This is a genomic window from Inquilinus limosus MP06 (assembly GCF_000767795.1).
Taxonomy (GTDB): domain Bacteria; phylum Pseudomonadota; class Alphaproteobacteria; order DSM-16000; family Inquilinaceae; genus Inquilinus; species Inquilinus limosus_E.
In genome coordinates this window covers 1-49219 of record NZ_JANX01000003.1, presented here as the reverse complement: position 1 = coordinate 49219, position 49219 = coordinate 1, and the positions used below count along the sequence as shown (strand labels likewise).

General features: G+C 69.8%; 46 protein-coding genes. 16 read left to right on the top strand and 30 right to left on the bottom strand.

Annotation, left to right across the window (positions count from 1 at the left end; translation table 11 throughout):
• On the top strand, nucleotides 1-1022 hold a 1022-nt coding region (locus tag P409_RS01230), incomplete at its 5' end, for an aminotransferase-like domain-containing protein (protein WP_034830972.1).
• Between the two features lie 8 nt (nucleotides 1023-1030).
• On the opposite strand, the gene P409_RS01225 is transcribed toward P409_RS01230, so the two are convergent.
• From P409_RS01225 to P409_RS01190, 8 genes are all read right to left on the bottom strand, one after another.
• Nucleotides 1031-1954 (bottom strand): dihydrodipicolinate synthase family protein, encoded by a 924-nt coding sequence (locus tag P409_RS01225; protein ID WP_034830970.1) that lies wholly within the window; start codon nucleotides 1952-1954, stop codon nucleotides 1031-1033.
• A gap of 142 nt (nucleotides 1955-2096) precedes the next feature.
• Nucleotides 2097-3065 carry an ABC transporter ATP-binding protein gene (locus P409_RS01220; protein WP_034830967.1) on the bottom strand — a complete coding sequence of 323 codons (969 nt, stop codon included), beginning with the start codon at nucleotides 3063-3065 and terminating at the stop codon, nucleotides 2097-2099.
• A gap of 2 nt (nucleotides 3066-3067) precedes the next feature.
• Nucleotides 3068-4084, bottom strand: coding sequence for an ABC transporter ATP-binding protein (locus P409_RS01215; RefSeq protein WP_034830964.1), 1017 nt, complete (start codon nucleotides 4082-4084; stop codon nucleotides 3068-3070).
• Nucleotides 4085-4091: 7 nt separating this feature from the next.
• On the bottom strand, nucleotides 4092-5018 hold the full coding sequence (locus P409_RS01210) for a dihydrodipicolinate synthase family protein (protein ID WP_034830962.1): 927 nt from the start codon (nucleotides 5016-5018) through the stop codon (nucleotides 4092-4094).
• A 14-nt stretch (nucleotides 5019-5032) separates the two neighbouring features.
• A complete protein-coding gene (locus P409_RS01205) occupies nucleotides 5033-5917 on the bottom strand; it encodes an ABC transporter permease (protein ID WP_034830961.1) in 885 nt (294 codons plus the stop codon).
• 1 nt (nucleotide 5918) lies between these two features.
• Nucleotides 5919-6878: an ABC transporter permease gene (locus P409_RS01200; protein ID WP_034830960.1), complete on the bottom strand. Its 960-nt coding sequence runs from the start codon at nucleotides 6876-6878 to the stop codon at nucleotides 5919-5921.
• 123 nt (nucleotides 6879-7001) lie between these two features.
• Nucleotides 7002-8573 (bottom strand): ABC transporter substrate-binding protein, encoded by a 1572-nt coding sequence (locus tag P409_RS01195; protein WP_202964513.1) that lies wholly within the window; start codon nucleotides 8571-8573, stop codon nucleotides 7002-7004.
• Between the two features lie 30 nt (nucleotides 8574-8603).
• Nucleotides 8604-9320, bottom strand: a complete 717-nt coding sequence (locus P409_RS01190) for a FadR/GntR family transcriptional regulator (protein ID WP_034830955.1) — start codon at nucleotides 9318-9320, stop codon at nucleotides 8604-8606.
• Nucleotides 9321-9405: 85 nt separating this feature from the next.
• Here P409_RS01190 and P409_RS01185 point away from each other — a divergent pair, with 85 nt between their 5' ends.
• Together P409_RS01185 and P409_RS01180 are read left to right on the top strand one after the other, a co-directional pair.
• Complete coding sequence (locus tag P409_RS01185; RefSeq protein ID WP_034830953.1) at nucleotides 9406-10383, top strand: Gfo/Idh/MocA family protein; 978 nt, start codon at nucleotides 9406-9408, stop codon at nucleotides 10381-10383.
• The gene (locus P409_RS01180; protein ID WP_034830951.1) at nucleotides 10380-11366 is read left to right on the top strand and encodes a Gfo/Idh/MocA family protein; all 987 of its coding nucleotides are present in this window, start codon (nucleotides 10380-10382) and stop codon (nucleotides 11364-11366) included. The genes P409_RS01185 and P409_RS01180 overlap by 4 nt, the downstream gene beginning before the upstream one ends.
• Here the strand turns inward: P409_RS01180 and P409_RS01175 are convergent.
• Genes P409_RS01175 through P409_RS01150 form a run of 6 tightly spaced genes read right to left on the bottom strand, consistent with a single transcriptional unit; the run spans nucleotide 11363 to nucleotide 17793 of the window.
• Entirely contained in the window at nucleotides 11363-12115 is a 753-nt protein-coding gene (locus P409_RS01175) for an ABC transporter ATP-binding protein (RefSeq protein WP_034830949.1), read from the bottom strand. The two genes, P409_RS01180 and P409_RS01175, sit on opposite strands and share 4 nt — an antisense overlap.
• Complete coding sequence (locus P409_RS01170) at nucleotides 12112-12987, bottom strand: ABC transporter ATP-binding protein (protein ID WP_052119881.1); 876 nt, start codon at nucleotides 12985-12987, stop codon at nucleotides 12112-12114. Before P409_RS01170 ends, P409_RS01175 begins: the two co-directional genes overlap by 4 nt.
• Nucleotides 12984-13907, bottom strand: a complete 924-nt coding sequence (gene nikC, locus P409_RS01165) for a nickel transporter permease (RefSeq protein WP_034830948.1) — start codon at nucleotides 13905-13907, stop codon at nucleotides 12984-12986. The genes P409_RS01170 and nikC overlap by 4 nt, the downstream gene beginning before the upstream one ends.
• Nucleotides 13904-14950, bottom strand: coding sequence for an ABC transporter permease (locus P409_RS01160; protein WP_052119880.1), 1047 nt, complete (start codon nucleotides 14948-14950; stop codon nucleotides 13904-13906). The genes nikC and P409_RS01160 overlap by 4 nt, the downstream gene beginning before the upstream one ends.
• 7 nt (nucleotides 14951-14957) lie before the next feature.
• Entirely contained in the window at nucleotides 14958-16541 is a 1584-nt protein-coding gene (locus P409_RS01155) for an ABC transporter substrate-binding protein (RefSeq protein ID WP_034830947.1), read from the bottom strand.
• Nucleotides 16542-16584: 43 nt separating this feature from the next.
• Nucleotides 16585-17793, bottom strand: a complete 1209-nt coding sequence (locus tag P409_RS01150; RefSeq protein ID WP_034830985.1) for a mandelate racemase/muconate lactonizing enzyme family protein — start codon at nucleotides 17791-17793, stop codon at nucleotides 16585-16587.
• Nucleotides 17794-17975: 182 nt separating this feature from the next.
• On the opposite strand from P409_RS01150, the gene P409_RS01145 reads away from it, so the two are divergent.
• Together P409_RS01145 and P409_RS01140 are read left to right on the top strand one after the other, a co-directional pair.
• On the top strand, nucleotides 17976-18656 hold the full coding sequence (locus tag P409_RS01145) for a GntR family transcriptional regulator (protein ID WP_202964512.1): 681 nt from the start codon (nucleotides 17976-17978) through the stop codon (nucleotides 18654-18656).
• 3 nt (nucleotides 18657-18659) lie between these two features.
• Entirely contained in the window at nucleotides 18660-19580 is a 921-nt protein-coding gene (locus P409_RS01140) for a dihydrodipicolinate synthase family protein (protein ID WP_034830945.1), read from the top strand.
• Between the two features lie 3 nt (nucleotides 19581-19583).
• Here P409_RS01140 and P409_RS01135 read toward each other — a convergent pair whose 3' ends face one another.
• The 4 genes from P409_RS01135 to P409_RS01120 form a co-directional block, all read right to left on the bottom strand.
• Nucleotides 19584-20558 (bottom strand): amino acid ABC transporter permease, encoded by a 975-nt coding sequence (locus P409_RS01135; RefSeq protein WP_081991093.1) that lies wholly within the window; start codon nucleotides 20556-20558, stop codon nucleotides 19584-19586.
• 41 nt (nucleotides 20559-20599) lie between these two features.
• Nucleotides 20600-21886 (bottom strand): NAD(P)/FAD-dependent oxidoreductase, encoded by a 1287-nt coding sequence (locus P409_RS01130; RefSeq protein ID WP_034830944.1) that lies wholly within the window; start codon nucleotides 21884-21886, stop codon nucleotides 20600-20602.
• A 64-nt stretch (nucleotides 21887-21950) separates the two neighbouring features.
• Nucleotides 21951-22799, bottom strand: a complete 849-nt coding sequence (locus tag P409_RS01125; protein WP_034830943.1) for a transporter substrate-binding domain-containing protein — start codon at nucleotides 22797-22799, stop codon at nucleotides 21951-21953.
• Between the two features lie 79 nt (nucleotides 22800-22878).
• Nucleotides 22879-23610 carry a GntR family transcriptional regulator gene (locus P409_RS01120; protein WP_034830942.1) on the bottom strand — a complete coding sequence of 244 codons (732 nt, stop codon included), beginning with the start codon at nucleotides 23608-23610 and terminating at the stop codon, nucleotides 22879-22881.
• 174 nt (nucleotides 23611-23784) lie between these two features.
• Between P409_RS01120 and P409_RS01115 the strand changes: the two genes are divergently transcribed.
• Both P409_RS01115 and P409_RS01110 read left to right on the top strand, forming a co-directional pair.
• Nucleotides 23785-24798, top strand: a complete 1014-nt coding sequence (locus P409_RS01115) for an SIS domain-containing protein (protein ID WP_034830940.1) — start codon at nucleotides 23785-23787, stop codon at nucleotides 24796-24798.
• Between the two features lie 39 nt (nucleotides 24799-24837).
• Entirely contained in the window at nucleotides 24838-25635 is a 798-nt protein-coding gene (locus P409_RS01110; RefSeq protein ID WP_034830939.1) for a PfkB family carbohydrate kinase, read from the top strand.
• A 36-nt stretch (nucleotides 25636-25671) separates the two neighbouring features.
• Here the strand turns inward: P409_RS01110 and P409_RS01105 are convergent, their stop codons facing one another.
• From P409_RS01105 to P409_RS01085, 5 genes are read right to left on the bottom strand one after another with little or no spacing between them, the layout of a single operon-like run.
• Complete coding sequence (locus tag P409_RS01105; RefSeq protein WP_034830938.1) at nucleotides 25672-26892, bottom strand: mandelate racemase/muconate lactonizing enzyme family protein; 1221 nt, start codon at nucleotides 26890-26892, stop codon at nucleotides 25672-25674.
• The gene (locus P409_RS01100) at nucleotides 26889-28631 is read right to left on the bottom strand and encodes an ABC transporter ATP-binding protein (protein ID WP_052119879.1); all 1743 of its coding nucleotides are present in this window, start codon (nucleotides 28629-28631) and stop codon (nucleotides 26889-26891) included. The genes P409_RS01105 and P409_RS01100 overlap by 4 nt, the downstream gene beginning before the upstream one ends.
• A 14-nt stretch (nucleotides 28632-28645) precedes the next feature.
• Nucleotides 28646-29770 carry an ABC transporter permease gene (locus tag P409_RS01095; RefSeq protein WP_034830934.1) on the bottom strand — a complete coding sequence of 375 codons (1125 nt, stop codon included), beginning with the start codon at nucleotides 29768-29770 and terminating at the stop codon, nucleotides 28646-28648.
• 12 nt (nucleotides 29771-29782) lie between these two features.
• Nucleotides 29783-30769 carry an ABC transporter permease gene (locus P409_RS01090; RefSeq protein ID WP_034830932.1) on the bottom strand — a complete coding sequence of 329 codons (987 nt, stop codon included), beginning with the start codon at nucleotides 30767-30769 and terminating at the stop codon, nucleotides 29783-29785.
• A gap of 57 nt (nucleotides 30770-30826) precedes the next feature.
• Entirely contained in the window at nucleotides 30827-32779 is a 1953-nt protein-coding gene (locus P409_RS01085; protein WP_034830930.1) for an ABC transporter substrate-binding protein, read from the bottom strand.
• Between the two features lie 268 nt (nucleotides 32780-33047).
• Here P409_RS01085 and P409_RS01080 point away from each other — a divergent pair, with 268 nt between their 5' ends.
• Genes P409_RS01080 through P409_RS01070 form a run of 3 tightly spaced genes read left to right on the top strand, consistent with a single transcriptional unit; the run spans nucleotide 33048 to nucleotide 35584 of the window.
• Nucleotides 33048-33782 (top strand): FadR/GntR family transcriptional regulator, encoded by a 735-nt coding sequence (locus tag P409_RS01080; RefSeq protein ID WP_081991091.1) that lies wholly within the window; start codon nucleotides 33048-33050, stop codon nucleotides 33780-33782.
• A gap of 3 nt (nucleotides 33783-33785) precedes the next feature.
• Entirely contained in the window at nucleotides 33786-34706 is a 921-nt protein-coding gene (locus P409_RS01075; protein ID WP_202964511.1) for an NAD-dependent epimerase/dehydratase family protein, read from the top strand.
• Nucleotides 34703-35584: an SMP-30/gluconolactonase/LRE family protein gene (locus P409_RS01070; RefSeq protein ID WP_034830928.1), complete on the top strand. Its 882-nt coding sequence runs from the start codon at nucleotides 34703-34705 to the stop codon at nucleotides 35582-35584. Before P409_RS01075 ends, P409_RS01070 begins: the two co-directional genes overlap by 4 nt.
• A 7-nt stretch (nucleotides 35585-35591) precedes the next feature.
• On the opposite strand, the gene kdgD is transcribed toward P409_RS01070, so the two are convergent.
• From kdgD to P409_RS01055, 3 genes are all read right to left on the bottom strand, one after another.
• A complete protein-coding gene (kdgD, locus tag P409_RS01065) occupies nucleotides 35592-36497 on the bottom strand; it encodes a 5-dehydro-4-deoxyglucarate dehydratase (protein ID WP_034830926.1) in 906 nt (301 codons plus the stop codon).
• Between the two features lie 28 nt (nucleotides 36498-36525).
• Complete coding sequence (locus P409_RS01060) at nucleotides 36526-37521, bottom strand: mannonate dehydratase (protein WP_034830924.1); 996 nt, start codon at nucleotides 37519-37521, stop codon at nucleotides 36526-36528.
• A gap of 88 nt (nucleotides 37522-37609) precedes the next feature.
• Nucleotides 37610-38350 carry a FadR/GntR family transcriptional regulator gene (locus P409_RS01055; RefSeq protein WP_052119878.1) on the bottom strand — a complete coding sequence of 247 codons (741 nt, stop codon included), beginning with the start codon at nucleotides 38348-38350 and terminating at the stop codon, nucleotides 37610-37612.
• A gap of 139 nt (nucleotides 38351-38489) precedes the next feature.
• On the opposite strand from P409_RS01055, the gene P409_RS01050 reads away from it, so the two are divergent.
• Genes P409_RS01050 through P409_RS01030 form a run of 5 tightly spaced genes read left to right on the top strand, consistent with a single transcriptional unit; the run spans nucleotide 38490 to nucleotide 43602 of the window.
• Nucleotides 38490-40085 carry an ABC transporter substrate-binding protein gene (locus P409_RS01050; protein WP_034830922.1) on the top strand — a complete coding sequence of 532 codons (1596 nt, stop codon included), beginning with the start codon at nucleotides 38490-38492 and terminating at the stop codon, nucleotides 40083-40085.
• Nucleotides 40082-41107 (top strand): ABC transporter permease, encoded by a 1026-nt coding sequence (locus P409_RS01045; RefSeq protein ID WP_034830920.1) that lies wholly within the window; start codon nucleotides 40082-40084, stop codon nucleotides 41105-41107. The genes P409_RS01050 and P409_RS01045 overlap by 4 nt, the downstream gene beginning before the upstream one ends.
• The gene (locus tag P409_RS01040; RefSeq protein ID WP_034830918.1) at nucleotides 41107-42000 is read left to right on the top strand and encodes an ABC transporter permease; all 894 of its coding nucleotides are present in this window, start codon (nucleotides 41107-41109) and stop codon (nucleotides 41998-42000) included. Before P409_RS01045 ends, P409_RS01040 begins: the two co-directional genes overlap by 1 nt.
• On the top strand, nucleotides 41990-42844 hold the full coding sequence (locus P409_RS01035) for an ABC transporter ATP-binding protein (RefSeq protein WP_034830916.1): 855 nt from the start codon (nucleotides 41990-41992) through the stop codon (nucleotides 42842-42844). Before P409_RS01040 ends, P409_RS01035 begins: the two co-directional genes overlap by 11 nt.
• Nucleotides 42841-43602 carry an ABC transporter ATP-binding protein gene (locus P409_RS01030; RefSeq protein ID WP_202964510.1) on the top strand — a complete coding sequence of 254 codons (762 nt, stop codon included), beginning with the start codon at nucleotides 42841-42843 and terminating at the stop codon, nucleotides 43600-43602. The genes P409_RS01035 and P409_RS01030 overlap by 4 nt, the downstream gene beginning before the upstream one ends.
• 5 nt (nucleotides 43603-43607) lie before the next feature.
• Here P409_RS01030 and P409_RS01025 read toward each other — a convergent pair whose 3' ends face one another.
• The 4 genes from P409_RS01025 to P409_RS01010 form a co-directional block, all read right to left on the bottom strand.
• The gene (locus P409_RS01025) at nucleotides 43608-44372 is read right to left on the bottom strand and encodes an SDR family NAD(P)-dependent oxidoreductase (protein WP_034830914.1); all 765 of its coding nucleotides are present in this window, start codon (nucleotides 44370-44372) and stop codon (nucleotides 43608-43610) included.
• 280 nt (nucleotides 44373-44652) lie between these two features.
• Nucleotides 44653-45678: a ketopantoate reductase family protein gene (locus tag P409_RS01020; protein ID WP_034830912.1), complete on the bottom strand. Its 1026-nt coding sequence runs from the start codon at nucleotides 45676-45678 to the stop codon at nucleotides 44653-44655.
• Nucleotides 45675-46376, bottom strand: coding sequence for a creatininase family protein (locus P409_RS01015; protein ID WP_034830910.1), 702 nt, complete (start codon nucleotides 46374-46376; stop codon nucleotides 45675-45677). The genes P409_RS01020 and P409_RS01015 overlap by 4 nt, the downstream gene beginning before the upstream one ends.
• Nucleotides 46373-47362 (bottom strand): GntR family transcriptional regulator, encoded by a 990-nt coding sequence (locus P409_RS01010; protein WP_052119877.1) that lies wholly within the window; start codon nucleotides 47360-47362, stop codon nucleotides 46373-46375. The genes P409_RS01015 and P409_RS01010 overlap by 4 nt, the downstream gene beginning before the upstream one ends.
• Nucleotides 47363-47570: 208 nt before the next feature.
• Here P409_RS01010 and P409_RS01005 point away from each other — a divergent pair, with 208 nt between their 5' ends.
• A complete protein-coding gene (locus tag P409_RS01005) occupies nucleotides 47571-49151 on the top strand; it encodes an ABC transporter substrate-binding protein (RefSeq protein WP_034830908.1) in 1581 nt (526 codons plus the stop codon).
• Nucleotides 49152-49219 lie beyond the last annotated feature (68 nt).

Genomic DNA, 49219 nt, shown 5'->3' with positions numbered 1-49219 from the left:
CGGTCGCCATCCGGGACTGGGCCGGCGACCGCGTCGATGCCGACGACCCGCTGCTGATCGAGCAGCTGCAGAAGCGGATCCTGCCGCGCCGCGGCATCTGGGTGTCGCCGGAGCAGATCCTGGTCACGATCGGGGCGCAGCAGGCGCTGTACCTGGCCGCGTCGCTGCTGCTGAAGCCGGAGCGGACGGTCGGGATCGAGCAGCCGGGCTATCCCGACATCCGCAACCTGTGCCGGCAGTTCGGCGCGCGCATCCAGCCCCTGCCGATGGACCATCACGGGCTGAAGCCGACCGGCGGCCTGGCCGGGTGCGATATGCTGTTCGTGCAGCCGAGCCACCAGAACCCGACCACGGTGACCATGCCGCTGCAGCGGCGGCAGGAGCTGCTGCAGGCGGCCTCGGTGCACGACCTGGTGATCGTCGAGGACGACTATGACAGCGAGCTGACCTTCGTCGGCGAGGCCACCCCGGCGCTGAAGGCGATCGACCGGGAGGACCGGGTGATCTATGTCGGCAGCGTGTCCAAGACTTTGGCGCCTGGGCTGCGGATGGGGTATGTGGTGGCAGCGCCGGAGTTCATCGCCGAGGCCCGGGCGATGCGGCGGCTGACCACACGGCACCCGCCGGCCAACAACCAGCGCGCCGTGGCGCTGTTCCTGCAGCTGGGCCATCACGACGCCGCGATCAAGAAGCTGATCGCCGCCTATCGCGAGCGCGCCGACGCGATCGGCGAAGGGCTGCGCACCCATCTGCCGGAATTCGAGTTCCGGCTGCCCGCCGGCGGGTCGGCGCTGTGGGCCGAAGGGCCGGCCGACGTGTCGATGAATGCGGTTGCCGCCGCGGGCGCGCCCCAGGGGCTGCTGATCGACCCCGGCGCGGTGTTCTTCGACCACCCGGTGCCGCCGGAGAACTTCCTGCGCTTCGGCTATTCCTCGATTCCGGTCGACCGCATCGAGCCCGGCATCCAGCTGCTGGCCCGGCTGGTCCGGGCCGAACGGCACGGCGGCCGGCAGGCCAGCTGAACGCGCCCCTAGGCCACGAACAGCTCCGGCATCATCGACCGCGCCATCGGGCGGAGGCGCAGCGCCTCGGCCTCGTCGATCCAGCGATAGGGGCGGCGCAGCCGGGTGCCGACCGGCCCCCAGCCGCCGACCGCCGCCAGCAGCTTGTCCAGGGCGGCGTTGGAGTAGCCGTGCTGACTCCGGAACGGCACGACATGCTCGTCCATGAAGCGGCAGATCCGACGCTCCAGGTCGAGCGCGCCCTCGATGTCGGTCGCCATCCGGTCGGTCCAGGCCTGGGCGCCCGACGGGCTGAGGCAGGCGACGTTGGAGAAGGCGCCGGCGGCGACGCCGTGCCTCGTGCCGGTGGCGAGGTGATGACCCGGTACGAACAGCGCGGTGCCGGACAGGTGCTGCCTCGCCGCCGCGTACCACGCATCGTCGCCATCGGCCAGCTTGATCCCGGCCACCGCCGGCACCGCCCGCACCAGCCGGCCGAGCTCGTCCGGCGCCAGCACGCGCTTGGCGTGCGGCGGGTTGTAAAGGATCAGCGGCACCCCGCCGGCGGCCTCGGCCATCAGCTCCAGGAAGTCGATGGCCTCCGGCTCGGTCACCGGCCACCAATCCGGCAGCACCGCCTGGATCGCCGCCGGGCCGAGGTCCCGCGCCAGCTTCACCCGTTCCCGCGCCAGGCTCGGATCCGGCTGGCAGGCGCCGATGACGAAGGGCATGCCGGCCGCCCGGCACTTCTCGGCCAGCAGCGTCTGGATCGCGGCGTACTCCGCCTCGGTCTGGTTGTGCAGCTCGCCGGCCGTGCCGTTGGAGTAAATGCCGTCGACCCGCGCTGCGACCAGCAGGTCGATCTCCTCGGCCAGCCGGCCGGAATCGATGCTCTCATCCGCCGCGATCGGCAGCAGCAGCGTCGCCCAATTGCCGTGCAATACGTCGTCCATCAAGACCTCTTGGGAGTCCCAACACCGTCATTGCGAGGAGGCGAAGCCGACGAAGCAATCCAGGGGCCACGCCAAACCGCCCCTGGATTGCTTCGCTGCGCTCGCAATGACGATAAAGGGGACGCGTCCGGAAAGAACCGCATCATCGGCTGACATCCTGGCGGATGCAGGCCTTGAAGTGGCCGGGCTCCACCTCCTCCAGCTTCGGCACCTCGCGGGCGCAGGCCTCGACCGCATGCGGGCAGCGGGTGCGGAAGACGCAGCCCGAGGGCGGGTTGGCCGGGCTGGGGATGTCGCCCTTCAGGATCTGGCGCTGGCGCGGCCGGTCGGGGTCCGGCTCCGGGATCGCCGACAGCAGCGCCCTTGTGTAGGGGTGCTTCGGCGCGGCGTAGAGCCGGTCGCTCGGCGCGATCTCCATGATCCGGCCGAGATACAGCACGATCACTCGGTCGCAGATGTACTCCACCACCGCCAGGTCGTGGGAGATGAACAGCATGGTCAAGCCGAGGCGCAGCTGCAGGTCGCGCAGCAGATTGACGATCTGCGCCTGGACCGAGACGTCGAGCGCCGAGACCGGCTCGTCCGCCACCAGGAACTCCGGCTCCAGCGCCAGGGCCCGGGCGATGCCGATGCGCTGGCGCTGGCCGCCGGAGAACTCATGGGCATAGCGCTCGACCGCGTCGGCCGGCAGCTCCACCGCCTCCAGCGCCGCCCGCGCCTTGGCCAGCCGCTCGCGCCCGGTGCCGATGCCCTGGATCGCCAGGCCTTCGGTCAGGATCTCGCCGATGGTCATGCGCGGCGACAGGCTGGCGAAGGGGTCCTGGAAGATGTACTGCATCCGCCGCCGCTGCCGGCGCATCTCGCCGCCGGACAACCTGGTCAGGTCCTGCCCGTCGAACACGACCTCCCCGGCCGTCGGCTCGATCAGCCGCAGAACCGAGCGGCCGATCGTGGTCTTGCCCGAGCCGGATTCGCCGACCAGCCCGACCACCTCGCCGCGGCCGACCTCGAAATGGATGTCGTCGAGCGCGCGCACCACCGGGCCGCGGCCGAAGGCGCCGGGGCCGAAATGCTTGGCCAGGCCGCGCACGGCGAGAAGCGGATCGGCCATGGTCAGAGCTCCTGCCAGCGGATGCAGCGGCTGGTGTGGCCGGGGCCGACCTCGGCCGGGGCCGGCATAGCGGCGCGGCAGGCGTCCACCGCATAGGCGCAGCGCGAGGCGAAGGCGCAGCCGGGCGGCATGGCGGCCAGGCTCGGCACCGTGCCGGGGATGGTGGCCAGCTTCTCCCCCGCCGCCTTCAGCCGCGTCGCCTCGCCCAGCTTCGGCACCGAGGCCAGCAGGCCGATGGTGTAAGGATGGCGCGGATGCCGGAACACCTCGCGCACCGGACCGGTCTCGACGATCCGTCCGGCATACATTACCGCCACGCGATGGGCGATCTCCGCCACCACGCCGAGATTGTGGGTCACGAACAGCACCCCCATGCCGCGCTGGTCCTGCAGCCGCCGCAGCAGGTCGAGGATCTGCGCCTGGATGGTGACGTCCAACGCGGTGGTCGGCTCGTCGGCCAGCAGCAGCGTCGGGTCGCAGGCCAGCGCCATGGCGATGGTGGCGCGCTGCCGCATGCCGCCAGACAGCTCGTGCGGATACTGCCCGGCCCGCCGCTTCGGGTCGGGGATGCCGACGCTCTCCAGCAGGTCCACCGCCACCGCCCAGGCCGATTTGCGATCGCGGCCGAGATGGATGCGGATCGGCTCCGCGATCTGGTCGCCGATGGTGTAGACCGGGTTGAGGCTGGTCATCGGCTCCTGGAACACCATGCCGATGTCGTTGCCACGGATCCGGCGCCGCGCCTCTCCGTCCAGCGTCGCCAGGTCCCTGCCCTGCCCGTCCTTGCCGCGGAACCGGATCGACCCCGCGGCCACCCGGCCCGCCTTGGCCGGCAGCAGCCCCATGATGGAGAGGCTCGTCACCGACTTGCCGGAGCCGGACTCGCCGACCAGCGCGACGGTCTCCGCCGGCCGGATGGCGAGGTCGAGATCCGCCACCGCGGTCACCTCGCGGCCGCGGATGCGGAACACGGTCCGCAGCCCGCTGACCTCGAGAATGGGGTGCTGAGCCTCCGCCATCGGTCCCTCAACCCAGCAGGCCGGTCGCCTGCAGGATCGCCTCGACCTTCGCGGCCTCGGCGTCGTTCAGCGCCCGCTGCGGCCGGGCCATGACGTTGGTCTCGATGATGCCGAGGCGGCGCATCGCGGTCTTGAAGCCGCCGACGCCGGCCGACCCGGCGCTGGTGCGCGGCAGGCTGACCCAGACGATCTCGAACAGCCGGCACAGCCGCTCCTGCTCCTTGCGCGCCGCCGCCCAGTCGCCCTTGCGGCACAAATTGTAGAGGCGGACATAGCCATGCGGGTCGACATTGGCGAGGCCGGGCACGATGCCGTGCGCGCCGGCGGCCAGGGCGGAATCGCAGACGATCTCCGACCCCGTCATCATCGCCACTTCCGGCCTGTCGGCCAGGTCCATCAGGGCGAAGCGGAAATTGCCGTCGTCGCCGCTGGAATCCTTCAGCCCGGCGATGGTGCCCTCGCGCGCCAGCGTCACCACGCCGGCGCGGTCCAGCTTGACGTGGACGCAGACCGGGATGTCGTAGGCGATGACCGGGACGTCGATGGCCTCGCGCACATAGCGGAAATGGTCGACGATCTCCGGCTGGCTGGTGCGGGCGTAGAAGGGCGCGGTCACCACCACCGCGGCGACGCCGATCGACTGCGCCACCCTGGCGTGGCCGATGACGCGGTCGGTGGTCGGGTCGATCACGCCGGCCAGCACCGGCACGCGGCCGTTCGCGACCTTGACCGCATGCTCCAGGATCTTCCGGCGCGTCGCCTCGTCATGGAACACCACCTCGCTGGTGGAGCCGAGCACGAACAGGCCGTGCACGCCGCCATCGATCAGGTGCTCGAGCACGCGGGTGAAGGACGGGTAGTCGACCTGGAAATCCGCGGTCAGCGGGGTGACGACGGGCGGGACGACGCCCTGGAAGGCGGGGGCTGAGGCCATGATGGTCTTTTCGGTCAGTTGAGTTCGGAACGGGGGTCGAAGGCGTCGCGCAGGCCGTCGCCGACGAAGTTGATGGCGAGCACGGTGATCACCAGGGCGGCGCCCGGGAACAGCCATTGCCAGGGGTACTGCTCCAGCACCACGGTGCTGCGGGCGGCGTTCAGCATGTTGCCCCAGCTCGCCTCCGGCGGCGGCACGCCGAGGCCGAGGAAGGACAGGCCGGCCTCGAGCAGGATGGCGGCGGCGATCTGCAGCGTGGCGTAGACGACGAGGATGTCGATCGAGTTCGGCAGGCCGTGCCGCCACAGCAGGTGGCCGAGGCCGGCCCCCATGCCGCGCGACGCCACCACGAAGTCGCGCTCGCGCAGCTCCATCAGCCGGGCCCGCACCATGCGCGCCAGCACCGGCCAGGACAGCAGCGAGATGACGATGATGGTCGGCACGATGCCGGCGCCGGTGATCGAGGCCAGGACCAGCAGCGAGATCACCGGCGGCAGGGTCATGGCGAGGTCGACGAAGCGCATGATCGCGGCATCGGTGAAGCGCCCGGCCATGGCCGCGATCGACCCGACCAGGAAGCCGATCACCACCGAGATCGCGACCGAGACCACGGCGACCAGCAGCGAGATCCGCCCGCCCTGCAGCACCCGGGCCAGGATGTCGCGGCCGACCCCGTCGGTGCCCAGCCAGTGGGCGGCGCTGGGCCCCTTGTTGAGGGCCAGCAGGTCGATGTCGTTCGGTTTGTGGCCCAGGATCAGCGGGTAGGCCACGATCAGCACCAGCATCGGCACCAGGATGGCGATGCCGGCCAGCGCCGCGCCGTTGGCGGCGAAGCGGCGGAAGGCGCGGGCCAGCGGGCCGTTGCCGCCGCGGGAACGGGAGGTTTCCGCGATCGCCATGTCAGGCCACCTGGATCCGCGGGTCGATCGCCGCATAGGCGATGTCGGTGAGCAGGTTGGCGAGGATCACGCAGGCGCCGACCACCAGTGTCGCCCCCATGATCACCGGATAGTCGCGGGTCTCCACCGCATTGACGAGCAGGAGGCCCATGCCTGGCCAGTTGAACACGCTTTCAAGGAAGATGGCCCCGCCGACCGCGATGCCGATGGTGGAGCCGATCAGGGTCACGACCGGCAGCAGCGCGTTGCGCAGCGCATGCTTCACCACCACCCAGAACTCCTTCACCCCCTTGGCGCGGGCCGAGCGGACATAGTCCTGGTTCAGCACCTCCAGCAGCGAGGCGCGCATGTAGCGCATGATCAGCGCGGCATGGCCGATCGACAGCAGCAGCGCCGGCAGGATCAGGTGGCTGACGAGGTCGCCCAGCGAGAACGGCGCGCCGGGGGTCAGCATGCCGCCGGACGGCGCCCAGCCCAGCAGCACGGAGAAGACGTAGAGGCCGACCAGCGCGGTCAGGAAGGCCGGGCTGGAGATGCCGAGGAAGGCGGCGACCGACAGGCCGAGATCGGCCGCCGAGTTGCGCCGGACGGCGCCGATGATGCCGGCGCCGATGCCGACGACGATGGCGATCGCCAGCCCCGTCCCCATCAGCAGCAGGGTCGGGCCGATCCGCTGCGCCACCAGCCCCAGCACGGTCTCGCCGTTGCGCTGGAGGGAGAAACCGAGGTCGCCGCGCACGGCCCCGCCCAGCCAGGCCAGGTACTGCATCGGCAGCGGCTGGTCGAGGCCGAGACGGGCGCGCACGGCGGCCATCTCCTCCTGCGACATCGCCACGTTGGGATTGATGTAGGCGTCGATCGGGTCGCCGGGCGCGAGCCGGAGCAGGACGAAGATCAGCAGGCTGAGGGCGATCAGCATGCCGACCCCGACCGCGAGGCGACGAAGGCAGTAGTTCAGCATGTCGCGTCTCGATAGGACGGCTGCAGCGGAAAAGCCGTCATTGCGAGGAGGCGAGGCCGACGAAGCAATCCAGGAGCCACGGCAAACGGCCCTGGATTGCTTCGCTGCGCTCGCAATGACGACCTATTCAATCGCCCACTTCTCCGGATGGGCGGCGAAGGGGCCGCCGGCCGGGGCCGGGGTCCAGACGAAGTCCTTCAGCTTGCTGGAGGCGACGCCGTAGCGCTTGGCCACCCACATGGTGGCCCAGGGCAGGTTGGCGTTCATCGCCTTGCACACGGCCTGGTAACGCTCGGCCCGCTTGCCGTCGTCGGTCTCGTTCATGGCGGCGTCGAAGGCGGACGTGACCTCCGGCATGCGGATGCGCAGGAAGTTGGCGCCGGCCGGCGGGATCTGCTTCTCGTTCAGGCCGATGTTGATGGCGCTCGGGTCCGGCCCGTTCTGCAGCCCGGCATAGACCAGCGGGAACTGCGACCAGTCCGGGTTCTGGGCATAGATCGTGGCGTTGTAGGTCGGGGTGTCGACCGCCCGCGGCACGACATTGATGCCGACCTGCGCCAGCATCGCCTGCACCGCGGCCAGCACGTTCGAGGCCAGCGGCGTGTTGTAGTAGGTCAGCAGCGGGATCGGCTTGCTGCCGTTGATCTGGTCCCAGCCGGCCTCGGCCAGCAGCTGCTTCGCCTTCTCCGGATCATAGGCGTAGCCGTCGAGGCCGGACGGCAGCAGATGGTCGGCGACATAGCCGCAATTGGCGATCTCGGCGGCGCCCTTGTACAGGCTCTGCACGATCGCGTCGCGGTTGATCGCATGCATCACCGCCTGGCGGACGCGGACGTCCTTCCACAGCGGCACTTCCTGGTTGAAGCCCAGATAGTTCACGACGAAGGAATTGCCCTCGATCACCTTGAAGGCGTCGTTGCCCTGGAAGGTGGCGACGTCGTCGGCCTCGACATAGCTGAAGGCGATCTCGCCGGAGCGCAGAGCCGCCACCGCCGCCGCGGTGTTGGCGAAGTAGCGGTTGATGATCCGGTCGGTCGCCGGCTTGCCGCCGCGGTAGTCGGGGTTGGCCGCCAGCTCGACATACTGGTCGGTGACGTAGCGCGAGAACTTGTAGGGGCCGGTGCCGATCGGCGATTTCGACCACCATTCATGCTTGGCCAGGGCGGCCGCCGGGATGTCCTTCAGCGCGTGCTGCGGCAGCATCATCAGCTGGGTCAGCGTCGCCAGCAGGCCGGCATTCGGGGCCGACAGCTTCAGCACCGCGGTCTTCGGGTCGGGCGTCTCGACCGAGGCGATGGCGCCGAGCCGGGCGGCGAACACCGTGCCGGTGGCGCCGTTCTTCGCGGTGTCGATGGTGAACTTGACGTCGGCCGAGGTGAAGGGCTGGCCGTCATGCCATTTCGCATCGGCCAGCTTGAAGGTGTATTGCAGCTTGTCGGCGCTGACTTCGTAGCTGGAAGCGAGGTCGCCGACGATGCTCTCCAGCTTGGCATCGTTGATCACCAGCGGCTCGAAATACAGGCTGAGCCAGGTGAAGCCGCCGGTGGCGGCCAGCGGGTTGAAATTGCCCTGGAAGCCGCCCGGCCCGACGTCGAACCCACCAGTGATGGTCGACGGCTCCTGCGCCACGGCTTGCGTCGCGGCGCCCGGCGCCCAAGCCATGGCGGCGGCGAGCGCCAGCGCGGATGCCAGCATCCCGAATCTCATCATGTCCTCCCCTTGATCTCAGTTTTCTGTGTTGGCGCCCTTCCGGGTCGCGAGGAGACGGGCGATCCCGTCATAGTGCTGGTCGAGCCGGCTGCGGGCCGCGGCCCCGTCGCGCGCCTCGATCGCCTGGTAGATCTCCTGGTGGTCCCGCCAGGTCGCCATCGGGTCGACATTGGCCAGGTTCACGAAATCGGACGCCTTGTAGAAGGCCATCCAGAACACGTCGATCAGCCCGGTCAGCATGCGGTTGTTCTGGCAGCGGAACAGCAGGGTGTGGAACTGCTGGTCCTCCTCGGCGAAGCTCTCGTTCCGCTCGGCCCGGCGGCGCATGCGCTCGACCACGTCCTTCAGCTCCGCCAGGTCGTCCTCGCCGATCAGCTGGATGGTCTTGCCGATCAGCCCGACCTCCAGCACCCGGCGGATCTCCAGCACCTCCTCGACCTCGCGCAGCGCGCCGCCCAGCCCATAGGCCAGATTGGCCAGCAGCGGCTCGAAGGAGAAGGCCTTCACGAACACGCCGATGCCGCGCCGCGTCTCCAGGATGCCGAGCGATTCCAGCGCCTTGATCGCCTCGCGCACGGAGTTGCGGCTGACCCCCAGCTGCTGCGCCAGGTCGTTCTCCGGCGGCAGCGGCGCGCCGGGGGCCAGGGCGTTGTCGTCGATGTAGCTCTTCAGGCTCTCCTGCACCGAGACATGCAGCAGAGGTGGCCGGGCGAGCGGCTTGATCTCCTTCATCGGCGGCGTCCCCGGATCAGCATGGCTTGATGGTTGCCGACTTGTAGGATATCTGTCAAGGCCATAAGCCAGAAGGGAGGATGGAATGGCCCGGGTGGCCTTGGCCGGCGTGGGGCATTGGCATGCCGGCATGCATCTGGAGGCGGCACGGTCGGCGGGCGCGGTGGTGGCCGCCGCCTGGGATCCGGACCCCGCGGTCGCGACCGGATTCGCCGCGCGGCACGACGTCCCCCATCTGTCCTCGGTCGACGCCATCATCGCCGCGAGACCCGACCTGACCGTGGTCATGGGCCGGCCGGACCAGGTCTCGGTGCTGGCGCTGTCCTGCATCGAGGCGGGCCTGCCGATCGTGCTGGAGAAGCCCGCGGCAGTGTCGACCGCCGCCCTGGAGCCGCTGGCAGAGGCGGCGCGACGCCGCGACCTGTTCGCCGCCGTCCCCCTGCCCAATCGCTGCGGTCCGATCTGGGCGGAGATCGAGGCGCTGAAGGCCGCCGGCCGGCTGGGCCCGGTCTCGCACGCCCAGTTCCGGATCGTGAACGGCCCGCCGGAACGCTACCGGCTGGACGGGGTGCCCTGGGTGCTGGACCCGGCGATCGGCGGCGGCGGGGCGCTGCGCAACCTCGGCATCCACGGCATCGACGCCGCGCTGGCCCTGACCGGCGGCGCCAATCTCGTCGTCGTCTCGGCCGCGATCGACCGGCGCCTGCATGGCGAGGCGGTGGAGGAATACGCGATCGTCATCCTGCGGGCGCCGGACGGCATGATCGCGACGGTCGAGGCCGGCTACACCTATGCTTCGATGGCCCCGGGCGGCGACTTCGAATGGCGCGTCTCGGCCCGCAACGCCTATCTGCTGGACCGCGGCGACGCCTGCCGTGTCGCCACGCTGGATGACGGGCAGGTGCGCGACCTGGCGCCGATCCTGCCGGCGGACCGGTACAAGGCGTTCATGGCCGACACGCTGGACCGGCTGGCGCGCGGCGCGGCACCATCGGTCGGGATCGTCGACTATCTGCAGGCCATGCGCCTGATCGACCGGGCTTACCAGGAGGCCACAGCATGATCGGCATCGGCATCATCGGCGCCGGCTATTTCGGGGCGATCCATGCGCGGGCCATCGCCGCCGTGCCGGGCGCGCGGGTCGCGGCCGTCTGCCGCCAGGACATCGACGCCGCCCGGACCTTCGCGCGGGAGCATGGCGGCACCGCCCATGCCGATTGGCGGGCGCTGCTGGACGACCCGTCGGTCGATGTGGCGCTGATCGCCACGCCGCATCACCTGCATGCCGAGATGGCGGTCGCCGCGGCGCGGGCGGGCAAGCACATCCTGCTGGAGAAGCCGATGGCGCCGACCGTCGCCGAATGCGACGCGATCAACGCCGCGGTCGAGCAGGCGGGCGTTCATCTGATGGTCGGGCACGTGCTGCATTTCGCCCTGCCCTGCCTCGCCGCGCGGGAGATCATCGCGTCCGGCGATATCGGCCGCCCGGTGCTCGGCAGCAGCTGGCTGATCAAGCTGTGGATGGAGTCGAACCGCCAGCCCTGGCATCTGTCGCCCAAGACCGGCGGCGGCATGCTGCTGACCGCCGGGATCCACGCGCTCGACCGGCTGGTCTGGCTGATGGACGGCCCGGTCGCGTCGGTCTCGGCCATGGCCGGGACCCATTTCCACGACCAGGAGGCCGACGACACGGCGCTGATGCTGCTGCGCTTCGCCGATGGCCGGATCGGCCAGGTGGCCAGCGTCGGCTATCGCGACGGCGGCGTCGGCTTCGCCATGGACCTGGTCTGCGAGGCCGGAACGCTGCGCCTCGATTTCGACCAAGGGGTCCTGCTCGGCCGCGGCGGCGCCTGGACACCGGTGCCGCAGTCAGTCGAGCCGGACTGGGCGCAGCGCGCGGTCGAGCGGGAGTGGCAGGCGATGCTGGCGCTGATCGGCAGTACCGGGCCGAACCCGGCGGATGGGCGCTACGGTCGCCACCTGATCGCCTGCATCGAGGCGGCGCAGCAGTCCGAGCTGTCCCGCCGCGAGGTCGAGCTGGTTTAGCCCGCCGGCGCCTCGCCATAGGCCTCGCTGGCCGCCAGCAGCTCCTGCGTGTAGGGGTGCGCGGGCCGGCCGGCCCTGAGCGTCGCCGCGTCGAAGCCGTCGACGATGCGGCCGCCCTGCATCACCGCGATGCGGTGGCACATATGGGCGACGACGGCGAGGTCGTGGCTGACCAGGATGCAGGTCAGGCTGCGCTGCGCCCGCAAATCCATCAGCAGGTTCAGGATCTCCGCCTGGACCGAGACGTCGAGGGCGGAGGTCGGCTCGTCCAGCAGCAGCACCTCCGGCTGCAGCATCAGGGCCCGGGCGATCGCCACGCGCTGGCGCTGGCCGCCGGAGAGCTGGTGCGGGTAGCGGAAGGCGGCCGTGCGCGGCAGACCGACCGAATCCAGTGCCGCGCCGACCGCATCCGCCGGCGGGGTCAGCCCCTGGTTGCGCAGCGGCTCCAGCAGCTGGGCCTGGATGGTCTGGCGCGGATGCAGCGACCCGTAGGGGTCCTGGAACACCATCTGCACCCGCTTGTAGAAGCCGCGCGGGCGGTCGGCCGGCAGCACCGTGCCGGCCAGCCGCACCTCGCCGCCGTGGTCCGGGATCAGCCCGGCCAAGGCGCGCAGCACCGTCGACTTGCCGCAGCCGGATTCGCCGACCAGGCCGAAGGTCTCGCCGGCCTCGACCGCGAAGGAGACGCCGGCCACCACCGGCGGGGCGTCGGCGGCGAAGCGGACGGCGAGGTCCCGCACCTCGATCATGGCGTGCCCCCCGCCAGGGCCGCCGGCCCTGCCCCGGCCAGCCAGGCCGGGTCGCGGCGCAGCACCGGCAGCCGGTCCTGGCTGTGGCGGATTGAGGGCAGCGAGGCCAGCAGGCCCCGCGTATAAGGATGCTCGGCGCGGTCGAGATCGGCGGCCCGCAGGGTCTCCATCACCCGGCCGGCATACATGATCACCACCCGGTCGCAGAAGCGACGGACCAGGTTGAGGTCGTGGCTGATCAGGATCAGGCCGAGACCGCGGCTCTCGATCAGCTCGTCGAGCAGATGCAGCACCTCGAGCCGCACGGTGACGTCGAGCGCCGAGGTCGGCTCGTCGGCGATGACCACGTCCGGGCCGGCGATCAGCATCATCGCGATCATGACGCGCTGGCCCATGCCGCCCGAGATCTCGTGCGGGTAGAGCCGCGCCACCCGGGCGGGGTCGCGGATCTTCACCGCCTCCAGGATCGCCAGGGTGCGCTCGCGCGCCTCGCGGGCCGGCCCCTTGTGATGCAGCCGCCAGGCCTCGGCGATCTGCTCGCCGACCGGCACCACCGGGTTCAGCGAGTATTTCGGGTCCTGCAGGATCAGCCCCATGCGCCGGCCGCGCAGTTCCATCATCTGCTTCTCGCTCGCCGCCAGCAGGTCGGTGTCGCGGAAGGCCAGCCGGTCGGCCGTGACCCGGGCGGCCGGCGGCAGCAGGCGCATCAAGGCGCGGCCGACGGTCGACTTTCCGGCCCCGGATTCGCCGACGATGCCGAGCTTCTCGCGCCCGAGCGTGAAGGAGACGCCATGCACCACCGGCACGGCGGCGTCGCCGCGGCCGAAGGCGATGCGCAGGTTGCGGGCCTCGATCAGGGGGGCGTCGGTCATTCGCCGGACCTCGGGTCGAGCACGTCGCGCAGCGCGTCGCCGGCCAGGTTGAAGGCCAGGCTGACCACCGCGATGGCGATGCCGGGCGCGGTGATCACCCAGGGACAGTCGATCATGAACTCGCGCCCGGTCGAGACCATGGCGCCCCATTCCGGCAGCGGCGGCTGCGCGCCGAGGCCGAGGAAGCCGAGGCCCGCGGCGGTCAGGATGATGCCGGCCATGTTCAGGGTCAGGCGCACCACCACCGAGGGCAGGCACATCGGCAGGATGTGGCGGGTGATGATGCGGGTCTTCGACGCGCCCTGCAGCCGCACCGCGGCGATGAAGTCGGCCTTCCGCAGGCTCAGCGCCTCGGCCCGCGCCAGCCGTGCCATCGGCGGCCAGGCTGTCAGGGCGATGGCGATGATGGCGTTGGTGATGCCGGGGCCCAGCGCCGCGGCGAAGCCCAGCGCCAGCACCAGGCCGGGGAAGGACAGGAAGATGTCGGTGACCCGCATCAGCACCTCGTCGGTCCAGCCGCCGAGATACCCTGCGCAGGCGCCGATCAGGAGGCCGATCGGCGCGACGATGACGGTGACCAGCAGGATGATGTAGATCGTCGTCCGGGCGCCGTAGACGACGCGGGCGAAGACGTCGCGGCCGAATTCGTCGGTGCCGAACCAATGCGCCGCCGAGGGCGGCTGCAGCCGGTTCACCATGTCCTGTGCGATCGGATCGTAAGACGTCAGCCAGGGCGCGGCGACCGCCGCCACGATCAGCAGCAGGATGACGCCGAGCCCGGCGAGGCCGAGCGGATGCGCGGCGAAGCGCCGCCAGCCGCGATAGAGCTGCTGCATCGCCGACTGGAAGACGGTGCGCGGCGCCTCCGTCTTCAGCCAGGCGCGCAGCCCGCCTTGGGGGGCGCTGAAGGTCGCGGTCATCGGGTGCGCGGGTCCAGGATGCGGTAGAGGCGGTCGGAGATGATGTTGATGACCAGGAAGGTGATGCCGATCAGCAGCACCGCGCCCATCACCACATTCATGTCGTTCATCTTCAGCCCCCGGGTGAGGTATTGGCCGAGGCCGGGCCAGCCGAACACCGTCTCGACCAGCACCGCGCCGTCCAAGAGGCCGCCGAAGGTCAGAGCGAGGACGGTGAGCAGCTGCACGCGGATGTTCTTGAAGGCATGGGCCCAGATCATCCGCCGGCGCGACACGCCCTTGGCCCGGGCGGAGACGATGTATTCCTGGCCGAGCTGTTCGAGCATGAAGCTGCGGGTCATGCGGCTGATGTAGGCGACGGAGTAGTAGCCGAGGATCGCGCCGGGCAGGATGATGTGGTCGAGCGCGTCGCGGAACACGTCCCATTCGCCCTGCAGCGCCGTGTCGAGCAGCAGGAGGCCGGTGATCGGCGGCACCAGCCCCTCGTTCAGGATGTCGATCCGGCCCGAGGCGGCGACCCATTGCAGCTTGGCGTAGAACAGGATCAGCGCGATCAGGCCCAGCCAGAAGATCGGCACCGAATGGCCGGCCAGGCCGATCACCCGGGCGACATGGTCGATCGGCCGGCCGCGGTTGACCGCGGCGACGACGCCGAGCGGCACCCCGACCAGCGTGCCGCACAGGATGGCGACGAGGGCGAGCTCGATCGTGGCCGGGAAGACACTGAGCAGGTCGGCCGAGACCGGCTGGCCGGTGGTCAGCGACCGGCCCATGTCGCCGGTGGCGACGCGGGCGACATAGGACAGGAACTGCTGCCACACCGGCTGGTCGAGCCCGAGCTCCTGGTACACCCGGTCATAGGTCGCCTTGTCGACCTCCGACCCGGTCACCGCCAGCACCGGGTCGGCCGGCAGCAGCCGCCCCATCGAGAAGGTCAGCAGCATCAGCCCGACCAGGGTGACGACGACCGACAGGGTGCGGCCCGACAGGCGCCGCATGCGCAGGAAGCGCGCCGGCCGGTTGAAGGTGTCGATCGCCGTCATCGGCCCCTCAGTTCTTCTTCACGTCGTGCCAGCGGGTCGACCAGGTCGGGTTGCCGGCATAGCCGGTGACGCCCTGGCGGATGACGTAGGGGTCGGTGCGCTGCAGCACGATCACCAGCGGCGGCACCATCTCCTTGAACTTCCGGTCGATCTCGGAGAAGAGCTGTGCCCGCTTGGCCGGGTCGGTCTCGGCCTTCGACGCCTCGACCATCTTGGTCAGCTCCGGCGCGTCCAGCGCGGTGCGCCACAGATAGTAGCCGCCAAGCTTCGCCTCGTCGCGATTGTCCGGGTTGTAGGCATACTGCACCAGCGTGCCGAACGGGTCCGGCAGCCGCGTGCCGGAATTGCCGACCAGCACCTGGTACTTCCTGGCGCGGAAATCCGGCGTGTGCTCGCCCGGCACGACCTCGAATTCCACGCCGGCCTTCTTGGCGCTGGCCTGCAGCGCCACCGCCATCTTCAGCAGCGCATCGCCCGACGGGTACAGCGTCTTCTTCAGCCCGTCCGGATAGCCGGCCTCGGCCAGCAGCTTCTTGGCCAGTTCGGGGTTGTATTCATAGCCGGTCGGCTCCTCCGTCGGAGCGCCGGGCATCCCCTTGGGGATGATCGACTGCCAGGGGAAGCCGTTGAAGTTCATCGTGGTCTCGGCCAGCGGCTTCCAGTCGAGGATGTGCTGGAAGGCCTCGCGCACTTTCGGCTTGGCCAGATCCGGGTCCTGCGTGTTCATGGCGATGTAGTAGAAGCCCAGGCCCGGCCCGGGATCGACCGTCGCGCCCTTGGCCTTCAGCGCCTCGATGTCGCTGTTGGCCATGTACTGGCCGATATCGATGTCGCCGGCCTCGACCTGCAGCCGCAGGTTGCCGGATTCCGGCACGTGCCGCATGACCACGCGCTTCATCGCCGGCGCGCCGCCCCAATAATCCGCCCGCGCGTCGCACAGCAGGATGTCGTTCGGCCGCCAGGTGGTGAGCTTGTAGGGGCCGCTGCCGGCGCTGTTGGCCTTCAGCCAGTTCTGGGCCAGGTCGCCGTTCTGCTCGTGCTGCAGCGCCGCCTTCTTGTCGATGATGCCGAGCGAGGCGCCGGCCAGCGAATAGAGAACAAGGTCGGTCGACACCGGCTGCGGCAGGCTGATGACGAGCGTCCGCTCGTCCTTGGCCTGGACCAGCTGGTCGACATTGTCCTTGGTGAAGCCCCAGAGGGCGATGTCGGTCGATCCGACCTGCCCCATCTTGACCACGCGCTGGATGGTCCAGGCCGCGTCCTCCGCCGTCACCGGATTGCCGGAGGAGAAGGTTGCGCCCTGGCGCAGCGTCATGGTGATGGCGCGCTTGTCGTCGGAGACGGTCCAGCTCTCGGCCAGCATCGGCCGGATCGTCTGGAGGTCGTCAGGCGTCACCATCACGAGGTTGTCGTAGAGGTTCGAGATGATCTCGGAGACCGTGCGCGCGTTGATCGCCGCCGGGTCGAGCGACGGCACGGCGCTGAGCTGCGTGCCGATCACCAGCGCGTTGGCCGGCGACGCTGCCCGGGCGCCGGACACGCCGAAGGCCAGCGCCAGGGCCGCGGTCGCGGCCAGTAGGGTCAGTCTCATTCTCGTCCTCCCTGTTGGGCGGCTGCCCGCTGTTCTTGCTTGCTTACGGAAACGCGCTCGATCCGTCGGGGCGGCGGCCGACGCGCCGCTCCCAGTGGATGTACCCGTCGGTCTTCAGCACCTCCTCGTCGATCTCGACGCCCCAGCCCGGCCGGTCGGGGCGCAGCTCGAGATATCCCTCGCGCGGGAGATACGGGTCCTTGACGTACCAGGCGCCGGCCGAGGCATCGGCCTTCGCCCCGCCGCCGCTCGCCTCGCCCCCGGCTTGGAACGTGTAGTTCGGGCCATGCGGCAGCCGGTACTCCAGAATGCGGAAATTCGGCTGGGCGGCGGAGAAATGCAGGTTCACCGCCGTGGCCAGCGGCCCCATCGGGTTGTGCGGCGCGACGGTGACGTAATGCGCCTCCGCGATCGCCGCGATCTTGCGCATCTCCAGCAGGCCGCCGACGACGCAGATGTCGGGCTGGATGATGTCCGCCCCGCGATGGGACAGCAGGCGCAGGAACTCGAAGCGGCTGTACAGCGACTCGCCGGTCGCCAGCGTGCAGGCCATCTGCCGCTTGATGTCGCCCCAGACCTCGACATTCTCGGGCCGGATCGGCTCCTCGAAGAACAGCGGGTCGTAGGGGGCGAGCGCATTGCCGAGCTGCACCGCCTGATGCGGCTCGAAGATGCGGGCATGGGCGTCGAAGGCGATCTCGTAGTCGCTGCGCACCGTCTCCCGCAGCGAGCGGAAGTAGTCCGCGCTGGTGCGCACCACCTCGCCCCAGCGGTTCTCGTAGATGTTGATGCGGTAGGGGCTGAGCTTGAAGGCGGTCAGGCCCCAATTCTCGTTCAGCCGGTCGAACTCCTCCCGCGCCGCCGGCGCGTCAGGCGCGGTGTAGACGCCCGCATAGACCCGCACCCGGTCGCGGGCGTTGCCGCCGAGCAGCATGTAGACCGGGACGCCGAGCGCCTTGGCCGAGATGTCCCACAGGCAATGGTCGATCGCCGAGATCGCGGCCAGCGTCAGCGCGCCGGGCGGAAAGCGCGTCTGCTGCATCAGGTACTGGACGATGTACTCGATCCGGCGCGGGTCCTGCCCCTGCAGGAAGGTGAACAGGTACTCCAGCAGCGGCGCCAGCGCACGATCGGGCCCGTGGTTGTAGCACTCGCCCCAGCCGGTGAGGCCGTCATCGGTGTCGATGGCGACGAGCAGCCGCGGGCGATCCTTGTCGCGCGTCATGTAGGTCCGCAGACGGTCGATCTTCACGCTGCCCATCCTCCCCGTCCCGGTTGCTTGCCGCCCCGCGTGCCCCGGCACGGTCGGATGGGCGGGAGGAGCGCCGCCGGGCGCCGGCCTTGCCTCGCGGCTAGACTTACTCCGTTGGGACCTGATATATCAAGTCTCAAGAATCGCCGGACGCCGGAGCCGGCCGCGACGAGAGGTTCCGCTTGCACCGCCCCCTGCCCGCCCTCGACCCGAACATGCTGAAGGGGCTGCGCGACCACGTTCACGAGCAGCTGCGCCAGGCCATCATCTCCGGCCAGCTGCCGACGGGATCGCTGCTGAACGAGCGCCAGGCGGCGGCGCAGCTGGGCGTCAGCACCACGCCGGTGAAGGAGGCGCTGCGCCGGCTGGAGCTGGAGGGGCTGGTGCGGACCGAACCCCGCCGCGGCATCCGCATCACCTTCGACGCCGCCCAGGCCGAGGAGATGGCGCTGGCCCGCGCGGCGCTGGAGAGCATGATCGCGCGCCAGGCGGCGACGCGGATCTCGGATGGCGAGATCGCGGAGCTGCACATGGTCGGCGAGGCCATGCGGCAGGCGACGGCGGCGGGCGCGGTGCGCCGGCTGATCACGCTGAACGAGACCTTCCACGAGACCATCCACGCCGCCTCGGGCTGCCGCTACCTGCAGCGCCTGCTGGCCGGGCAGCTGGTCTACGACAAGGCGGCGCGCCGCTTCCTGCTGGGCGACCAGGAGGAGCGCGAGCGCGCTTTGGGCGAGCATCTGAGCATCCTCGCGGCCCTGGAGGCGCGGGATCCCGACGCGGCCGAACGGGCGATGCGCGACCACATCGTGCGGTCGGGCCGGCAACATGTGCAGACGGCGTTCGCGCGCCGGAAGGAGTAGAGAATGGACAACCAGACCGGCCTGCGGCGCGCGCTGTGCGGCATCTCGGGCGTGCACGCGACCGCCTACACGGCCGCAGGCGGCGTCGACGCGGACCTCACCGGCCGCATCGTCGACCGCATCGTCGCCGGCGGCATTCCCAATGTCGTTGCCGCCGGCAACACCGGCGAGTTCTACGCCCTGGCGCCGGACGAGGTGCGGCTGGTGCACGACACGGCGGTGTCGGCCGCCCGGGGCCGCAGCAACGTCATCGCTGCCGTCGGCCGGTCGCTGACCGAGGCGATCGCGCTGGGCCGCCGCGCCAGGGAGGCCGGGGCGACCGCGATCATGTCGCATCAGCCGCTCGACCCCTTCGCCGCCCCCCAGGCCCAGGCCGCCTATTTCCGGTCGATCGCCGACGCGGTCGACCTGCCGCTGGTCGCCTATGTCCGGTCCGATGCCATGGGCCTGGCCGACCTGCTGTCGGTGGCCAACCACCCCAATGTCGTCGGCGTCAAGTTCGCCACCACCAACCTGATGCTGCTGGCTGAATGCGTGCGGTCGAGCGACGCCGCCACCGCGGTCTGGGTCTGCGGCCTGGCCGAGGGCTGGGCCGCGCCCTTCTACGCCCTCGGCGCCCGCGGCTTCACCTCCGGCCTGGTCAATGTCGACCCGGCACGGTCGCTGGCCATCCATGCGACGCTGGAGGCGGGCGACTATGCCGGGGCCCGCGCCCTGGTGGCGGAGATCGCCCGGTTCGAGACGCTGCGCACCCGCTACGGCAACGGCGCCAACGTCACCGTGGTCAAGGAGGCGCTGGGCCTGCTGGGCTTCCCGGCCGGCGCCGTGCGCCTGCCGGGCCTGCCGGCCCTCGACCCCGCCGACCGCGAGACGCTGACGCAGGAGATCGCGCGCTGGGGCCTCGGCAGCCGCGGGCCGGTGTGACCCCTATCCCCGGAACCGGACCCGGTTGAAGCTGCGCTCGAGCTTGGCCTGGCCGAGCTCGAGCACGATCGACATCAGCCAGTAGATGGCCGAGGCGGTGATCAGCATCTCGACATGCCGGAACTCGGTCTGGCCCTGGGTGCGGGCGAGATACATCAGCTCCCACACCCCGATGACGGAGACGAGGGTGCTGTCCTTCAGCATGGCGATGAACTGGTTGCCGGTCGGCGGGATGATCACCCGCATTGCCTGCGGCAGGATCACCTTGCGCAGCACCAGATGCGGCGGCAGGCCCAGCGCCCGCGCCGCCTCCCACTGGCCGCGCGGGATGCTCTCGATGCCGGCGCGGAAGATCTCGGTCATGTAGGCGCCGTAGCACAGCGACAGGGCGGCGATGCCGGCCGGCACGGCCTTCACCACATAGCCCAGCTGCGGCAGGCCCATATAGATGATGTAGACCTGCATCAGCAGCGGCAGGCCGCGGAAGATCGAGGTGTAGAAGGTGGCCAGCGCATAGGCGATGCCGTTGCGCGACAGCTTGGCGATCGCCCCGGCCATGGCCAGGACGAAAGCGATGGCGATGGAGGCGGCCGAGACATAGAGCGTCGTCGTCACGCCCTGGGTGATCAGGAAGCCGATCTTGCGCTCGACGAATTCGAGGCTGAGGTTGAAAGAGCGGAAGAAGATCACCAGCCAGAACATGAGCTCGGCCCAGATCACTGCGATCTGCCACACCCGCGGCAGGAAGACGATGGCGTAGAAATTCGCCAGCATCACCAGGGTGACGATCACGGCGGCGGCGACGTTGCCGGCCCAGCCCACGGCCGCAGGCTCGCCGATCAGCGCGACGCCGGCTTGGCCGAGCCAGGTGTCCTTCAGCCCGCAGGCCCAGAACACCAGGAACAGGACGACCGCCAGCGGCAGAAAGACGGCCGGCCTGGTGGAGATGCGGGGATATTCGACCTTGTCCGCGTACATCGTCTCCCCGCTCCCTGCTCCGTTCCTGACCAGGCCTGCGTTCAGGCGGCCTTGCGCTCGCGCCAGGCATCCATCGCCTGGTAGGTCCAATAGGTCAGCTGGGCCGCCGCCCGCCCGAACGGACCGCCGTTCCAGGCCAGCCCGAAGGGCTCGAACAGCCGGACGCGGTCGCTCTCGCCCGCGATCGCCTCGGCGACGACCTTGCCGCCGATCGCCGTGGTGTTCATGCCATGGCCGCCGAAGGCGGTGCAGTACCAGACCCCGGGCTGCAGCCGCCCGATCTGCGGCATCAGATGGCGGGCATAGGACATCAGCCCCGACCAGGCGATGTCGATCCTCACGTCGGCCAGCTGCGGATAGGTCGTCACCATCTCGCGCCGCAGCCGCTCGGCCAGGTCGCGCGGGTCGCTGGTGCGGGTGGTGATGCGGCCGCCCCACAGGATCCGCTCGCCCCCGACCACCCGGTAATAGTCGCCGGCCCTGCGGTCGTCGCCGATCGCGGCATTGGTCCGGATCGCGTCGGCGATGCGGTCCCGGATCGGCTCGGTCAGCAGGACATAGGTGGCGATCGGCAGGAAGGCCCGCCGCAGCGCCGGGCAGACGGAATCGGTGTAGCCCCCGCCGGCGAAGACGACGTCGCCGCACTCGACCCGCCCCCCCGCCGTGGTCACCACCTTGCGCGCCCCGTCCAGCTGCGCCCCCGTGACCAGGCTGTCCTCATGCACCAGACCGCCCAGGCGCCGGAATTCGCGGATCAGGGCGCAGGCGTAGTTCAGCGGGTGGAAGTGGAAAGACTCGGCGTCGTAGAGCGCCTGATGGTATTTCGGCGACAGCAGATGCGACCGGACCTCGTCGCGCGGCATGAAGCGCAGCGGTCGGCCGAAGTCGCGCTCCATCCGGTCGCGATACGATTGCAGGGCTGCGGCGCCGTCGTAGCGGATGGCGGCGATGATGCCGTGCACCGGTGCCGCCTCGGCGATGCCGAGGTCGCGGATGTTGTCGGCGACGATCCGCACGCCCTCCATCGACAGGCGGTACAGCGAAGCGGCGGCGTCGTGCCCCGCCAGCCTTTCGATGGCGTCGAGGCCGGTGGCATAGCCGGGGGACACGAAGCCGCCGTTGCGGCCGGACGCGCCCCAGGCGATGCGCCGCCCCTCCAGCAGCACCACCTGCCGGCCGCGCCGCGCCAGCTCCAGCGCCGCGGTGATGCCGGCGAGGCCGCCGCCGACGACGCAGACATCGGCGCTCACCCGGCCGGACAGCGGCAGGAGGCGTTCGTCGGCGGCCAGCGTGCGGCTGTAATAGGTGTCGATATAGGAAGCCGGCATGGCGTCTCCGGGGACGGCGGTCACAGGGCGCGACCGCCGAGCGGCTGCGCCCGCAACGGGGACGTCACTTGGCGGTCGAGACCGTCATCTGGCTGTAGTCGCGGCCGTACCATTTCTGGGAAAACTTCGAGATGGTGCCGTCCGCGCGCATCGCGCCGATGATCTCCTTGAGCTTGGCGTCCCATTCGGCGTCGCCCTTGTCGGCGACCACCACCAGCGGCTCGAAGAAGGCGTGGTCGCCTTCCAGCACCTTGACCGGATAGCCGTTCTTGATGGCGCCGAGCGCCGTCTGCTCCGGCGCGACGATGGCGTCGATGCGGACGCCGTCGCCGAGGCGCAGGTCGTCGAACGGCTCGATCGAGCCCGGATAGGTGCGGACCTCGCCGGGCTGGACGTCATAGGTGAAGGGCGGGACGTCGGGCGCGTCGATCTCCAGCCGCCGGTTGATGTAGTCCTCCGAGGTGGTCGAGGTCTCGACCCCGATGACCTTGCCGTTCAGGTCCGACCGCTTGGCCGCCTTCGAGTCCTTGTGCACCACGAAGACATAGGGGCTGTAGTAGTAGACCGCCGGGAAATCCAGCACCTGGGCCCGCGCCTTGGTCGGCGTGATCGAGCCCACCGCCACGTCCCAGCGCCCCTGCCAGTGGCCGCCGGTCATCACCTGCCATTCCGGCGTGTCGAACTGGACCTCGGCGCCGAGGCGCTTGGCGATCTCCTTCGCCATGTCGATGTCGAAGCCGTCGAGCTCGTTGGCGTCGTTGAGAAAGCCCTGCGGCGGCCAGTTCGCGTTGGTGGCGACATGCAGCACCTTGGTCGACATCACCCGGTCCAGAGTCTGGCCGGCCTGGACCGGCGACCCGGCGCAGGCCAGCACCGCGGCAACGGCGGCGGCCGACAGCATCTTTCCGAACATGGTTCCTCCCCGATGTTGATTGGTGTTCGCCGAGCATAGACACAGTGTCAGACGACTGACAAGCCGTCGCACCGATATGTTACCGGCGCGCGAAGCTGAACGAGAAGGCGCTGCCGCGATGATAGTCATGCGCGTAGAGCACCGGGCGGCCGGACGCGGAATAGCAGATCTCGGAGATCAGGAAGGCCGGACCGAAATCCGCAAGGCCATGCGACTCGACAACATCCGGTGGCAGGAGGCCGGCGGATGCGGTGGCGGCGGAGGCGAGCGGCCGGTGGCCGCAGCGGTCGAGCAGCTCGCACAGCGAACCGTTCCAGTCGAGCGCCGAGAGGTCGGCCGGCAGGATCGGCCGGGGCACCAGGTCGATCGAGTAGATGATCGCCGCATCGCCCTGCAGCCGCAGCCGTTCCAGTCTGACAACCGGGGCTCCCTTCGGGATGGCCAAGGCCGTCGCAGTCTCCTGGTCCGCCCCGGTCTCGGACAGGTCCAGCACCTTGTTCTCCGGCGCGTAGCCGAAGTGCCGGACCATGTCGGTCACGCTCTCGAAGCAGGTGATCGGCCGCTTCACCCGCACGGCTGCCGCGGCGGCGACGAAGCGCCCACGGCCGTGCACGACCGTGATCATCCCTTCCTGCTCCAGCAGCTTCAGCGCCTCGCGCAGCGCCGGCCGGGAGATCCGGAACCGCTCGGTCAGCTCCGCCTCGGTCGGCAGCTTGTCGCCGGGCTTCAGCCGTCCGCGGTCGATCAACGCCGTGATCTCGTCCTTGAGCCGGACGCTCAGCGCCCGCTCGTCCCGAAGCGCGGTGGCCACGAACGCCCTCCCCGACCGACTGCGATGCGGCGGCCGAACGGCTGCCGTCAGACAACATCTGCGGCGGCGTCCTTCCGGTCAAGCCCTGCCGATCGGCACATATCGAACAGCGTTGTCTGACAACTCCGTTGCTGATACGAAGACGGCAATCACGCAGCCGGGAGGCGATGGCCGATGCTGAATTTCGACGAGCCGCGATATGTCCGGATCCAGTCGGGCGCGGCGGCGACCGCGGGACGGATCCATGCGGCGATCCAGGCCAGCCTTCAGGCCGGGGCCGAGAACCTGTTCTTCCTCGGCACCGGCGGCGCCGCGATCCTGATGCAGCCGGCGCAGCAGCTGCTGCAGCGCCGCTCGACCTTCCCGGTCTTCGCGGAGCCCTCGGCCGAGCTGGTGCTGGCCGGATCGCGGCATCTCGGGCCGAGATCGATCGTCGTCATCCCCTCCCTCTCCGGCACCACGGCCGAAAGCGTGGAGGCGCTGGCCTTCTGCAAGGCGCGCGGGGCGACGGTGCTGGCGCTGGTCGGGCATGCCGGCGCGCCCCTGGCCGAGCAGGCCGACCATGCGATCGTCAACTTCGCCGAGGACGACACCTCCTGCGAATCCTTCTACCTGCAGTCCCTGTTCATCGCCCTGTCGGTCCTGGCGCATCGGGGCGAAGGCCCGGACCGGGACGCGATCGTCGCGGAGCTCGGCCGCCTTCCCGGGCTGCTGGCCGGGCTGAAGCGGGATTTCGAGCCGGAGGCCGGCGCCTTCGCCCGGGCCCTGGCGGACACGCCCTACCACATCATCACGGCATCGGGCTCGGCCTGGCCCCAGGCCTTCTATTACGGCATGTGCATCCTGGAGGAGATGCAGTGGATCCGGACCCGGCCGGTGCATGCGTCGGACTTCTTTCACGGCACGCTGGAGCTGGTCGAGCCCGGGGTCAGCGTCGTGCTGCTCAAAGGCGAGGACGAGCTTCGTCCGCTGGCCGACCGGGTCGAGCGCTTCGCCCGGCAGTACACCGACCGGCTGCTGGTGCTGGACGCCGCCCGGTTCGCGCTGCCGGGCCTGTCCCCGGAGGTTCGGGGCCTGGTCTCGCCCGTGCTGCTGGCGGCCGCGCTGGAGCGGGTCAGCGCCCATCTCGAGGTGCTGACCGACCATCCGCTGACCACCCGGCGCTACTACAAGCGGGTGGCCTATTGAGGGCATGATGCCGCCGGAAGCGAACGTCGGGGGAGCGGCATGAGCGGCTTCGAGATTGCCACCGTCGGCGACAACTGCATCGACCGGTACCTGCCGACCCGGCAGTCGGCGGTCGGCGGCAATGCGCTGAACGTGGCCGTGCATTTGCACCGGCTGGGCCGCGAGGTCGGGTATTTCGGCGCGGTCGGCGACGACGCGGACGGCTGCCGGGTCCTGGCCTGCCTGGCCGGCTGCGGCGTCGACACCGGCCGGGTCCTGGTCCGGCCGGGCCGCACCGCCGTCACCGATCTCGACATCGACGCGACCGGCGACCGGATCATCGCCTTCGAGGATTTCGGCGCCTGTGCCGGATATCGTCCGCCGGCGGCCGATCGGGCCCGCCTGTGCCGCATGCGCCACGTCCATCTCGGCTGGCTGGACGATGGCGGCGCGCTGCGGCGCGAGCTCGCGAAGGCAGGCGTTTCGGTCTCGCAGGACCTCGCCGTCAATCCCGGTGCCGACGGGCTGGCCATCGCCTTCGGCTCGGCGGGCGAGGACCGGGCGCGCGCCCGGCAGCTGGCCCGGGATTTCCTCGACCAGGGCGCCCGGGTCGCGGTGGTGACCTGTGGCGCCCGGGGCAGCATCGCCACGGATGGCACCGCGATGGCCGAGGCCGACGCGGCTCCGGTCGAAGTGGTCGATACCACCGGCGCCGGCGACACCTTCATCGCCGCCTTCATCGACGCGCATCTCGCGGGCGGCGACCTGGGCGCCTGCCTGGAGGCCGCCCGGCACGCCGCCGCCCTCACCTGCCGCCATGTCGGCGGCTTCGAACAGGCGCTTCAGCCGCTTCCCTGAACAGCTGTCTTCGTCCGAAGCACCGGACCCGCCGGTTCAGCGCCCGTTGAAGTACGGCGCCCGCCGGAGCCGCGTCTGGACATAGACATGCTCCCGGTGGGTGCCCGGCGCGTAGGACTTGTCGGATCCGGGCACGGCGACGTTGCGCTCGCTGGGAAAACGCGCGACGAAATCCTCGTCGATGTCGCAGCCTAGCCCCGACGCGTCGGGCACGGCGATCGAGCCGCCTTCCTGCACCGGATGCGGCACCACGGTCCGGGCCCGGCCGGGCCAGTCGGCATCCAGCCGCTCCAGGATCAGCGCGTTCGGGATCGCCGCCAGCAGGTGCAGCGCCGCATATTCGGCGACAGGGCCCAGCGAGCCGGAATGCGGCGCCATCATGATGTGATGCGCCTCCGCCATCGCCGCGATCTTCCGCATCTGGGTCAGGCCGCCGGCCCGGCCGGTGTCGGGCTGGATGACGTCGACCAGCTCGCGCTCGATCAGTTCGCGCTCGCCGAAGATCGTCGCCATGCGCTCGCCCGCCGCCAGCGGCACATGGGCGGCGTCACGGATGCGCTTGTAGCCGTCGAGGTTTTCGGGCGCGATCGGGTCCTCGATCCACAGCAGGTTGTATGGCTCCAGCGCTCGAGCCAGCCGGGCGGCGTCGGCCGGGGTCAGCCAGGGCGGGCCGTGCAGGTCGATGGCGATGTCGACCTCGTCGCCCACCGCCTCGCGCAGCGTCGCCACCTTGCGCACCGGGTCGGCGACGCCGCCGCATTTGATGGTCCGGATGCCGTGGCCCTTCACCGCCAGCGCCGCCTCGGCCGTGTTGGCGTGGGAATAGATCGGCACCCGGTCGCGCATCCTGCCGCCGAGCAGGTTCCACACCGGCACGCCCAGCGCCTTGCCCTTGATGTCCCACAGCGCGACATCGATGCCGGTCATTGCCCCGGCGCCGACCGTGCCGAGCATGCCGTGCCCCATCGTGGCGACCTGCATCTTCTGCCACAGCCGCTCGATATGCGTCGGGTCCTCGCCGATCAGCAGCGCCTTCAGGTCCTGCACCGCGGTCTCGATCACCCGCGGCCAGCCGGAGCATTCGCCGATGCCGACGATGCCGGCATCGGTGTAGACCTTGACGAACAGCCAGTTGCGGAAGCCGCCGAGCTTGCCCTCCGGCATCGCCGCGTCGCCGAGCCGGCCGTCCGTCGCCCATTTGTCGGGATCCGGCGGCCCCGCCTGCATCAGGAAGGTCCGGATGTCGGTGATCTTCATCGGGCGAGGCTCCGCTCGGAGGGTTCGGTGTACCGGATGCGGTTGTGGATGCTGCGGCGGCGCGGGTCGGGCCGCGGCACCGCGGAGATCAGCGCCTTGGTGTAGTCATGGGCCGGCGCCTCGCACACCGCCTCGGCCTCGCCGATCTCGACCAGCCGGCCGCGATACATCACGCCGACGCGGTCGCACATGTAGCGGATCACGCCGATGTCGTGGCTGATGAAGATGTAGGCGAGATCCAACTCGTCCTGCAGCTTCAGCAGCAGGTCCAGCACCTGGAAGCGCAGCGAGACGTCGAGCGCCGAGGTCGCCTCGTCGGCGACGATGACCCGGGGGTTCAGCGCGATGGCGCGGGCGATGCCGATGCGCTGGCGCTGGCCGCCGGAGAAGGCGTGCGGGTAGCGCTCGCGCCAGGCGGGGTCGAGGCCGACCTGGCGCATCAGCCCGGCGACCCGCTCGTCCAGGTCCTTGCCCCTGGCGATGCCGTTGACCAGCAGCGGCTCGCCGATCACCTGGGCCACGGTCATGCGCGGGTTGAGGGAGGAGACCGGATCCTGAAAGATCATCCGGATCTCGCGCCGGCACGAGGCGAGCGTCGGCTTGTCGGCCTTGGCCAGGTCGACCACCGAATTGTCGGCGCGGCGGTAGCGGATGGCGCCGTCGGTCGGGTCGTAGATCCGCAGCAGGCAGCGCCCCATCGTGGTCTTGCCGGAGCCGGATTCGCCGACGATGCCCAGCGTCTCCCCTGCCCTCACCTGCAGCGACACGCCGTCGACCGCGGCGAAGGCGGCGCTGCCGGTGCCGAACTGCATCCGCAGGCCCTCGACCTCGACCACCGGCCGGCGGTCGGCCGGCAGCGGCGGGCGCCTCAGCCGGATCTCGGCCTTGTCCTCGAGCCTGAGGACCGAGCCGATCAGCATCTTCGTGTAGGGCTCCTGCGGCGCGTGGAAGATGCGGTCGACCGGACCGTGCTCCACCACCTTGCCGTGATACATCACCAGCACGTCGTCGGCGATCTCCGCCACCACCCCCATGTCATGGGTGATGAACAGCACCGCCATGCCGTATTCGGCCTGCAGCCGCTTGATCAGGTCCAGAATCTCGGCCTGGGTGGTGACGTCCAGCGCCGTGGTCGGCTCGTCGGCGATCAGCAGCTGCGGGTTGCAGGCCAGCGCCATGGCGATCATGGCGCGCTGGCGCATGCCGCCCGAGAACTCGAAGGTGTAGCGGTCGATCGCCCGTTCCGGCCGCGGGATCTCGACCTGCTTCAGCAGCTCGATCGTCCGCGCCCGGGCCGCGGCCTTGCCCATGCCCAGATGCAGGCGCAGCACCTCGATGATCTGGTCGCCGACGGTGTGGATCGGCGACAGCGACGACATCGGCTCCTGGAAGATCATCGCGATCTCGCGGCCGCGCACCCGGCGGATCGCCCGGCCGCGCGGATGCAGCTTCGCCAGATCGACGCTGCTGCCATCGGCCCGGTTCAGCACCATCTCGCCGGAGACGATGCGCCCGGGTGCGTCGACGATCTGCAGGATCGAGCGGGCGGTGACGCTCTTGCCCGACCCGCTTTCGCCGACGACGCAGAGGGTCTTGCCGCGTTCGACCGCGAAGGAGACGCCGTCGACCGCCTTGACCAGCCCGGCGCGGGTCGGGAAATGGGTCACCAGGTCGCGCACCGCCAGGACGGGCTTGGGGCGGCCGGGGAACGGCACGGGGGCGGCGGGAGGGTTCGTCATCGAGCGCTCCGCCGTCACTTGTTGTAGGGGTCGGCCGCGTCGCGCAGGCCGTCGCCGAGCAGGTTGAGCGCCATCACCGCGACCACCACGAAGGCGCCGGGCGCGAACAGCCAGGGGGCGGTGGCGATCGAGCGGATGTTCTGCGCCTCGCGCAGCAGCACGCCCCAGGAGATGGTCGGCGGCTGCAGCCCGAGACCGAGGAAGGACAGCGCCGTCTCGGCCAGGATCATCGCCGGGATCGCCAAGGTCACCGAGGCGATGATGTGGCTGAGGAAGCTCGGCATCATGTGGCGGAAGATGATCCGCCCCTCGCCGCAGCCGTCGAGCCGGGCGGCGGTGACGAACTCCTCGGTTCTGAGCGACAGGAAGCGGCCGCGGACGACGCGCGCCAGCTGGGCCCAGCCGGTCAGCGACAGGATCACGGTGATCATGAAGTACTGGGTGATGGCCGGCCAGTCCTGCGGCAGGGCCGCGGCCATGGCCAGCCAGATCGGGATCGTCGGCAGGGCCAGCACGAATTCGATCACCCGCTGGATCACGAAATCCGGCTTGCCGCCGTAATAGCCGGAGATGCCGCCGAGAATCAGGCCGATGGCGAGCGACAGGAACACGCCGACCAGGCCGACCGACAGCGAGATCTGGGCGCCCTGCATGATCCGGCTCCAGACGCAGCGGCCGAGGCGGTCGGTGCCGAACAGGAACAGCGGCTGCTTCGGGTCGGCCGAGGCGATGAGGTGGATGTTCGTGGTGAACAGCCCCAGCACCGAATAGGTGTAGCCACGGCCGAACAGCGAGATGCCGACCTTGCGGGCCGGGTCCTCCTTGTAGACGGCGGCCAGCGTCTCCGGGTCGCGGGTCAGCTTGTGCGGGTGGAAGTACAGGCCGACCTGCAGGCCGCCATCCTCGGCCCGGTCGAACAGGTGGATCCCTTGCGGCGGGTGGAAGGCGGCGCGGGCGTTCTGCTGGCTGGGGTCGTTGATGGCGAAGAACCCCGGCACGGCCGCGATCACGTAGAGGATGATCACGATCACCAGCGAGGCCATGGCCAGCCTGTGCCGGCGGAAGGCCCACCAGATCAGCTGCCATTGCGAGGCGACGGCGAGCTGGCCGGCGGGGGCGACGGTCGCGAGGTCGGTCATAGGCCCTCCCGGCTATTCGAGGCGGATGCGCGGGTCGACCAGCGCCAGCAGGATGTCGCTGATCAGCGACCCGATCAGCGTCAGGGCGCAGATCAGCAGCACGAAGGCGCCCGCCAGGTACATGTCCTGCGCCATCAGCGACTGCAGCAAGAGCGGCGCCGCGGTCGGCAGGTTCAGCACGATCGCCACCACGATCGAGCCGGAGACCAGGTTCGGCAACAGCCAGGCCAGGGTGGAGATGAACGGGTTCAGCGCCACCCGCACCGGGTATTTCAGCAGCAGCCGGAACTCGGACAGGCCCTTGGCGCGCGCCGTGGTGACATAGGGCTTGTGGATTTCGTCCAGCATGTTCGCCCGCATCACCCGGATCAGGCTGGCGGTGCCGGAGACGGCCAGGATCAGCACCGGGATCCACAGATGCTGCAGCAGGTTCCAGGTCTTGGCGATGCTCCAGGGCGCCTTCTCGAACTCCGGCGAGAACAGGCCGCTGACATCCTGCCCGAACTCGATGGCGGCGACATACATCAGCACCAGCGCCAGCAGGAAGGACGGGATGGCCAACCCGGCGAAGGTGATGGTGGTGACGATGTAGTCGCCGATCGAGTATTTCCGCACCGCGGAATAGACCCCGATCGGCAGGGCGATGGCCCAGGTCGCGATCAGGGTCGCGAGGGTCAGCACCAGGGTCAGGGCCATCCGCTCCCAGATCAGGTCGCTGACCGGCTGCTGCCATTCGAAGGACAGGCCGAAATCACCGCGGGTGAGGATGCCGACGATCCATTTGCCGTACTGCACCAGCATCGGGTCGTTCAGCCCGAAGCGCTCGCGCAGCGCCGCCGCGGCGTTCTGGTCGACGATCTCGTTGGAGCTGGCCAGCGTCGCGATATAGCTGGTCACGAAATCGCCGGGCGGCAGCTGGATCAGGACGAAGGCGAGGAAGCTGACCGCGAAGAGCGCGGGCACCATCCACAGCAGGCGCTTGGCGATGAAGCGGAGCATCCGGGGCTCTCCTCGATACGGACGCTGAGCGGCGGAGGAAGGCCGGCGGCGCCGGCGTCAGCTCGTGAAGAAGAACTGCTGCGGCATGGCCGGGCCGGGGTTCGGCCAGGTCCAGGAATCCGGCTCCTTCTCCGGCGCGTTGACCAGGTTGGTCTTGACCACGCCGAAGGAGTTGACGGCGAGGCAGATGCCGACCGTCTCGAACGCCTCGGCGGTCAGGTCCAGCAGCTGCTTCATGGTCGCGGCGCGCTTGTCGAGGTCGGAGGTGCTGCGCGCCTCGTCGAACAGCTTCATGCGCTGCTTCTGGCTCTCCGGCGGCTCCTCGCCAGACTGGCCGTTCGAGACGTACCAGAGCGTCCAGGGAATGGCGTAACGCGACCCCTGCGGATGCTGGGCGAAGAAGTCGCGCGGGTCGAACATAGGGTCCAGCCCGCCCGGGCCCGGCCACACCTGCGCGTCATGGTCGTTGCTGTCGCCGCGGGTGTAGTACAGCGCCCGCTCGATGGTATTGACCTTGATGTCGATGCCGATCCCGACCCAGTGCCGCTTCACCAGTTCCAGCACGTCGACCAGGTCGGCATAGAGGGTCGGGATGACGTCGATCGAGAAGAAGATCTTGCTGCCGTCGGGATGCTGGCGGAAGCCGTCGGCGTCCTTCTTGCCGTAACCCGCCTTGTCGAGCATGGCGTTCGCCTGGTCGGCGTCGAACTCGGTGAACTGCCGCGCCAGCGTCTCATGGTACCAGGGATGGCCCGGACGCGGCCCGGCCTGGTACGGCTCCGACTGGCCGAAATAGACCAGCTCGATGATCTCGCCCCGGTCGATGCCGAGCGACAGCGCCTGCCGCACCTCCTTGTTGGCGAAGAAGGCCTTCAGCTTCGGGTCCTTGTGGCACATGTTCAGGTAGATCTGGCACTGCTGCGCCGCCGACGGCTCCAGCTCGATCAGCCGGTAGCCGCCCTTCTCCTTGTTCTGCGACAGGGTCGGCTTGTTCTGCAGCAGGTTGATATGCCGCTCCTGGATGTCGAGCTTGCCGGAGATGGCGTCGAGCAGCAGCGATTCGACGTCCTGCGAGATGCCGAAATACAGCTCGTCGATATAGGGCAGCTGGTTGCCCTCGGTGTCGACCTGCCAGAAGTACGGGTTGCGCTTCATCACCACGCGGGTGGCGCCGCCGACATAGGGCTCGACCACCACCCAGGGGTCCAGCGTCGGCTTCTCCGGGTTGCCCCAGCGCTGCGGGATCTCGATGTCGCCGCACTTGGCCCGGAACAGGTCGGCCCAGTTCTGCAGGTTGGCCTGCTTCACCAGGTCGCCGACCTTGTCGTTGTATTTCGGGTGGAACTGGCTGGCGTAGTGCTTGGCGAACAGCGTCGGGTGCTGCCCCAGCGGAGTGGCCAGCGTCTCCAGATAGGTGGCGTAGGCCGCGGCGAAGGTGAACTTCACCGTCGCGTCGTCGATCTTGGTCACGACCACCGGCTTGCCGGCGATGGTCAGCTGCGACGGGACCGAGCCGTAGAGCTCGGTGTTCTTGGCGCAGTCCTCGATCGAGAAGACGACGTCATCGGCGGTGAAGGGGTGGCCGTCCGACCATTTCGTGCCGCGGCGCAGATGGAACACGAACTCGGTGCCGTCGGGGTTCACGTCCCAGCTCTCCGCCAGGTTCGGCAGCGCCTTGGTGAAGCCGAGGTCCCAGCGCACCAGGCTCTGGTTGCCGACCACGCGCAGGATGCCGTTGTGGTCGCTGGAGCCGCGCAGGCCGCGATGCAGCGTGCCGCCATAGGTGCCGACCTTGGTCAGCGGCTGCACCACCAGCGGGCTGGCCGGCAGCCGGTCGGCCAGCGCCGGCAGCTTGCCGTCCTTGACCAGCTGCGCCAGGTCCGGCGCCTCCTTGCCGGCCTGCGCATAGGCGAGCCGCACGGCGAGCGGCATCGCCGCCACCCCGGCCAGACCCTTCAGGACCATGCGTCGGGCGAATACGTGCGGCGAGGCGCTGAGCTTCTCGTCCATTCCTGGATCCTCCCCTGTGCGGCACGTCGGAGCCGGCTTCGCCATGCGTGCCGATCCGCTTCCTTTGCCGCATCGGTCATATTACAAATATTGACAAATCACAACCGCAACGGCTTTCTCTCGGACGTTTTCTGTCGCTCGGTCCTGATGCAGCGCAAACACCGAAAAGAGTCGTGGAATGACCGGCTGCGATGGGTATCGGTATCAGGCCGAAGCGGGTGGCCGTCGTGATCAATCTTGACAACTTGCCGGTCTGGGGGATGCGGAGATGAGCGGCGCGGAGGGCGACCCCGGGATCGGCCTCCTGCCCCGCGACGGCGGTGCCCCGGCGCGGCTGAGCGAGGTCGTCTATGACGGCATCGTCACCCTGATCGCCCAGGGCGACTTCGCCCTGAACACCCGCCTGCCGTCGGAGGCCGAGCTGTCGGAGCGCTTCGGCGCCTCCCGCCCCGTGGTGCGCGAGGCGTTGGGGCGGCTGCGGCAGGACGGGCTGGTGGTGTCGCGCCAGGGCTCCGGCTCCTATGTCCGGCGGCAGCCGGACCTGGCGGTGCTGCGCTTCGCCCAGGTGCGGTCGCTGGCCGACGTCCAGCGCTGCTTCGAGTTCCGCGCCGGCCTCGAATCCGTCGCCGCTTCCCTGGCCGCCGAGCGCTGGGAGCCGGACGATCTGAAGCAGATCGAGGACGCGCTGGAGGCGCTGGAGCGCTGCCTCGGCAATGGCGAGCTGGGGGCCGATGAGGACCAGCGCTTCCATGAGGCGATCGCCCGGGCGACGCGCAACCCCTATCATGTCGCCGTCCAGTCCTCCCTGGCCTCGCACATCGCCGTCGGCATGAATATCACCCGCCATCTCAGCCGGATGCGGACGCCGGAGCGGATCCGCGCCGTGCAGGACGAGCATGTCGCGATCGTCGACGCGATCCGCCGGCGCGATGCCGGCGCCGCGGCGGAGGCCATGCGCCGGCACGTGCTGAACGCCCGGCAGCGGATGTTCGAAGGAGTGTGAACCGTGACCCCACCCGCCCCGCCCGGCAGCAGCAGCCCCGCCGGAACCGACGACGCTGCGTCCCTGTCCTCGGCCAAGTCGATCGTGCTGACCGGCGGGTCGGGCAATGTCGGCCGGGTGCTGCGCCGGGCGCTGGCCGGCCGCATCGGCGCGGTGCGCATCCTCGACCTCGCCGATCCGGGTGAGCTGGCGGCGCATGAGAGCTGGGCGTTGGCCGACATCACCGACCTTTCGGCGCTGACCGCGGCGGTCGAAGGCTTCGATGCGATCGTCCATTTCGCCGGCTATCCGAATGAGCGGTCGGCCGAGGACATGCTGCGGGTCAATGTGTTGGGCACCCACAATGTCTACGAGGCCGCGGTCCGCGCCGGCATCGGCCGGGTGGTGCTGGCGTCGAGCAACCATGTCACCGGCTTCTATCCGCGCGACGCCCGGGTGGGGGTCGAGGACCAGATGCGGCCGGACGGGCTCTATGGCCTGAGCAAATGCTGGGGCGAGCTGGAGGCCGGGGTCTATTTCGAGAAGGCCGGCCTGCGCACCCTGGCGATCCGCATCGGCAATGCGGGGGAGCGGCCCCTCGATCCCCGCGGCCTGGCGGTGTGGATCAGCCCGCGCGACCTGGCCCAGCTGGTGCTGATCGGGCTGGAGCATCCGGACATCGACTGCATCGCCGTCTACGGCATGTCGGCCACCGACGCCGAGTGGTGGGACAATTCGGTCGCGACCGCGCTGGGCTACCGGCCGCAGGACCGCACCGCCGACTTCGCCGCGCCCGAGGCCTTCCAGCCCAAGACCTCTCCCCTGCCCCAGGTGACCGATCATTTCCAGGGCGCCGGCTTCTGCGCGCTGGGCCATGACGGGGCGGTACGCCGCCGCCGGTTCTGGCGGACCTCATCCCCGATCTCGCCGGGAGACGCCTCATGACCCTGGATTTCACCGTCGTGGCCGACGTCGCCTGCGGGGTCGGGGAAAGCCCGGTCTATGACGAAGCGACCCGGCAGCTCTACTTCGTCGATATTCCGGGCTGCCTGGTCTATGCCGCCGACCTGCCGACCGGACAGCGCCGGTCCTGGCGCTTCGAGAGCGCGGTCGGCTCGCTCGGCCTCGCCGCCTCCGGCCGGCTGGTTGTGGCGCTGCGCGACCGGGTGATCCTGTTCGACCCGAGGACAGGGGAGCGGCAGGAGCTGTGCACGGTCGAGGCCGACCGGCCGGAGACCCGGCTGAACGACGGGCGGGTCGGGCCGGACGGCGCCTTCTGGGTCGGCACCATGGACGACCGGCCGCAGAAAGAACCGATCGCATCGCTGTACCGGGTCGACCCATCGGGCCGGGTGGAGCGCAAGGTCGAGGGGCTGACCGTCTCCAACGGTCTGGCCTGGACAATCGACGGCGTCACACTGTTCCACAGCGATTCCCGCGGCCCCTGGATCGACCGCTGGCGCTTCGACCCGCGGACCGGCGCCATCTCCGATCGGACCCGGATCGCCACGCTGGACGAGGCGACCGGGCGGCCGGACGGCGGCAGCTGCGACGCCGAGGGCTTCTACTGGAGCGCCGGGGTCTCCGCCGGGCGGCTGAACCGCTTCTCGGCCGAGGGCCGGCTGGTCGAATCCTTCGCCGTCCCCGTGCCCTACCCGACCATGCCGTGCTTCGGCGGCCCGGACTACCGCACGCTGTACCTGACCAGCCTGCGCGGCGCCCACCCGCCGGAGGTGCTGGACCGCGCGCCGCGCTCCGGCAGCCTGCTGGCGGCGGCGGCACCGGTGGCCGGCTTCCCCGCCTGGCGGTTCCGGGACGCCTGACCGGGCCTCAGGCCACGTGCCGGGCCAGGAGGTCGTGCAGCTGCGCCATCTCCTCCGGCTTCAGGTCGGTCAGCGGCGGGCGCACCGGGCCGGCCGAGCGGCCCATCACGGCCAGCCCGGCCTTGATGATCGACACGGCATAGCCCTTGCCGCGGTTCCGGATCGCCAGCAGCGGATAATAGAAGTCGCGCAGCAGCGTGTCGGTGGTCGCCGTGTCGCCGCCGCGCAGGGCGCGGTAGAAGCGCTGCGCCAGCTCCGGCACGAAGTTGAACACCGCCGAGGAATAGGTGGTGACGCCCGCGGCGAAGTACGGTGCCGCGAACACCTCATGCGTCGGCATGCCGCCGATATAGGCCAGGCGGCCGCCCATGCGCCGCGTGATCTCCAGCACAAGATCGACCTGACCGTGGCCGTCCTTGAAGCCGACCAGGTTCGGGCACGCGTCGCACAGCCGGGCGATAGTGTCGGCCGACAGCACCGCATTGTCGCGGTTGTAGACGATGACGCCGATGCCGACCGCGTCACACACCGCCTTCACATGGGCGTACAGCCCCGCCTGCTCCGCCGTCATCAGATAGGGCGGCAGCAGCAGGATGCCGTCGGCCCCCGCTGCCTCGGCGCCCTTCGCGATCTCGACCGCGATGCGGGTGCCGTAGCCGCAACCGGACACGATCGGCGTCGTGCCCGCCGCGGCCTTGGCGGCACGCACCACCTCCGGCACCTCCGCCGGGGTCAGCGAGAAGAATTCGCCGGTGCCGCCGGCGGCGAACAGCACTGCGGCGTCGAAGCCGCCGAGCCAGCCGACATGCGCCTCGTAGCCGGCGCGGTCGAACTCCAGCCCGGCATCGAAATGGGTCACGGGGAAGGACAGGAGCCCGGCGGACAGGGCTCCCTTCAGCTGCTGCGGATCCATCAGGGCCTCAGTCGAGTCAGCGGGCGGGTCAGCGGGTCACGGACCCGGGATAGAGCTGGCTCACCGCCTCGAGCTGGGCGGCGATGTAGCCATAGACGAAGGCGAAGGCGACGCCCTCGGGGTCGCGGCCGCTGATCGTCGGCACATGGTCCGGCATGATCATGTAGGGGTAGCCGAGCTCGGCGTAGAGCTTGATCGACCGCCACATGTCCATATCGCCCTCCTCCGGGAACGTCTCCATGAAGGAGAGCTTGCGGCCCCGGATGTTGCGGAAATGGACGTTGAAGATCTTGCCGCGGCTGCCGAACCAGCGGATCACATCGTCGATCTCGTCGCGCGGGTTGTCGAGCATCTCGCCGACCGTGCCTTGGCAGAAATTCAGGCCGTGATACGGGCTCTCGCGCATCTGCACGAACTTCTTCAGCCCCTCGACCGTGCCCAGCACCCGGGTGACGCCGCGATAGCCGGGCGGGGTGTAGGGGTCGTGCGGGTGGCAGGCGAGGCGCACCTTGTTGGCCTCGGCAACGGGAATCACCCGCTCCAGGAAATAGTCGATGCGCTCCCAGTTCTCGTCCTCGGACAGGGTGCCGACCAGGGTCGGCGGCGCATTGTGGTCGGCCTTGTCCCAGCGGAAGGAGGCGTTCATCGACCCGCCGCGCCCCGGCTCGTCCGGCGTCCGGGGAATGCCGATGATGTTGAGGTTGTACTTGGCGGCCGGGATTCCGGCCCGGGCGATGTTCTCGATCAGCCGGCAGATCGAGTCGATCTGCCGGTCGCGGTCCGGCCCGGCCGACAGGATGGCGGGGCTGTGCGACTCCTCGATCGGGCGCGAACCGAGCGGCAGCTGCACCATGTCCAGCACCAGGCCGAAGCTCTCCAGCTTCTCGCGGTGCCGCAGCAGCACGTCGAGCGACCAGTCATGCGGGTTGCCGGGCGGGTTGTCGTTGAGGTGGCGCACCCCGAGCTGGGCCAAGACCCTCAGATCGTCGTCGTCGCGAACCCCGTTCTGCGTCCCGAGATACATGCCCGCACCCTCCCCGCTTCAGCTTGGTTGGCTGAGCTAATATGACATCATACAACTGATGACAAGCCGGAACGCGACGCCGCGGGGATCAGGAGATGGAATCGGCCGGCAGCCCACCCAGGCCGCGGTAGCGGCGCTGGCTTTCGGTCAGGTGGTGGCGCATCGCCAGCCGCGCGGCGTCGGCGTCCTGGCGCTCGATCGCCTCGATGATGCGGGCATGCTCGGCGATCACCTTGCGCAGATAGGCGGTGGTCGCCTCGGCGGAATCGCCCAGCCGGCTGCGCGGGATGGTGCGCTGGCCGAGATAGGTCAGCACATCGCTGTAGAAGTGGTTGTTGGTGGCCGCCGCGATGGCGAGGTGCAGCGCGAAATCGGCATCGACCGCACCGCCGCCGCCATCGACCGCAGCGATCACCCGCTCATGCGCCAGCAGGATCTCCGCCTCCTGCCGCGACGACCGGCGCAGCGCCGCCAGGCCTGCCGCCTCGATCTCCACGCCCATGCGGAACTCCAGCAGCTCCAGCACCTCCGAGAGCCGGGTGAAGTCGCCGGACAGGAGGCCGGGCGCCGGCTCGCTGGACGGCATGACGAACACCCCGACGCCCTGCCGCGGCTCGACCAGCCCCCGGGCGCGCAGCTCGGCGATCGCCTCGCGCACCACGGTGCGGCTGACATTGAACTCCTCGATCAGGCGCTGCTCGGTCGGCAGCTGCGAGCCGACGGGCAGCGCGCCGTTGGCGATGCGGTGGCGCAGGGCCTCGACGACGGCGACCGCCAGCTTCTCACGGCGGCGCGGCGCGCCTGCTTCGAGTCCGGTTGGGTTCGGCACCGCTCCTCCGTGTCCATGCTGGGGCGCGCCACCACCCGATGCGCCGGCCAGTCACACATTTGACTCTTGCGAAGTCAAGAAAGCCAATGATAAGTCATCATACAACAGACATCATACTAAAATCGGGGAGACGCGCGCCATGGGAAGATGGAGAAACGGGCTGCTGGCCCTGGCGATGGCGCTGGCGCCGGCCTGGGGCGGAGGCGCCGAAGCCAAGACGCCGGCCGACCAGCTGGTGATAGGCGCGTCGCTGGCGCAGGTGCTGTCGCTGGACCCCGGCCAGGCCACCGAGTCGGGGTCGTGGATCATCACCTCCAACATCTATGACCGGCTGGTCTCGACCGACCCGGACGACGCCACCAAGCTGGTGCCGCAGCTGGCCGAGAGCTGGGACATCGACGGCAAGTCCATCGTCTTCCACCTGCGCGACGCCAAATTCGCCAGCGGCAACCCGGTGACGGCGGAGGATGTCGCCTGGTCGTTGCGGCGGATGATGAAGCTGAACCAGGCCGCCGCCTCGCTGTGGAAGCCCTATGGCTACGATGAGGCCAACATCGACGGCTTCCTCCAGGTGGTCGACCCGAAGACCTTCCGCCTGGGCCTGCCGGAGGGCACGATCGCCGAATTCGTGCTGTTCGCCCTGTCCGGCAACAACGGCGCCGTGATCGACAAGACCGAGGCGACGAAGCACGAGGCCAACAACGACTACGGCAATGCCTGGCTGCGCGCCAACTCGGCCGGGTCCGGCCCGTTCGTGCTGCGCCGCTGGTCGCCCAACGAGATCATCCTGATGGACCGCAACGACGCCTTCTGGGGCGGCGAGCCGGCGATGAAGCGGGTGGTGGTGCGCCATGTCGCGGAAAGCCAGGTGCAGCGCCTGCTGCTGGAACGCGGCGACATCGACGTGGCCACTGCGCTGGCAGCCTCGGACATCGCCGCCTTCGACGGCAACCCCGGCTTCGTCACCCAGCGGGTGCCGACCGGCGGCTTCTACGTGCTGGCGATGAACACCCAGAACAAGTACCTGGCCAATCCGGACGTCCGCCGCGCCATCGCCTGGGGCCTGGACTATGCCGGCATGCAGAAGACGATCATGGGCCCCTACGGCCGGGTGCGCCAGGTGCCGGTGCCGGAGAACTACCCGACCGCCCTGCCCGATCCGGGCTACACGCTGGACGTCGCCAAGGCCAAGGAGCTGCTGGCCAAGGCCGGCTTCCCGGACGGCTTCCCGCTGACTCTGAAGACGATCGCCGAGACGCCGCGCGTCGACCTGGCCACCGCGATCCAGGCCTCGCTGGCCCAGATCGGCATCAAGGTCTCGATCGAGCAGGGCAATGGCAGCCAGATCATCGCCGCCCACCGCGCCCGGGAGTTCGACCTGCTGATGCCGCTGACCGGCGGCGGCAACATGGCGGACCCGATCGGGTCGCTGCAGAACTTCACGTACAATCCCGACAACAGCCCCGGCGGCAATTCCGGCTACTTCACCTGGCGGTCGGCCTGGGACATCCCGGAGCTCACGAAGCTGACGGTGCAGGCCCGCGGCGAGCCCGACCAGGCCAAGCGCGAGGCCCTGTACACCGAGATCCAGAAGCAGTTCCTGGCCAGCGGCCCGGCGATCCTGCCGATGTTCGAGCGGTTCTCGCCCGTCGTCGTCTCGGCCAATGTCGAGAACTTCGTCGGCCAGGGCTTCCGCGGCGTCCGGCTGGACAGCGTCAAGAAGAAGGCCGAATGACCCGCGACCTGCCGCTGAAGCTGCTGCGCCGCGTCTTCGGCTTGGCTCTCAGCCTGTTCGTCCTGCTGTGCCTGACCTTCGTGATCGGACGGCTGATGCCGTCCGATCCGGTGGGCGCCATCGTCGGCGAGCTGGCGGACCCGCAGGCCTATGCGGCGATGCGGGCCAAGATGGGCCTCGACCTGCCGATCCCGCAGCAGTTCTGGGTCTACCTGACCAACCTGCTGCATGGCGATCTGGGCACCGCGGTGCTGACCGGCAATTCCGTGGTCTCGGACCTGGCCGCCGCCTTCCCGGCGACGCTGGAGCTGGCGACGCTGGCGATCATCCTCAGCGTCGTCGTCGGCGTGCCGCTGGGGCTGCTGGCGGCGCTGTACCGCGACACGCTGCTGGACCAGATCGCCCGGGTGATCGCCCTGCTGGGCCATTCCCTGCCGGTGTTCTGGTTCGGCATCGTCGGGCTGATCGTGTTCTATGCCGGGCTGCAATGGGTCGACGGGCCGGGCCGGATCGACGTGTTCTACGAGGGCATCGTCGAACCGCGCACCGGCGCCATCCTGATCGACAGCCTTCTTGCCGGCGAGAACGAGATCTTCTGGAATGCCCTCGGCCACCTGATCCTGCCGGCCAGCATCCTGGCCTACGCCGCGATGGCCTATATCGTCCGCATGACCCGCAGCTTCACGCTGGAGCAGCTGGGCCAGGACTACATCATCGCCGCCCGGGCCAAGGGGCTGCGGCTGCCGGCGGTGGTCTGGGGCCATATCCTGCCGAACATCGCGGTGCAGCTGGTCACCATCCTCGCCATCTCCTACGGCCATCTGCTGGAGGGGGCGGTGCTGGTGGAGATCGTGTTCTCCTGGCCCGGCATCGGCCAGTACATGACCAACGCGCTGATGATCGGCGACATGAACGCCATCCTGGCCTGCACCCTCTTGATCGGCGTGATCTTCATGATCCTCAACCTCCTGGCCGATGCCGCCTACCTGGCGCTTGATCCCCGCACGCGGGAGGCCCGCTGATGTCGATGCAGGCGGAACAGCCGATGACGCCGGCCGCGGCGGAACCGGCGGCCGGCGGCGCCTGGTCGGCCCAGATCCGGCGCTTCCGGCGGGAGAAACTGGGCATGGCCGGGCTGGCCGTGATCGGCCTCTTGGTCGTGGTCGCCGCCCTGGCGCCCTGGATCGCGCCCTACGACCCGACGGTGCAGAACCTGAACAACGTGCTCCAGCGGCCGGACTGGGCGCATCTGGCGGGCACCGACGAGCTGGGCCGCGACATCTTCAGCCGCCTGGTCTGGGGCAGCCGGATCACGCTGCAGATCGTCGGCACGGTGACGCTGATCATCGGCCCGATCGGCCTGCTGATCGGCGTCGTCGCCGGCTATTGCGGCGGCCGGGCCGACGCCGTGCTGATGCGGGCGACCGACATCGTGCTGTCCTTCCCGTCCCTGGTGCTGGCCCTGGCCTTCGCCGCGGCGCTGGGCGCCGGCCTGGGCACCGCGATCGTCGCCATCTCGCTGACCGCCTGGCCGTCGATCGCCCGGCTGGCGCGGGCCGAGACGCTGGTGGTGCGCCAGGCCGAATACATCGCCGCGGCCCGCCTCTACGGCGCCTCCCATCTGCGCCTGATCGCGCTCTATGTCATGCCGATGTGCATCCCGTCGGTGATCGTGCGCCTGACCCTGTCGATGGCCGGAGTGATCCTGACCGCGGCGGGCCTTGGCTTCCTCGGCCTCGGCGCCCAGCCGCCGGCGCCGGAATGGGGGGCGATGATCTCCAGCGGCCGGAAGTTCATGCTCGACGCCTGGTGGGTCTCGGTGATGCCCGGCCTGGCGATCCTGGCCACCAGCCTGGCCTTCAACCTGCTCGGCGACGCCCTGCGCGACGTGCTGGACCCCCGCCATGCCCGCTGACGCACCCATGCTGCAGGTCGAGAACCTGTCGGTCACCTTCGGCCATGGCAGCTACCAGGTCCGGGCGGTGCGCGACGTCACCTTCGCGCTGGGCCGCGAGCGGCTGGGCATCGTTGGCGAATCCGGTTCCGGCAAGTCCACGGCCGGGCGCGCCATCATGCGGCTGCAGCCCAAGGGCGCGCAGGTGCGCGCCGACGCCCTGCGCTTCGCCGGCCGCGACCTGCTGGCCCTGCCCGAGCGCGAGCTGACCCGGATCCGCGGCCGCGACATGGCCCTGATCCTGCAGGACCCGCGCTATTCGCTGAACCCGGTGAAGCCGATCGGGGCGCAGATCGCGGAATCCGCGCGGGTGCATCTGAAGCTGGGGGCGCGGGCGGCGCGCAAGGCAGCGCTGGAGATGCTGGGCCATGTCCGCATCCGCGACCCGGAGCGGACCATGGCGCTGTATCCGCACGAGATCTCGGGCGGCATGGGACAGCGCGCCATGATCGCGATGATGCTGCTGAACAAGCCGAAGCTGGTGATCGCCGACGAGCCGACCTCGGCGCTCGACGTCAGCGTGCGGCAGGACGTTCTGACCCTGCTGGACGGGCTGGTGCGCGAGAACGGCTCCGGCCTGATCCTGATCAGCCACGACATCCGCATGGTCGCCCGCTTCTGCGACCGTATCCTCGTCATGTATGCCGGACGGGTGGTCGAGGAGCTGCGGTCGCTGGACGACGCCGCGCATCCCTACACAAGGGGCCTGATCGCCTCGATGCCCGGCTTCGACGGGCTGCGGCCGCACCGGCTGCCGGTGATCGACCGCGCCGGCCTCGCCGCCTTCGAGGAGGCCGCCCGATGACCGCGCCTTACGCCGACGCCATGGTCCGGGCCGCGGACCTCGACGTCCGCTTCCAGTCCCGCCGCGGCACTGCGCATGCGGTGAAGGGCGTATCCTTCGCGGTCGAGCCCGGCGGTGCGCTGGGCATCGTCGGCGAATCCGGCTGCGGCAAGTCGACCGTGCTGCGCTCGCTCGCCGGGCTGGAGCAGCGCTGGACCGGGCGGATCGAGCTGGCGGGCCACCCGGTCGGGCCGCGGCGCAACCGCGACGACCTGGCCCGGGTGCAGATGGTGTTCCAGGACCCCTACGGGTCGCTGCATCCGCGCCACAGCATCGGCCGCGCCCTGGCCGAGCCGCTGATCGCCATGGGCCTGCCGGACCCGTGGGACCATGTGCCGGGCGCCCTGGCGCGGGTGGGCCTGCCCGCCCGCTTCGCCGAGCGCTACCCGCACCAGCTGTCGGGCGGCCAGCGCCAGCGCGTGGCCATCGCCCGGGCGTTGGCCCTGCGACCGCCGATCGTGCTGCTGGACGAGCCGACCTCCGCCCTCGACGTCTCGATCCAGGCGGAGATCCTGAACCTGCTGATGGCGCTGCGCGAGGAGCAGCGGCTGACCTATGTCTTCGTCAGCCACGACCTGGCCGTGGTCGGCCAGATGTGCGACCGGGTGCTGGTGATGAAGGACGGCGCGGTGGTCGAGGAGCTGGCGGCCGACGCGCTGCGCGCCCGCAGCGTCGAGGCCCCCTACACGCGGGAGCTGATCGCCAACAGCTTCCTCTGACTGGGCTATTTGCCCCCGTCGACGCTCAGCACCTGGCCGCTGATCCAGGCGGCGGCGTCGGAGGCGAAGAACAGCACGGCGTTGGCGATGTCCTCGACCGTGCCGAGGCGGCGCAGCGCGATGGCGTTCATCAGCCGCGCCTGCCCGGCCTCGCCCATCGCCTCCCATTGCCGCTCCGTCGTCGGGTTGGAGCGGACGAAGCCGGGCGCGACGTTGTTCACGGTGATGCCCCAGGGCCCGAGCTCATGCGCCAGCTGGCGGGTCAGGCCGATCTGCCCGGCCTTGGCGCTGGCATAGGCCTGGATCCCGGTCAGGCTGACGCCGAGCCCGGCGCCGCTGGAGATGTTGACGATGCGGCCGCCGCCCTTGCGCTTCATGCCGGGCGCCACCGCCTGGGCGCACCAGAAGGCGCCCGACAGGTTGACATCGAAGATGCCCTGCCAGGCCTCCGGCCCGATCTCCTCGATCGGCCGGCCGACCTGGCCGAGCACGCCGCCGGCATTGTTGACCAGCACGTCGACCGCGCCTGAGGCCGACGCCGTCTCGGCCTCCTTCACCAGCGCCTGTACTGCGCCGCGGTCGGTGACGTCGACCGCGCGCACCGCCCCTTGCGGCCCGATCAGCCGCCCGGTCTCGGCCAGCTCCGCCGCCAGCACGTCGCAGGCCCAGACCTTCGCGCCGCGCCCGGCGAAGGCGGCGGCGATGGCCCGCCCGAAGCCGTGCGCCGCGCCGGTGACGATGACGGTGCGGCCGGTGAAGTCGTGGGTCATCAGAAGCCTCCTGCTTGGAGCCCGATCATCTTGGATAGAACCGCGCCAAAGCAGGCGGATGCCAGGCGTCGTTGCATGACCTCTCCCGCCTGCGAGACCGTTTCGGAATTCCTGACGCCGTCATTGCGAGCGCAGCGAAGCAATCCAGGGGCCGGTGCGCACCGGCCCCTGGATTGCTTCGTCGGCTTCGCCTCCTCGCAATGACGGCGTGGGGTGGGGCATTCCGAAGAGGCCTCGCAAGCGGGAGAGGCAACGACCGCGTGATCCGGCATCGCCCCGCTCAGGCCGCGATCGTGTCGAGTTCGTCCAGCAGGGTCAGCGCCATCTCGCGCCGCCCGGACTCGATGTCGTGGATCAGCGCGATCAGCCGAGTCGTGATCGGGGTCGGCACGCCGTGCTGCGCGCCGATCTCGACGATCGGGCCCAGCTGCGCGTCGACCTCGGTCGGCCGGCGCCGCACCGCCAGGTCGCGCCAGATGCCGGAATGGCTTTTCGCCGACTTGCGGTTGTGCGCCACCATGTCGTCGAAGGATCTCGCGGTCGCCGCCGCCGGCGCGCCGGGGCGGAAGGCCGCGGGGTCGAAGCCGTCGAAGGCCTCGGGCTTGATCCCCTCGGCCGCGGCGACGGCGCCGACCTCCAGCCCCAGCCGGGTCAGCACCGGCCGGTAGCGCGGCGCCGCCAGCACATCGGCGATCGAGTCCGGCGTCACCGCCGTGGCGAACAGGAGCGCGCCGTAAATCAGCTTGCCCCAGAGATAGCCCCAGATGTTGTCGGTCAGCACCGCGTTCGGCTCGAACCGCCGCATCAGGCCGTGCAGCTGCTCGATCCGCGGCGTGCGCTCGCCGTCCAGCTCGCCGACCACCACCGCGCCGCGGCCGCCATGCAGGATCACGCCGGGCTCGATGTAGTCCGCGCCGAAATTGACGAAGCAGCCGATCGTCCGGGCCTTGTCGATCCTGCCGGCGATCACCCGCTCGTTCAGCCCGTTCTGCAGCGAGGCGACATAGCCGCAGCGGGCCAGGTGCGGGGCCACCGCCTCGATCGCCGCCGCGGTGTGGTGCGCCTTGACGCAGAGGAACACCCGCTCGAACTCGCCCTCGACCGCGTCGGGCGTGACCGCGCGGGCCGGCACCGCGTATTCGGCCAGGGGGCCGGTGATGCGCAGGCCGCGCTCATTGATCGCGGCGACGTGGTCGGCGGCCTGGTCGACGAACAGCACGTCCACCCCGGCGCGCAGCAGGGCGGCGCCGACGCTGCCGCCGATGGCGCCGGCACCCCAGATCAGGATCGGCGTGGTCGCGCTCATGCCCAGGGCCCCTCGAGCAGGGCGCGGGTCTCGGCCACGGCCACCTGCCAGATCGCCAGCAGCTCCTCGTCCGGGCGCTGGTAATGGCCGCCGAAATTGCCGTCGCCGAGATAGCGCCGCACCGCCTCGGGGTCCATCACCCGCATCCGCCCGGAGTCGATCATCGGCTTGCGCTGGGTCGGCTGGTCGACCCCGGCCAGCCGGGTCCAGGGGAAGTTCTCCATCCAGGAGGCGTGCGACGCCTGGCTGTCGATCGACTGCACCTTGGCCCAGGTCTCCGGCGCGTTCCACCAGCTGTGGAACTTCACCGCCGTGCCCGGATGCGTGGTCATCCATTCCGTCGCCACCGATTGGGCCGGCTGGTTGCCGCCATGGCCGTTGACGATCAGGATGCGACGGAAGCCGGTGCGGTGCAGGCTGTCGAGGATGTCCTGCACCAGCCGGGCATAGGTCTCGACCCGCAGGCTGACCGTGCCGGGATAGGCCAGGAAATAGGGGGTGATGCCATAGGCGACGACCGGGAACACCGGCACGCCCAGCGGCTCCGCCGCCTCGACCCCGACCCGCTCGCTGAGGATGCTGTCGACCGACAGGCTGAGGCCGGCATGCTGCTCGGTGCTGCCCAGCGGCAGCACGGCGCGGTCGTCGCGCTGGAGATAGGCCTCCACCTGGCTCCAGTTCATCTCGCTGATCTTCACGGCACGGCCTCCTGCGGTTCGGCGACGCCCTTGGTGGCGGGCGAGAGCAACGGGACGATCTGCTGGTCGACATCCACCGGGTCCGGGCTGTGCCGGTACTCGATCGCCCGGACGCCGGGGCGCAGCCGGGGCAGCACGCTCTCGGCGCCGGTGGACAGGACGACGACGTCGGACTGGTCGATCACACCGTCCAGCGCCGGCGTGCCCAGCGCGGCGGCGGCGACCTGGCGGACATGCGGGGCGAAGCGCTGCACGCCCGACTTCATGATCGGCAGGAAGTCGGCGAAGCGCGAGGCGATACCCAGCCGGGCCAGCGGGTCCAGCCCGGCCAGGGCGCGCCGCGTCTCCTCCGACGGGATGAAGCGGATCGCGATCACCCGGCTGTCCGGCAGCAGCGCCGCGGCCTCGCGCTGGCGGTTGGGGAAGGTCACCACCAGCTCGGCCTCCGCCGCCCGGCGGCGCGCCACGTCATCGCCGCGCAGCTCATCCATGGTCAGCGGCTGCACCGCGGTGCCGGGCGGCAGGCGCGACTGGATCGCCGCGGCATAGGCGCGGGTGGCGTCGCGGAACAGGCCGAGCATGACGACGCTGCGCACCCGCCGCTGCGGGCGGCGTTGCGCCAGCCGGGCCTGGACCATGCCGGTCAGGTCGGCCGGGGTGAGGCCGATCGCCACGGCATCGTCGATCAGATGGTCCAGCCGGCGCTGGATCTCGGCGATCTCGGTGCGCGGACGCTGCCGCGGCTCGCCGCTTTCGGCGACGAAGCTGCCGCGGCCGTGCCGAGTCTCGATCAGCCCGGCCTCGCGCAGGCCGCGATAGACCAGCGCCACCGTCATCGGCGCCACCGCCAGCCTCTCCGCCAGCTCGCGCACCGAGGGCAGCCGCTCGCCCGGGCTCAGCTCACCGCAGGCGATGCCGTATTCGATCAGGCCCTTGACCTGGAGCCCGAGGGGCACCGGCAGCTCGCGGTCGATCTGCAGCTTCATGGGGCGGTCGTCTCCTGTATCAACCGACTAGCACACTCATTCGCGCAGCGGCAACGTGGTTTCCGGATCCTGGCCAAGATGTTGCATTTGTTTCCGTATCCGGCACTTCCAACGTCGATTGACTCTCTCGCCGCCGCAGCGTTAGCGTTCTAATACGCCAGAACACATGGCGACCCGGGAGGGGCTTCAATCAACAGTGGAGGTCGCGATGAGGATGCTGCTGAAGGCAGCCGTGGCGGCGGTTTTGCTGGCGGGGACGAGCGCGGGGGCGCTGGCGGTGGAGCGCGGCGGCGAGATGCGGTACGGCCGCTATGCCGACAGCCTGTTCCTGGACCCGGTGCTGAACGACGCCAATGTCGACATCTGGATCCTGACCAATCTCTACGACACGCTGCTGCAGCCCTCGGCCGACGGGCTGTCGGTGGAGCCGGGCCTGGCCAGCGCCTGGAAGGTTTCCGATGACGGCCTGTCCGTCACCCTGACCCTGCGCGACGGCACCAAGTTCTCCGACGGCAAGCCGATCACCGCCGACGACGTGAAATGGTCGCTGGACCGGGCGCGCAACCCGAAGAACGGTATCTGGAACAGCCTGGTCGCCTCGATCGCCGAGGTGACGATCCAGGACCCGAAGACCGTGGTGCTGAAGCTGCAGCATCCGGACCCCGCGATCATCGCCGCGCTGTCGACCTTCAACACCGCGATCCTGCCGAAGGCCGCCTTCGAGGCGACGCCGGGCGCCACCGATGACGAGAAGGCGCATGCCTTCGCCGAGCACCCGATCGGCTCCGGCCCCTTCATGTTCGACAAGTGGGAGCGCGGGTCGTCGATGCGGATCGTGCGCAACCCCTACTACTGGAAGCCGGGCGAGGACGGAAAGCCCCTGCCCTATCTCGACGCGGTCGATTTCGAGATCATCCCGGACGACGCCACCCGCATCCTGAAGCTGCAGTCGGGCGAGCTGGACGGCGCCGAATTCATCCCCTATGCGCGGGTGGCCGAGCTGCAGGGCGATGCCGACCTGCAGATGAAGCTCTACCCGTCGACCCGGGTGCAGTACGTGGTCATGAACGTCCGGCCGAAGCTGGCCGACGGCAGCGACAACCCGCTGTCGAACGAGAAGGTGCGGCAGGCGCTGAACTACGCCGTCGACAAGGACGCGATCATCCAGATCGTCACCCATGGCGTCGGCAAGCCGCAGACCTCCTACATGTCCTCGGCGACGCTGTACCATTCCGGCGACACGCCGCTGTACCCGGTCGACGTCGCCAAGGCGAAGCAGCTGCTGGCCGATGCCGGCTTCCCCAATGGTTTCACCACCAGCGTCATGGCGCTGCCCGGCAACCAGGACCAGCTGGGCATCGGCGCCGCCGTGCAGCAGATGTGGGCGGCGATCGGGGTGAAGCTGGACATCGAGCAGGTCGACAACGCGACCCTGACCGACCGCTACCGCAAGGGCAATTTCTCGATGCGGATGGCGGCCTGGACCGACGACCTGAACGACCCCAGCGAGATCACCTCCTACTTCGCCTATTCGCCGGTGATCGACTCCCTGCATTCGGGCTGGAAGAACGACGAGGTCGACAAGCTGTTCGAGGCCTCGCAGAAGGAGAGCGACCCCAAGAAGCGGGCCGAGGAATACGCGCAGATCCAGAAGATCTACGCCGAGACCGGGCCGATCCTGTACCTGTACGAGACGCCCTATCCGGTGGCCCTGCGCAAGAACGTGCAGGGCTTCGTCCAGATCCCCCTCGGCAACAACATCTTCGCCGGGGCGTATCTGACGAAGTGATGCGGATGCATGGGCCGGGCCGCTTCGTGACACGAGCGTCAGTTTTCTCGAGTCCCCCCTCCCCTCGC

Coding starts and splice junctions, on each gene's coding strand:
- kdgD (WP_034830926.1), bottom strand. CDS start 36,497: ATGGATCCGCAGCAGCTGAAGGGAGCCCTGTCCGCCGGGCTCCTGTCC.
- P409_RS01215 (WP_034830964.1), bottom strand. CDS start 4,084: ATGGCGGAGGCTCAGCACCCCATTCTCGAGGTCAGCGGGCTGCGGACC.
- P409_RS01160 (WP_052119880.1), bottom strand. CDS start 14,950: ATGACGGCGATCGACACCTTCAACCGGCCGGCGCGCTTCCTGCGCATG.
- P409_RS01030 (WP_202964510.1), top strand. CDS start 42,841: ATGACCGCGCCTTACGCCGACGCCATGGTCCGGGCCGCGGACCTCGAC.
- P409_RS01110 (WP_034830939.1), top strand. CDS start 24,838: ATGAGCGGCTTCGAGATTGCCACCGTCGGCGACAACTGCATCGACCGG.
- P409_RS01070 (WP_034830928.1), top strand. CDS start 34,703: ATGACCCTGGATTTCACCGTCGTGGCCGACGTCGCCTGCGGGGTCGGG.
- P409_RS01020 (WP_034830912.1), bottom strand. CDS start 45,678: ATGAGCGCGACCACGCCGATCCTGATCTGGGGTGCCGGCGCCATCGGC.
- P409_RS01005 (WP_034830908.1), top strand. CDS start 47,571: ATGAGGATGCTGCTGAAGGCAGCCGTGGCGGCGGTTTTGCTGGCGGGG.
- P409_RS01105 (WP_034830938.1), bottom strand. CDS start 26,892: ATGAAGATCACCGACATCCGGACCTTCCTGATGCAGGCGGGGCCGCCG.
- P409_RS01115 (WP_034830940.1), top strand. CDS start 23,785: ATGCTGAATTTCGACGAGCCGCGATATGTCCGGATCCAGTCGGGCGCG.
- P409_RS01045 (WP_034830920.1), top strand. CDS start 40,082: ATGACCCGCGACCTGCCGCTGAAGCTGCTGCGCCGCGTCTTCGGCTTG.
- P409_RS01035 (WP_034830916.1), top strand. CDS start 41,990: ATGCCCGCTGACGCACCCATGCTGCAGGTCGAGAACCTGTCGGTCACC.
- P409_RS01140 (WP_034830945.1), top strand. CDS start 18,660: ATGGACAACCAGACCGGCCTGCGGCGCGCGCTGTGCGGCATCTCGGGC.
- P409_RS01010 (WP_052119877.1), bottom strand. CDS start 47,362: ATGAAGCTGCAGATCGACCGCGAGCTGCCGGTGCCCCTCGGGCTCCAG.
- P409_RS01100 (WP_052119879.1), bottom strand. CDS start 28,631: ATGACGAACCCTCCCGCCGCCCCCGTGCCGTTCCCCGGCCGCCCCAAG.
- P409_RS01220 (WP_034830967.1), bottom strand. CDS start 3,065: ATGGCCGATCCGCTTCTCGCCGTGCGCGGCCTGGCCAAGCATTTCGGC.
- P409_RS01170 (WP_052119881.1), bottom strand. CDS start 12,987: ATGACCGACGCCCCCCTGATCGAGGCCCGCAACCTGCGCATCGCCTTC.
- P409_RS01050 (WP_034830922.1), top strand. CDS start 38,490: ATGGGAAGATGGAGAAACGGGCTGCTGGCCCTGGCGATGGCGCTGGCG.
- P409_RS01090 (WP_034830932.1), bottom strand. CDS start 30,769: ATGCTCCGCTTCATCGCCAAGCGCCTGCTGTGGATGGTGCCCGCGCTC.
- P409_RS01190 (WP_034830955.1), bottom strand. CDS start 9,320: ATGAAGGAGATCAAGCCGCTCGCCCGGCCACCTCTGCTGCATGTCTCG.
- nikC (WP_034830948.1), bottom strand. CDS start 13,907: ATGACCGCGACCTTCAGCGCCCCCCAAGGCGGGCTGCGCGCCTGGCTG.
- P409_RS01175 (WP_034830949.1), bottom strand. CDS start 12,115: ATGATCGAGGTGCGGGACCTCGCCGTCCGCTTCGCCGCCGACGCCCCG.
- P409_RS01205 (WP_034830961.1), bottom strand. CDS start 5,917: ATGGCGATCGCGGAAACCTCCCGTTCCCGCGGCGGCAACGGCCCGCTG.
- P409_RS01080 (WP_081991091.1), top strand. CDS start 33,048: ATGAGCGGCGCGGAGGGCGACCCCGGGATCGGCCTCCTGCCCCGCGAC.
- P409_RS01060 (WP_034830924.1), bottom strand. CDS start 37,521: ATGTATCTCGGGACGCAGAACGGGGTTCGCGACGACGACGATCTGAGG.
- P409_RS01130 (WP_034830944.1), bottom strand. CDS start 21,886: ATGCCGGCTTCCTATATCGACACCTATTACAGCCGCACGCTGGCCGCC.
- P409_RS01225 (WP_034830970.1), bottom strand. CDS start 1,954: ATGGACGACGTATTGCACGGCAATTGGGCGACGCTGCTGCTGCCGATC.
- P409_RS01200 (WP_034830960.1), bottom strand. CDS start 6,878: ATGCTGAACTACTGCCTTCGTCGCCTCGCGGTCGGGGTCGGCATGCTG.
- P409_RS01095 (WP_034830934.1), bottom strand. CDS start 29,770: ATGACCGACCTCGCGACCGTCGCCCCCGCCGGCCAGCTCGCCGTCGCC.
- P409_RS01180 (WP_034830951.1), top strand. CDS start 10,380: ATGATCGGCATCGGCATCATCGGCGCCGGCTATTTCGGGGCGATCCAT.
- P409_RS01210 (WP_034830962.1), bottom strand. CDS start 5,018: ATGGCCTCAGCCCCCGCCTTCCAGGGCGTCGTCCCGCCCGTCGTCACC.
- P409_RS01185 (WP_034830953.1), top strand. CDS start 9,406: ATGGCCCGGGTGGCCTTGGCCGGCGTGGGGCATTGGCATGCCGGCATG.
- P409_RS01155 (WP_034830947.1), bottom strand. CDS start 16,541: ATGAGACTGACCCTACTGGCCGCGACCGCGGCCCTGGCGCTGGCCTTC.
- P409_RS01135 (WP_081991093.1), bottom strand. CDS start 20,558: ATGTACGCGGACAAGGTCGAATATCCCCGCATCTCCACCAGGCCGGCC.
- P409_RS01195 (WP_202964513.1), bottom strand. CDS start 8,573: ATGCTGGCATCCGCGCTGGCGCTCGCCGCCGCCATGGCTTGGGCGCCG.
- P409_RS01125 (WP_034830943.1), bottom strand. CDS start 22,799: ATGTTCGGAAAGATGCTGTCGGCCGCCGCCGTTGCCGCGGTGCTGGCC.
- P409_RS01025 (WP_034830914.1), bottom strand. CDS start 44,372: ATGACCCACGACTTCACCGGCCGCACCGTCATCGTCACCGGCGCGGCG.
- P409_RS01085 (WP_034830930.1), bottom strand. CDS start 32,779: ATGGACGAGAAGCTCAGCGCCTCGCCGCACGTATTCGCCCGACGCATG.
- P409_RS01040 (WP_034830918.1), top strand. CDS start 41,107: ATGTCGATGCAGGCGGAACAGCCGATGACGCCGGCCGCGGCGGAACCG.